Genomic DNA, 57671 nt, shown 5'->3' with positions numbered 1-57671 from the left:
ACTGTGAGCTGCGCGAGCTGGATGCGGCTGTTGACGCCCAGGCCGTCGCGGTAGTCGTCGCAGTGGAAGATGGAGACTGCCTGGCCGTGATCCTTGAGGATTTCGAGCATGTCGGGCAGGTAGTACTCGGACTGCGCGTTGTCGTTGCCGATCTCGTTAATGTGGGCGGCAAGCTGCGCGCCGTCGAAGGCGTAGCAGCCGGCGTTGCACTCCAGCAGCGTGGCGGCCTGCTCGGGCGTGCAGTCCTTCTGCTCGATGATGCGCTCGATCTGACCATCGGCGCCCAGCTTGATGCGGCCGTAGCCGAAAGGATCGGGCGGGGTCATGGTCATGACGGTGCAGGCGAGCTCGCCGGTGGCGACGGTCTGCGCGAACTTGGCGACGGTGTCGGCGGTGATGAGCGGCAGGTCGCCGTTGAGCACCACGACGGGGCCTTGCGTGATGCCACAGGCCTCGAGCGCGACCTTCACGGCGTGACCGGTGCCCAGACGCTCGGTCTGCTCGACGCACTCGACCTTGGTGGCGCTGTTGGCGTAGGCGCCGTCGATGAGGGCGCGCATCTCGTCGGCGTGGCTGCCGATGACAACCACGACGCGGCTGCAGCCGGCCTTGATGGTAGCGTCGACGATCCACTGGACCATGGGCTTACCCAGGATCTTGTGCGAAACCTTGCAGTGGTTCGACTTCATGCGGGTGCCCTCGCCGGCAGCGAGGATAATTGCGGTTGCGTCCATGTGATCTCCTGTTACGTTATAGAGACGTGTGTTTGGAAACGATACACGGCGCAATATGATACCGCAGGCATATGACGAGCGCGTAACGATTGGTTTGCGGCGGTTGAGGCTTGCGCCGCCGGCGTGGTATTTGCGCTGGTTGTGTATGGCGGCGGCGCTGCGGCGTTGGCGTTTGAGCGAGGGATGGGGTGCCCGTGGATATCATGCGAGGAAAATTGGGCGCCGAGCCCGTCGCGGCATTTTCGATGTCGCATCCGGCGGTGCCGGCGCTCTACATGGTGCTGACGTTGGGGCTCACCATGTTCTCGATGCAACCGGTGCTGATCGCGCTGTCGCTTGCGGGCGGGCTGGCGTACGGGCTTGCGACGCGCGGCACCGCGCGCACGTTGGGGGCGCTTCGCTGGCAGCTGCCGGTGATTTTGATCATTGCGGTGTTCAACCCGCTGTTTAGCGCCTCGGGCTCGACGGAGCTGTTTCGTATTGGCATGCGTGCGGTGTATCTAGAGAGCATTATGTACGGCCTGTGCATGGGTGGGCTGTTTGTGGCGAGCGTGCTGTGGTTTGAGGCCGCGGCGTCGATGCTTGGCTACGACAAGGTGCTTGCGCTTTTGGGCAACGCCACACCGGTGATCGCGCTCATGATCTCGATGTGCATGCGGCTTATCCCACAGTTTTTGCGCCGGGGCCGCACGGTGCTGGCGGTGCAGGACGCGATCGATGTACCGGGGCGTGCGCCCACCGATCCCGTGCGATCGCGCCTGCGGGCGTCGACCGTTTTGATGGGCTGGGGCATGGAAGATTCGCTTGAGCGCGCGGACGCCATGCGCTCGCGCGGGTGGGGCGCCGCGACTCGTCGCACGACGTACGCGCGGTATCGGCTGGCGTGCGGCGACGCTGCCGCGCTGGTTGGACTTGCGGCGTTTGGTGTGGCCACGGCGGCGGTGGCGTGGATCGCGACGACGCAGTATTCGTTTTACCCGCAGCTTTCGGTGCCCGCGCCGTGGCTGGGCTATGTCGTGTATGCTGCCTGGATGGTGCTGCCCTGCGTGTTGCATGCAATCGATGAGAAGAGGTTTGGCTGATGGCTCGGTTGGACGGGAGCATGATGGCGGGCGCGGTGTGCGGCCCGGATATGTCGGCGATTGAGGTGCGGAACCTGAGCTTTGCCTACCCCGGGGCTGATGCTGCGGTGCTCGAGCGGCTCGACTGGTCTGTTCCCCAAGGTGCATTTGCGTTGCTTGTTGGCGGTACCGGATCGGGTAAGTCGACGCTGCTGTCGCTGCTCAAGCCCGAGATCGCTCCGGCGGGCGAGCGCACTGGCGATGCGCGCGTGCTGGGCGAGAACGTTGCCGACATGGACGTGCGCGCGTCTGCGGAGCGCGTGGGCTACGTGTTCCAGGACCCCGAGAACCAGATTGTGTGCGAGACCGTGTGGCACGAGATGGCGTTTGGCCTAGAGAATCTGGGCGTGTCGCGTGACGAGATGCGCCGCCGTGTTGCCGAGACCAGCTATTTCTTTGGTCTGGAGGACTGGCTTCATCGCGATACCGATACGCTTTCGGGTGGCCGCAAGCAGCTGCTGTCGCTTGCCGCCGTCCTGGCGCTGCGTCCGCGTGTGCTGCTACTCGACGAGCCCACGTCTCAGCTCGATCCCGTTGCCGAGAAGAATTTTCTGCACGCGCTGTTTCGCGTGAACCGTGAGCTGGGCTGCACGGTTGTTGTGGCTACGCATCAACCGCGGTCGATGCTCAATTATGCGACGTGTGCGTACCGGATCGAGGGCGGCCGCGTGAGAGATGTGGTTGACCTGGCGAGTTTCGGTAGTCGCGAGGGGCTTTTGGATTTGGACTCTTGTCGGCCCGCTCAGGGGGCGGCGACGAGTGCGGCGGCAGCTATTCGCGAGGGCTGGTTTCGCTACGATCGCGCGGGCGGTTGGGTGCTGCGTGGGCTCGATGTGACGTTTTCGGCCGGCGCGGTGCATGCGGTCGTGGGCGGAAACGGCTGCGGAAAGTCGACGATGCTCTCGGTGCTGGCCAAGACGGCTAAGCTGCAGCGTGGCCGCATGGTGCGTGGGACGGCTTCGGCGGCGCTGCTGCCACAGAATCCCAAGGCATTGCTGGTCGCCGAAACGGTGCGCGACGAGCTGATGGAATGGGCTTCGTCCTGCGGATACGACGAGGCCGCGGCACAGGAGCAGACAGCGCGCCTGGGCCTGGCGGGCTTGGAGACGCGTCACCCGTACGATCTTTCGGGCGGTCAGCGCCAGCTGCTTGCGCTGGCAAAGCTGCTGTTGATTGGTCCGGAGCTGCTGCTGCTTGATGAGCCCACCAAGGGCCTTGATCTGGCAAGTCGCTGCATTATCGCCCGAGCCCTGCGCGAACATGCGCAGGCCGGCGGTACCGTCGTCATTGCCACGCACGACTTAGACTTTGCCGAGCAGGTGTCCGACGACGTCGCCATGATGTTCGACGGCGAGATCGCCTGCATGGAGTCTCCGGCAGATTTCTTTGCCGACAACGTGTTCTACAGGGCGTGATGGGATGACGGATCATCGCGCCTCGCACCTACTCACAAAAATGGAGATTCCGCTGCTCCTGGCGGTGCCGGCAGTGATGACTGCGGCGTTGCTGGCGGGCATTGAGCAGGCGGCGCTTGCCATGCTTGTCGTGGTGGCGCTGGTGCTTGCGCTGTTCTTTGCGGGCTACGAGGCGTCGCGACCGGGCCTGCGCCAGATCATGCCCACGCTGGTGCTGGCGGCGCTGGCCGCGGCGGGACGCATCCTGTTTGGGCCCATTCCCGATTTTAAGCCTGTGAGCGCTATCGCCATTATCGCGGGGGCCACGTTGGGTCGACGCAACGGCTTCATGGTCGGTGCGCTGGCGGCGCTGACCAGCAATTTCTTTTTTGGACAGGGCATGTGGACGCCATGGCAGATGTATGCCTGGGGCCTGGTTGGATATGTTGGCGGTGCGCTGGCGCATGCGGGTGCGTTCGACCGTGCGGATGGAACCGTGCGCATGCCGGCGCTGATGGCGTACGGCTTTGCCTCGGGCTTGCTGTATGGCGTTGTGATCAACGCGTATGACATCATCGGTTTTGTGCAGCCGCTCACCTGGGCAGGCGCTGTGGCGCGTCTTGCTACGGCGGTGCCGTTCGACATCACACACGGACTCGCGACCTGTGTGTTTTTGGCCGCCCTGTACAAGCCCTGGTGTCGCCGCATCAACCGCGTCGTCGTGAAGTACGGGCTGTAGCGGCGATTGCGCCGGGGCGAGAATCAATACTGCCTTGGTGTCATATCAAAACTATGCCGGTTTACGGGGCTAGATTGGCGCAGGCCGATCATACCGGCATTTTTCGAAAATAGACGAGCCGTCTACCTGCGGTTTTATTTCGCTCGAATTGTGTGTGGTTAGGGATCTGCGATTCAGTCCCGTAAACCGGCATAGTTTTGGAATGGCCGGTTGATATGACGGGCATCATGGCCCTCAGAGAGTCAATTGATCCGTTTTCTTCCGTCCTGAGACGTCCCCAGGGAATCGGTTGACGGCGCTCGCCACGAAACTGGCCCATCTACTACGTTTAGCCCAACACCCCCAAGCACAACCGCGTTTTATGAAAAACCTCAGGCTTTCTACCTGCGGTTTTCTTTTTGCGTTGTTCGCTGTGGTTGAGGGAAGTGGCTTAAACGTAGTAGATGGGCCGATTTCGTGGCGGGTGGGTCGCGTGGATGCCCTCGGAGAGCCAAAGCGATCCGTTTTCCTCCGTCCCCGGGGGATCATTTGGGGGTTAGAGCTCCAAGGCGAGGGTGACGGGGCAGTGGTCACTGCCGAAGATGTCGCCGCGGATGCCGGTGTCGCGTACGTTGCCGGCGATTGCGTCACTTACCAGGAAGTAGTCGATGCGCCAGCCTGCGTTGTTCTTGCGGGCATTAAAGCGGTAGCTCCACCAGCTGTAGACGCCCTCGACGTCCGGATTGGCCGCGCGCCAGGTGTCGGTAAAACCGGCGTCGAGCAGCTCGGTAAACTTGCCGCGCTCCTCGTCCGAAAAGCCAGCGTTGCCGCGGTTGGACTTGGGGTTCTTAAGGTCGATCTCCTCGTGAGCCACGTTAAAGTCGCCGCAGGTTACGACGGGCTTGCCGGTTTCGCGCTCAAGCGCGTTCAAAAAGCCGCGATAGGCATCGTCCCAGGCCATGCGTACATCGATGCGCGCGAGTTCGTTTTGGGCGTTGGGCGTATAGACGTCGACAAACCAAAACTTGTCGAACTCGAGCGCGCAGACGCGGCCCTCGGTTGTGGCTTGGGCGACGAGCTCGGCCGCCTCGCCCTCGCCGGCGTAGGGCAGCAGTGCATCGGCGTGCAGCACGCGCAGCGGCTCCTTGCGGCTAAAGACCGCGGTGCCCGAGTACCCCTTGCGCTGGGCGTAGCTCCAGGTTTGGTGATAGCCGGGCAGATCGATATCGACCTGGCCCTCCTGCAGCTTGGTCTCTTGCAGCGCCAGTATATCGACATTGAGCTCCTGTGCGATCTGGATAAAGCTCGGGTCTTTTTTGAGCACGGCGCGCAGGCCGTTGACGTTCCACGAGGCGAACGTGTAAGTCTGAGACATGGTGTCCTTTCGACGGGGTTGGCAGGCTTAAGATTAGCGCAACAGGGGCGGGGCGGAGTCCGCGAGTGATAGCGCGATCGCCGCCGTCCCGGAGACACGGACGGAGGACATATATGACGCAGGCAATATCGGACCCCAAACAGGCCTCCGCCGCGCTGGCGGAACTGTTCGAAACCCATAGCCACGTGACCTTCTTTGGCGGCGCGGGCGTTTCCACGGCAAGCGGCATTCCCGATTTCCGCAGCGTGGACGGTCTGTATCACCAGCGGTTTTCCTATCCGCCCGAGACTATGCTCTCGCACAGCTTCTACGAGGCGCATTCGGCGGAGTTTTTCGACTTCTACCGGACCAAGATGATCGCGCTTGGCGCCAAGCCCAACCACTGCCACGCCAAGCTGGCGGAGCTGGAGCGCACCGGCAAGCTCGACGCCGTGGTGACTCAAAACATCGATGGCCTGCATCGGGCGGCTGGTTCGCGGCACGTGTTTGAGCTGCATGGCTCGGTCCACCGCAATATCTGCCAGACGTGCGGCGCGGTCTACAGCGCCGAATGGATTTGCGCGCGCGAGCACGAGGATGCCGCGGGCGTGCCCGTGTGCCCTGCGTGCGGCGGTCGCATCAAGCCCGATGTGGTCCTCTACGAAGAACCGCTCGATGAGCGTGTGCTTACCGGCGCCGTTGCTGCTATCGCTGCATCCGACGCCCTCGTCGTGGGCGGGACCTCGCTCGTGGTGTATCCGGCGGCGGGCCTCACGCGTTACTTTACTGGCGATGCGCTGGCCATTTGCAATTTGGCGCCCACCGATCAGGATGCAAATGCCGACCTGCTGATTTCTTGCGACATCGCGGCCGCGTTTGCATTCTAGCCCGCGCGCGCGGATACAATAGAAAGACTGATTGCAAAGCGACCCCGCCGCCTGTGCCCGAGCGCGGCGACGTGGGCATTTTAGGAGGATGTTCATGGCGAACGACAGCAAGACATGGCGGTGCGGAAAGTACGAGCTCAGCTTTGACCGTCCGCGTATCATGGGCGTCCTCAACGTGACGCCCGATTCGTTTAGCGACGGCGGTGAGCACTTTGACCAGGATGCCGCTATCGAGTACGGCCTGGCGATGCTCGATGCCGGCGCCGACATCATCGACGTGGGCGGTGAGTCCACGTCGACGTGGCGCCCCGGCTTTACCCCGGTCAACCCCGACGAGGAGGCGCGTCGCGTGCTGCCCGTCGTGCGCGCGCTCGCCAAAGAGGGCGCCATCGTCTCGATCGATACGCGTCATGTGGCGGTTGCCAAGGCGGCAGTGCGCTGCGGTGCTTCGATTGTCAACGACGTGACGGGCTTCACCGATCCCAAGATGGTTGAGTTCGTTAAGACGAGCACCTGCGGCGTTATCGTAATGCACGCCGGCGAGGTCGCCGCACCCGCACGCACGCACGCGACGGTGCAGCTCGATACCTCGGCTGCGGCGTTTGTTGCCGAGAAGGCACGCGAAGCGGCGGTCGAGGCCGCGCGCGAGGCCGAGAAGCCGGCCCGTCGCCGTCGCGGCAAGTTGCTGGGCGAGCCCAAGGTTGAAGCCAAGCTTCCGGGCGGTGTGGTACAGCCCTCGCTGCCGCTTGGCGAATCGGAGCCCGCGCCCGAGTCCGAGCCAGAGACGCCGGCTGCCGAGCAGGCTGCCCCTGCCGCCGCTGCGCCCGAGACCGTGCCCGCAGCTACCGAAGCCGTACCAGAGCCCAGTGACCACCTGGCCGCCATGATGCGCCGCAGTGCCCGCCGTGAGGAAGCCTATGTACCCACTTCGCAGCTCCGCCGCTTTACCCTGCCCGATTCTGCACCCATCATGCGCCGCGTCATGGGCTTTCTGTCCGATCAGGCCCGCACACTCATCCATGCTGGCGTGTCGCGCGACCGTATCTGCATCGATCCCGGCCCGGGCTTTGGCAAGACGGCCAACGAAGACATCGTCATCCAGCGCGAGACCGCCAAGATGGCGTCGCTGGGCTATCCGCTCATGTGCGCCGTGTCGCGCAAGCGCTTTGTGGGCGCCGTCTCGGGCGTGACCCAGGCCGCCGCGCGCGATGCCGCCACGTTTGGTGTGTGCCTGGGCGCCATCCAGGCCGGCGCCAACATCGTGCGCGTGCACGACGTCGCTGGCTTTGCGCAGTTCCTGAACGGTTACTGGGCTGTCGCCGAGCCGCAACCGCGCCGTGCGTTTGTGGCCGTGGGTTCCAACCTGGGGCATCGTTGCGACAACATCCGCGCCGCGCGCAACATGATTGCCGAGATTCCGCTTACCTGTGTGTCCAACTGCTCGCGCATCTACGAGAGCGAGCCAGCTTACGAGACACGCCAGGACGCGTTTGCCAACGCCATCATCGAGATCAAGACCGAGCTGGCTCCGCTGGTGCTGCTTGACGAGCTCATGAAGGTTGAGGCCGAGCTGGGCCGTGACCGCTCCAAAAAGGCCAAGGCAAACGGCCCGCGCACCATCGACTTGGACCTGCTGTGGATGGACGGCGAGACCCACGGCGGCAAGAAGCTGCGCCTGCCGCATCCGCTGATCGGCGAGCGAGACTTTGTGCTGGTGCCGCTCGAGGACCTGATGCACGACCCGGCGCGGTTCTTCCGCTACAACGGCGTCGAGGTCAAGGAGCCCGAGGATCGCGTGGGCCATATCGTGGGCGAATTGGGGCGTATGTAGATGATCGAGATGAATGCTGTTGTCGCCGCCACCGAGCTCGACGCGGCGCGTGACGCGGGCCGCGAGGGCGTGTCCGCGGGCTGGTGCGCGTGGAGTGCGGGCGATGCATCGCTGACGTTTTCGCTGGTCGTACGCCCCGATGTGAACATGCACGCCTTCCACGGTCTGCCGTTTGTGGCCGCGATGGGCATGATGGACGCGCTCGCGGGCACGGCCGCAACGCCGGGCCTGGGGCTTGCCGGCAAGGTGGGCATCCAGTGGCCGAGTGACATCGTGTGCGGCGCGCCTGCGTTTGAGACGTCGCTCGCGCGTGTTGCCGTGAACGGCGGTGCCGGTGCCGCGGGCATGTTCGGTGCCGTGACGGTGGATATTGAGCGCGCGGCGCTGGGCGAGCTTGGCGTGGATATGGCCGACGAGGCGCTGGCCGAGGCGCTGGCCGAGGCGATGCTCGCTCGCGTTGACGCCTGGGCGGTTGCCGCCAACACATCACAGGGCGCTGCCGGCCCGCTGGCCCCGGTGCTGGGTGAGTACTTCGACATGGTGCCGCTGCTGGGACGCCAGGTTGCGGCGGTGTCGCCCAACGGCCTGCCGCTCGCGGTGGGCGTGTTCGCGGGCCTGGACATCTGGGGTCGTGCGACCATTAAGACCGACGCCGGCGAGCAAGAGTTTCCGCCCGAGGCCGTACGGATTCGCGGGCTGTAGCGCAGGGCGTTCGCGCCCAAAGAAGATAGACATGACAACAGAAGCTCTCCTCGGCTTGCGCCGGGGAGGGCTTCGCTTGTTTGGGGAATGGATTGCCAGCGCACTATTCCTCAAAAACGAAAAATTTTTCGATTTTGAGGAATAGGATTAAGCCAGCTCGGTCTTTTGGGAGGTATATTCGTTACAGAGCCTATTCCTCAAAACTGAAAATTTTTTGTTTTTGAGGAATAGCGATAAAAGCCCGCGAGGAGGCCGCCAATGAAACTCATCAATAGAGCATCGTATATGGACACATTGACGAGCCTTATTGGCGTGCCGGATATCAAGGTCATAACGGGCATTCGCCGTAGCGGTAAGTCAAAATTGCTCGAGGCTCTCCGCGATTACGTGGAGGCAAATCTGTCCAATCCGAATGTCATCCATATCAATTACAACCTTGACGAGTTCGAGGGCCTGCTCGAATATCATGCCCTGCTCGCCTATGTAAAAGAGCATCGAGTGTCCGGCAAGCAAAACTTCCTGCTTATCGATGAGGTTCAGATGTGCGACGGTTTTGAACGCGCGATCAACAGCCTCCATGCATCCGAGCAGTACGACATTTTCATTACCGGATCGAACGCCTTTTTGCTGTCGAGCGACCTGTCGACGCTCTTTACGGGGCGTACGTTCGAGATCGAGGTTTTTCCATTCTCGTTTGAGGAGTATCGTCTCTATGGCGACGACGGCGAGGTCGATCGCGACTTCGATGAGTACGCGAGAACCGGCGGTATGTCTGGCTCTTACCCTTATCCACTGCAGGAGCAGCGCTATCAATATCTCTCCAGCGTCTTTAAGACGCTCATTGTGAGAGATATCGTGCAGCGGCATAACGTGAGAAACGAATCGGCGCTGCTGCGCATTGCCGATTACATGATGGACAACGTCTCCAACATAACGTCGGCACGCAACATTACGGATGTTTTGAACGTGGATGGGCTAAAGATAACGAACAAGACGGTCGGTGCGTACATGGGGTACCTGTGCGATGCGTTTGCCTTCTATAAAGTTCGTCGATATGACATTCGCGGCAAGAAATACCTTAAGAGCGGCGAGAAGTATTACCTGGCAGACCACGCGTTCAAATACGCACTGCTCGGTACACGCGATATGGACTGGGGTCGCGTGTACGAGAACATGGTGGCCATCGAGCTGCTGCGCCGCGGATATGAGGTATACGTCGGTGTGCTCTATAAAAAGGAAATAGACTTTGTGGCAATCAAGCGAAGCGAGAAGCTCTACATTCAGGTGAGCGACGACATCAGCTCGGATAAGACATTTGAACACGAGATTTCACCACTGCTGAGCATTGGCGACGCGTACCCCAAGATGATTCTCGCCCGCACGCATCACGAGACAACGGATCGCGATGGGGTGCAGGTCGTGGACCTGGCGAGATGGTTGTGCAGCGAGGCATAGCAGAAAGGCCTATTCCTCAAAACTAAGTATTTTTCGATTTTGAGGAATGGGGCCGGTACGTTGCCTGGTTCGCCGCTCGCGCTCGTGCTCGACTGAAGCCCTCGCCCTATCCCAGCTCCTGCATGCGGCGGTAGATTTCGCAGATGCCCTTGATGGTGAGCTGTCCGTCGACCACGTCGAAGGCGTCGGTCGAATCGGCGACGATGCTAGCGAGGCCGCCTGTGGCGATAACGGTGGCGTCCTCGCGCCCCAGCTCGTGCTTCATGCGCGCGACCAGGCCCTCGGCCATGGCGGCGGCGCCCAACACGGCGCCGACCTTGATGCACTCCTCGGTATCGCGGCCGATGGCGTGCTCGGGCGCCTCGAGCGGCACGCTGGCGAGCTTGGCGGCACGGGCGGCAAGCGCGTCCATGGAGATGCGGATGCCCGGCGCGATCGCTCCGCCAATGTAATAGCCGTCCTCGTCGATGACGTCGATATTGGTTGCGGTGCCAAAGTCCACCACGATCGCCGGCGCGCCGTAGAAGGTCTCTGCCGCGACGGCGTTGGCGATGCGGTCGGCACCCACGGCCTGGGGGCGTGCCGCCCGTAGCTTGGTCACGGCCGCCGTCTGCGGGCCAATGACGATGGCGTCCGCGGCGATGCGGTCGGCCACGGCGCGCCACTCGCGCGAGAGCTGCGGCACCACGCCGGCAAAGGCGATCGCGTCGACCGCGCCGAGCGAGAGGTCGTACATCTTAAAGAAGCCCATCAAGCGTACGTGGATCTCGTCGGCGGTATAGGAACGGTCGGTGGGCATACGCCACGACTGCACCAGCTCGTCTCCGTCAAACAGGCCCATGGCCGTCTGCGTGTTTCCCATATCGATAGCGAGCAGCATGTCTACTCCCAGTGTTGGCATAAAAGGACGCGCACCATTGTATACGCGCCGTCGACGGCGCTCGGCTGTGATCCGTTTACGGTGATATTGGCTGAGGGGTTTTAAATATGAAGGAATTATGCTCTACGAGATTTTCCTTGCCGTTTACCGAACTCACGCTTAATATTCTTTCTTGCGCACATGAGGCGCCCAGACATTGCGGGGTGGAGCAGTCTGGTAGCTCGCCGGGCTCATAACCCGGAGGTCGTAGGTTCAAATCCTGCCCCCGCGACCAAGAACTTGCAGCTCGTCGGCCTAGCCGGCGAGCTTTTTTGTTATCTGACGACCATGTTTTCGGCACGGTTTTCAACCTCTCAAACAAAATCTCGATCTGTAACGCGTAGACCCGATTTGGACGGTTAGATGTTGCAGATCGAGATTTTCCGGCAGCCGGCCCCCGTTTGTCTAAATCTGTAACACGAGGGACGGATTTTGCCGAGTAGCTGTTACAGGTTGAGATTTTGTTGTTGCTCTCCTTTATGAGTGAATCTTGACTCTTTTTATTATGCGAGGCGGACGGGCTATCGATAATCACGGGCCGGATGGATTGACTTGTCGATTGATAGACTCCAATTGGAAGGAGCTGCGACGACCCTTAACGATCCTTAACTAGAAACAGTGACGTCTTAAAAACAATAAAGGGGGCCGCTATGTAGGGGCCGTCTATACGATGCCTTTGACTTACACTTCTTTATGGAGCCATGTAAGGAGGCGGCAATGCAACAACCCATCGCGACAAACGATGTGATTCTATTTTCCACCCTCAGGGAGAATCAGTACTTCGATCGAAAGAGCGCCCGCAAGGATGACAAGGAGATTGCGAAGCATATTAGTGCATTCGCCAACTCGGCGGGAGGCAAGCTCGTTATTGGTATCGAGGATAATGGTGAGGTAACGGGCTTCAAGCGTAACGGCGCGCGCGACATTGAGAAATTCGAGCGCGCTGCGCTCACGACTTGCACGCCAACCCCTATTGTCCGCAAAGACCGAATCCCCGTGGTCAATTCTTCGGGCGAGGGGGACTTCATTCTCGTTTTGGACATCGATGCCTCGACCAACCACTCTGTTGCTCGCGTGAGCGACGGCGAGGTTTTCTTGCGGCAGGACGACAAGAGCGTGAGGCTCAGCCGCGAACAGGTATTTGCCCTCGAGTACGATAAGGGGCAGAGAATCTTCGAGGACGAGCTTGTTGAGGATTCCTCCCTAGATGACGTGGACCATGAAGTGCTTGATCGCTACAAAGGGATTCTTGGAACCGAAGTTTCCGACGAGCAGGTCCTTAGAAGTCGTCGTTTTATGCGTGACGGAAAGCTGACCGTTGCTGGAGCCCTGCTATTCGCGCTGGATCCGTCCGCGATGATGCCACAGGCGCGAGTCCGTGTCCTGCGCTACGACGGCGTCAAAATGGAGACGGGCGAGCGTCTCAACATCACGAAAGAACGAAGCTTCTGTGGGCCGCTGCCTAAGGTGATCCAAGACGCCTACGAACTCATCTCGAGCATGCTCCGCGAATTTCAGTTCCTGGGGCCCGACGGGAAATTCCAGACCGTGCCTGAGTATCCTGAGTTCGCCTGGTTCGAGGGCTTGGTCAACGCGGTGACACATCGCGACTACTCGTTCCGCGGCGACTACATCCGGGTCTCGATGTTCGACGACCGTTTGGAAATCATCAGTCCAGGCGCGCTTCCCAATATCGTGACGCTCGACAACATGAGGACCACTCGTTACTCGCGCAACCCACGCATCGCGCGCACGCTGGTTGAATTTGGTTGGGTTCGGGAGCTAAACGAGGGCGTCAAGCGCATTTATACCGAGATGCAAAACTCTCTGCTCAATGATCCGGTCTACACGGAACCTGATGGGGCAAGGGTTCAGCTAACGCTTGAGAACAATATCGTTGCCAGAACCGTAAGGAGAAGCGAGGCTCTCGAGGACAAGGTATCACCGGAGGTGATCGCCTCATTGGGGGAGTATGAGCTCGCCGCCGTCAGGTTGGCCTTTGCGAACGGAAGGGTGACAGCAAGGGAGCTTGCAGCGCACATCGGGAGAAATCGCCGCACAGCAAGCCGGGTGCTTGGTAAGTTAATTGAGGAAGACGGGCTGCTCGAATGGCACGGCTCATCCCATAACGACCCAAAACAGTTCTACACGATAAGGTAAGGTGGTCGATCTATTTCGCACCTCTGTCGCAGTAATGTCGCACCTCTGTCGCAGTAATGTCGCACCTCTGTCGCAGTGGCTTCGATGACGCGTGGATATAGTCCCTCGGCAAATCTCAAACAAAATCTCAATCTGTAACGGGTAGGGGTCAAAAGCGGGCCTAGATGTTACGGATTGAGATTGTTGAGGATGGGCTGAGGGGAATGTCTTGATCTGTAACACGTGGGGCCGTTTTTGGCCGATAGATGTTACAGAACGAGATTTTTCGGCAGCCGGGCTCCGTTTATCTGAATCTGTGACACGAGGGACGGATTTTGCCGGGTAGCTGTTACAGATTTAGATGTTCTAGCGGGCCGGGTTGGTTTGTCTCGATCTGTAACAGGTGGAGGCCAAAAGTGGGCCTAACTGTTGCAGATCGAGACAAGCCGACGGGCCGCCCCACCCCATCTACCTGCCGTTACCTGCTATCCGCCGATTTCCGTTGTGCTGCTGTACTCCCATGCCATATCCTCTAGACAACTACGCGGCATCATCGCCGCCGCGCCTACAAGAGAGGAATGTCCATGACCGCACCTGCATCCAAGCTGCTCCAGCCCATTACGGTTGGTCCCCTTGAGCTCAAGAACCGCATTATGTTCCCGCCGCTGACCACCGGCTACGAGGAGCGCGACGGTTCCATCGGCGAGCGCAGCCTGGCTTTTTACGAGCGTCTGGCCCGTGGCGGTGTGAGCTACATCGTCATCGGCGACGTCGCTCCCGTCATGACCGCGAGCCCCACGCCCAAGCTGGCAACCGACGCCCAGATCCCCACGTTTAAGGCGCTGGCCGACGCCGTCCACAAGCACGGCGCCAAGGTTGCGCTGCAGCTGTTCCACCCCGAGTACGACGTGCCCGGTGTTGGCCGCATGGTCATGGGCTCCATGGCCGCCGCCAAGGCCGCGCAGGAGGCCAAGGCCGCCGGCGACGAGGAGACCTTTGCCGCCAAAATGGCCGAGTCCAACGAGATCCGCAAGCAGGCATATGCCAAGCTGCACCACGACATGCAGCACTTTGTGAACGAGGCCAGCGTGGAGCAGCTCGCCCAGATCAAGGAGGCCATCGCTGCCTCGGCTGCTCGCGCGCAGCAGGCCGGCATCGACGCCATCGAGGTCCACGGCGATCGTCTGGTGGGTTCGCTGTGCTCGGCCATCCTCAATCAGCGCACCGACGAGTACGGTGGCTCGTTCGAGAACCGCGTCCGCTACGCGCTGGAGGTCGTCGCCGCCATTAAGGAGGCCGCGCCGCAGCTGATGGTGGAGTACAAGCTCCCCGTGATCATGGAGAACCTCGACGGCACGCCGCGCGGCAAGGGCGGCCTGCTGCCCGACGAGGCCTGTGAGTTTGCCAAGCTGCTCGAGGGCGCGGGCATCGATATGATCCAGGTCGCGCAGGCCAACCACACCGGCAACATGGGCGACACCATTCCGCCCATGGGCGCCATGCCCTACAACTGGACGCTGCCCGTGGCCGAGCGCGTCAAGGCCCTGGTCTCCGTGCCGGTGGCAACCGTGGGTCGTGTCGTCTCGGTCGAGGCCGGCGAGAAGATCCTGGAAGACGGCGCCGCCGACATCATCGCCCATGGACGTTCGCTCATGTGCGACCCCGACATTGCGTTGAAGGCCGCCACGGGCGAGCCCATCCGCGAGTGCCTCAACTGCAACAAGGGTTGCGTCGATGCGATTCAAAACCGCAAGTACATCTCGTGCGTGCTGAATGCCGAGAACGGCGACGAGGCGACCATCGCCATTAAGCCGGGCGAGGGCGACAAGAAGATCGCCGTGGTGGGCGGCGGTATTGCCGGCCTGGAGGCCGCGCGCGTGGCGGCCAAGCGCGGCTACGACGTGACTGTCTACGAGGCGAGCGACCATCTGGGCGGCCAGATTGTGCTGGCGGCTGCGCCTCCGCGCAAGGACGAGATCATGCGCTCGGTCGAGTACTACGAGAAGATTCTGCCCGGCCTGGGCGTGAGGGTCGAGCTCAACCATGCCGCTGCCGCTGAGGACCTCAACGCCGCCGACGCTGCGATTGTGGCCGTGGGCGCGCACGACGTGGTCATCCCCGTTCCGGGTGCCGACTCGGAGAAGGTCGTCTCGAGCTGGGACGTGCTGGCCGGCAAGGTGGAGCTCAGCGGGCGCGTCGCCGTCATTGGCGGTGGCCTAGTGGGCACCGAGACTGCCGAGTACCTGCTGCAGCACGGCTGCGAGGTGGCGATCGTGGAGATGCTCGATAAGATTGCCGCGGGCGAGTCCGAGACCATTCTGCCGCTGATTATGAGCGACTTTGCCGAGCATAACGTGGAGCAGCACGTGAAGACCCGCCTGACCGCCATTACCGACGAGGGCGTGGAGGCTGTTCGTACCACCGAGGACGGCGCCGAGGAGCCGGTGAAGATCGCCTGCGATTATGTGGTGATGGCCGTGGGCTCCAAGGCCAACGCGTTTGACCTGGACGGCGTGACGGTGCCCGTGACCTGCGTGGGCGACTGCTCGGGCGAGCGCACCGCCGACATTGCGAGCGCTATTCGCACGGCGTATCACGCGGCCAACGAGCTGTAGTTGAACATTGCGGCCAGGCGGGGCGGTAGCACGGATCCGCCTCGCCCGGCTGCCTCCCTGCGCACGTAGACCATCAACCGGGGTGGGGCCTGCAAGCGCAGCAGGTCCCGCCCCGGTTTTGTGCGAGGAGGCAGGCGAGCTTAAACGCGCCCTTAACCTCATCTTCACCTCAAATGAGGCTAAGATGAGGTTAAGATGAGGCAAAGTTTGAATGGACGTGCGAACCGTTGCGCGAACAATGCGCGCACGGTTGAGTGGGCGGGGAGTGCCGTATCGGTGCTCCCCGCCTTTTTGCTAATAAGAGCGCCCCTGGCTCCCTTACACCAAGGGCTCGACTTTTAAGACATCATTAAGGCTTGCGTTATGGAGCGAACCGCAGGTCAATGCTATTCTTTTACCTTATCGTACGGTGTTGTATTCTGCCTGAATTCTCTACCTGCGAGCAATGGATTGAGCACGACCAAGCCGAAAGGATGGCACGCCTGCAAGCAGGGCAAACGTAAGCAATGAGTGGCATGGACCGACATAGCGAGCTCCAGCGGCACAAGACAGCGGCCGAGTACCGTCAAGCTGCCGACGAGCACGTGCGGACCCTCAAGGATTTCTGGAAGGATTTCCTGGTGAGTGGTCTGTTTGTGCTGGCCGCCATCGTTGCTATCTTTGCGTGCTTGGCCTGGTTTGCCGCGAACAATCGGGTGAGCGCCACGGGGAGTACGATCGGGGCGAAGGCGGATCGGTACACCCTAACTGCCGCGGGCGAGGGCAAACCTGACGCGCACGTGGGCTATTACGAGCGCACGGCCGAGGAAAAGCATACTATCGCCGGCCTGGATACGGCCGATGGCATGACGGTGACGCTCGGCTCCAACCTGAACAACGAGACCGCAGGCTCTCTGTACCCGGGTGCTCGCGGCAAGATTACGTTTACGGTGACGCCGCACACGGATAACCTCGGCGATATCACGATCAACCTGTCCCGTATACTTAAGGCCAAGGGCAATATCTATGAGGAAGCTGATGGTAATCTGTCGGATGATGCGAGTACGCTGCTCAGCCTGGTAAAAGGCCACTTGCTGTTCTTTACGAGCTGCAAGAACGGCTATTACTCGGACCGCGTGGTTGATAGCAAGATCGAGATTCACAAGAGCGAATTTTGCGAAAAAGGCGATGTGACCAAGCCGACGAACAAGTCCGTCACTATCAATCTGTACTGGGTATGGCCGGAGTACTTTCAGAACTTTGTCCTTACGGGCAACACGAATTACTACAAGAATCTGTTTGCGGCGGAGACAACTGACTACAGCACTCTGCAGGCAGATATGAACGCGCATAAAGCGAACTACTTTTACGGCACGGTAAGTAGTGGGGGAGTCGCCAACGCCCCCGCGGTTTCGTCTAACATGTCCTTCGGCGACACCGCCATCTGCTCGGCGCTGTACAACAATGCTGACGAGCAGATCGGCAATAAGGTCGAATGCATCCAACTTAGAATGAGCGCTCAGGAGGGCATGAGCTCATGAACACCATGCAAACGCGCCTCGGCGATGCCCGCAATTGGATAGAAAACCACCGCGCACAGGCCCTTGCGGTCCTGATATTGCTGGCGGCAATCGTTCTTATCATCGGCTTGTCGCTCTCGTGGTTTGTGGGCAGCAAAAGTCTGTCCACGGTGGGCAAGATCCAAACGCCCGCGCAGCTGAAGATCATGGGTCCCAACCAGACGAGCATCGAGCCCATCGAGATTTCGTATGACGAGTCGCGCGGTGATGTGAAAAACTCTAACGGTACCGTGACCGTTCGTCGCGCGTTTTGTGTGCAGAGCGACAATCCCGACGATCCCGCTGCCGGCGGTCAAGCGTTTGAGCTGCAGGTTGCCAACACAACGAATATCACGGGGCTGACAATCAACGTCTACCGAGTAACGGTCAACGATCCGAGCAATACGAGCGGCACCGTGGTCGGTCTCGATGGGCTCAATCAACCGTATTCGTGGAGCACGACGGGGGATCCGATTTCGTTCACCTTTATCAATAGCGCGGATGAGACAAACAGCTTAGCTAAAAAGCTTTCCGACAGTGACCCAACGTACGGCACGTATAAGAGCGTTCAGAAAAACGCGCGCCCGCTCTATCGGTATTACAAGTTCGCAAAGAGAGAGCTCGACGGTTACAGCGATAAGAACAAAACGGCCAACGCCGCCACAAACTTCATCATCGAGTGTACGTGGAATCCAGGCGTTGTGACCACAGGTAGTGCCAAGGTTTCAAATGTCAAAGAGACCGACATGGTGTACCTAATCGCTCGCGGCACGAACGCCAACTAATAGCAGGAAGGGAGGGGTGCCAGATGAGCAAAGACAAGAACGAGCAAAATGAAACCGCAAGGCCTGTTGGCAAACACTTTGCGCAGGTTGATGATTCTAAGGCGAAGTCTTGCTTGGTGGAGTCGGCGCCCCCTGTTACCAAAGTGCGCAAGCGTCTGTGGGCGGTTGCGGTGCTGCTTTGTGCCGTCGCGATTGTGACGGGTACCTACCTTACCTACACGGCCTTTTTGGCGGGCGACTTCCTTAAGTCGGTTGCTGTCTCGGGCACGTCGCAGGCGCTGTTTGCCTCGGACATGCTTGCGGGTTACACAAACGAGAGCCTGGATGACGGGGAGATTGCCGTCCGAAGCGTCGTCGTCGACACCGATACGGGTAAGAAAACCTGCTCCTTTACCTTCCGCATTTACAACCATCTGTTGGGCGACAAGAACAAGGTTAATGACAAGGATGTCAATGCGACACTGAGCGTGAGGGCGACGGGCACGACGGGTACTTGGAGTGTTAACGGTACGCCCGCGCTGACGACGAACGGCACGGTCGATCTTTCCTTCCCTGCCAACAAGGCAACCATGTATACCTATACGGTTACGTTTGACAAAGACGACCTCAACACAGCGTCCTTCACGGTCAAGGCCAAGGTCGGCCCCGACAGCCCCGGAACCAACCTTAAATGGCTCGCGGCCAAGATTGCGCCTGCCGAGCGCGCGGAGGTAACGGCCTCGGGCGTTTCGGGCGAGTGTGTCGATAAAGGCAAGAACATTGGCAGCTTTGACGCCTACAACTATCGCGTGACCGTTACAGGTTCCCCAACAAAAGTCAAGCTTATATGGGGCGATAAGGTTGAGCTTGACCCGTTTTTTGTGATGAATCATTCCGGCGCGACCGAAAATAAAAGTGAAAGGTCGGTCACGTTCACCATGAATCCCGGGTCGGAGATTATTACCTTCTACCGTGCGAAGGATGCACCCGGCAACTGGGGCGACATCGTTGTAGAGTGCAAGGCCGCGTAGAACAAGCCGCAAGCATAGATTTTGAGACCCCGCACGGGTCATGAGATAGAACGAGGTAGGATCAGATGAGAACGGCAAAGCGCATAACAACCGCATGCCTGACTGCAATCATGATTTTCCAGGCGCTCGCGCCCTCCACGGAGGTGTTCGCGCAAGAGCTCGACACCGTTATGGAGGCGTCCGTCTCCGCCGCGCGTGCCGCGGGCAATACGGCCCGCTCCGTACAGGATACCGTGGCCAGTGCGTTGCAAGATGCCGACCAAGCAACATCTGATGACGCCGCGACGACTCCGGGCGCCGATACGGGCACTACCGAGGACGGCAACGGCTCAACCAACGCCGGCGAGTCGCAGGATTCCATGACCGATGGAGCCGGCGGTGGCGATGCCTCAACGGAAGGCGACGCATCCCAAGACGATGCGACTGCCGATGACGGTGCCACTGACGAAGGGCAGACGAATGACGCGGACGCAGATGCCGCTGCACAGGCAAACACCACGTATGAGTACAGCACGGTTGATAAGCTGAAAGACGCTATTGGTGATGCCAATGTTACTGTCGAAGGCGATAAGGTAACCAAAGTCACCATTGGAACCAGCGAGGATCTGATTAAGCTCTCCAACGTCGATCCCGCCATTTACCAGGATGCGGCTCTCACGAAGGGCGGCGCGACGGGATCAGGCCTCAATCTATGTAACACGGTGACGGCGGCGGACGGTAAGGCCCTTTCCTTCTTGGGCCTTGGTGCCCCGAACACGCCTTTTAAGGGGAGCTTTGACTTGGGGACCTCTCCTATCGTTTTAAATAGGCCCCTGTTTAATAATGTTGAGCTGTCCACGGATATGACGCTTGCGCTCACTTGGGAGGGCACGACCAGCGATCCCGTTGTCGCGACGACGATTAACGGCGGGGACCATAAGCTGGCAGTTAACATCACTGCGGCCACCCTGTCTTCGCCGCTTTTGGGTTCCGTGTCGGGAGAACTCAGGCTCGACGTGAACTATGCGGCGAAAGGCAACGAAACCCTTGCCATTAATATCCAATCTAAAACCGATAATGCTGGCCTGCTTGTGAATACTCTTGCAGATGCCGCACCTCTTTCCGTTGAGAAGCTAACGCTTCCGGGCACTTACAGTGGGGACCCGACTATCCAGACGACCAAGGACGGTGCAAGCGCCGGTGGCCTCGTCGGCGTCTGCGGCAACGGCGCGACCGTGGCCATTAACGGCAATATTGACCTCTCTGTTTTTAGCGTCAAAGGCAGGGCTGCTAGCGGCGGTCTTATCGGTAAGGCAACCAGCCTCAACCTCACTATTGCCAATGGTACAACGATTAAACCGGCGCGCAACGTCGGCGATGAGGGCAGCGCTTGTTCTGGCGGCGTCATCGGCGACGTAAGCTTTGCGCGGGGATTTACCGTTAAGCCCAACATGTTCGACTTAGGCGACCTTGTGACACTTGGTGCGTCGCAGCGCGCCGGCGCTCTTTTTGGCATGGCGGATATTTCTACTGGCGACATCGTGGTGCAAGGCGGGGCGTACAAGAGCAAACTCGCCTCAGGAAAAGGTGGCGGTGTTAGCGGCAGCTACGGCGGTCTTGTCGGCAAGGTGTTCGCGACGGCAAAAGGTGACGATGAGTCGCTACGCGCTCTTGTTGTTCAAAAGGATGCGGATAAGCAAACGTGCTCAATTGCGTTTGACCTTGCGAGCGAGCTGTCCGACGCAGGCGGCGTTGTTGGCTATGTTGGCGATAGTGCGAATCCCAACTCGCAGCCTGTTGCTGTCGTGCTTAACGGCGTGACGGTTGCGTGCAAGGGAGATGCTTCGGCGCGAACGGATACCGGAAAGTTCGGTGGCGCCGTGGGTGTTGTCGACACGCGCAACGCGCTCGACGTGCGTGACTTTACGCTTACGAGTGATAAGGCCATTGGTGGTGCAGTAAAGAATCGTGCAGCTGGCATTGCGGGTTCCGCCTGGAATGCCGTAATCAAATTTAGCGGCATCACGGATCTATCGGGCGCAAGTTTTGCCGAGAACGCTACGACCGGTCAGCTCGTATACGAGAACAACAACGCGCTGCTCTTTGCTGTCGGCGATGGCTCTAACGGCAACATGACCGACGAAGGTGCTACGGGCTGGACCTTCAGGCGTAGCGGCAAGGCCTCAAAGACGGATGACATCGCGACCTACGGCGAGGTTATTCGCCTGGGCGATAGTTTTATTACGCTTGATCCCAGCACTCACAAGTTGACCTTGCCGGCATCGTTGACGCAGACCAACGGTGCCTACGCCCTAACCACAGCTGAGGATTTCGCCAAGCTTGCGATTACTTGGCAAACCAACGGCTACTACTCGATGGTTAACGGCGTTACCGAAAATAATCTGAATGGCCTACAGTCCTCGACCATTACGGTGAACGACACTATTGATCTCACGGGCACGGGCCTGACGGGTTTCACGCAGGATCGTGCAGACGGCTCGCAAGTTTTCTCGGGAACGTTGAACGGTGACGGCACAATCAACCTTGCCGTCGGCGAGGCGTACGGCAAGCGCGGGAACGCCCCTCTGGGCGCCGACGACATCAGTGCCGGCAACGGCAAAATCTACCGCCACGGCCGTCTGGGCTTGTTCGCGGCCGTTAACGGTGCAACCATCTCCAACGTCACCATCGCGGGCTCAATGAAGTCCGATAACGGCGTGGGCATTGACGCCGGATCGCTTGCGGGTACCGTTGCGGGTGGTCTGACGCTGTCTGGTGCAACGTGCAAGACGAATATCGCGTGCGATGATACGTTGGCTAATGATGTGAACGTTGGTGGAATTGCAGGCAGCGTGTCGGCAGCTTCCACGGTTACGCTTCAGGGTAACAGCAAGGCCCAAGCGACCATCACTGCGGCTAGAACGCTTAACGGCAATATTCGCATTGGCGGCGCCGTCGGCTATGTGAGCGATTGCGCTTCGACATTCAATGTTGCGGGCCTCGAAGTCGGCGGCGAAATCAAAACCGGCGATTGCGCCGGCGGCAAGATCGCCCAGGTCGGCGGTCTTATCGGCTGCATCGCACAGAGTACCTACAATGCAGGGGAAATAGTCGGCTCAGCTGATAAGTACGTGAACATTTTGGGCCTTTCGTTCAGCGCGTTCAAGATGAACGTCGGTAGGAACGGTGATGCGTTCAAGGGCACCGGTGGCCTTTTGGGCTACAGCTGGGGCAAAACTACCGTTACCATTGGCAATACTGCCGTGAACAACAGCGACAGCACCTATGCCCTCAAAACTTCTAACGGCACGACTGTAACTGCAAACGACTCTACCGAGGTCGGCGGCCTCGTATACGCAGCCAGTGGTCACTGGATTATCAACAACTACGCCATCGATCTCTCGGGCACAACCATTCATGCAGACGCCGCCCAGACGCTCGGCGTTCTGGTTTGTCGTGGCTGCAAGGTGGATAATAAGACGACATACGGCGTCGAGAACTACATAGGTCTGTACTTGGAGGACAGGGCTTATTGGGAGACCGCCTATAGGGTGCCCAGCGGCGAGGGGTCCATCGTTGCGCCGGGTGTAACGTCTTTCGATGAATGGGTTGGCAGCGGTGTAAAACCAAACAAAGGTAGCAAACTCATGGACGCCGACTGGAACACGGTCGTTTCGCTGCACACGCAGAATGACAAGCTGGACATGGACGGCGATGCCACACATGACAACAGCTACCGGAACCGCTCGACTTTCGGCCAAAGTCACAAAACGAACGGCAATACCCGCTACTTCTACAACCTCGACAGAGCCTATGATATGTGTAAAGGCGGCTTTAGCGGCGGCCAAATCAATACAGCGGACAAGCTGCTCTTATGGTCTGCTTTCTGCTATGCTCCCGCCGGTATTCGTTCGACAATCGTTCCCGATGGTACGACAGGGCTTGATGGTTCCATAACCATAACCGGCACAATCGATTTGGCCGGCTACAGCTACTATCCTACTCAACCGATCGGAAACGTGACGGTTAATAATGCGGCCATCACCTTCTATTACTCCAAGATCAAGGCCGAGCAGAATGGCAACAAGCTAAACTCTGATGCCACCCAGCACGAGAACATGCACTGCGGTCTTTTTCGAACGGTGGAAAACGGCGATCTCACGGTAAATAGTGTCACTTTGGGTGGTACCGTTGGGCCCGTTATCAATGACGGAAAGAGCCCTGATGACGCTATTGGCGCGGACGGAAGCTCATCGGGCGCACTCGTGTGCCGCTACGTGTATGGGTCCATCGGTAGTAAGGGCACCACGATGAGAAAGATCTCAATCGACGGCCTTACGCTCAACAATCTGATTGTCGACGGCGCCAACAGCGCCACGGACGCTAACGCCTATATGCCTCTGCTCATCAACGAGATGCAGAAGTACGTGAGCCTGAACGCGAAGAACATCAAGCCTACTGGGTACACGAGTGGCACCAAGGCGGCTACGTCGCTATTCGGAAAGCTTGGTGTAGGCAGTGAGGCCGATCAGGTGACGGCAAAGTTTGAGCGAATCAGCTTGCCCAGCCAAAATAGCAATACGATTTTCACCCATGCGAGCCTGCTGGAGAGCTTTGGCTACAAAAGTACGGGCACGGGCTCTGCGGATTACACCTTTACTAAGGCCGATGCCAATGCCGGAATGGTGACGTACGGAAGCGAAATCGATGCAAAGGGTAAGGAATACTCCGGCAAGCAGCTTTGGTATTACGACGAAGCGACGTATGACACCCCTAATGGCTTGGTGAAGGCTGGGGATAAGACGGCGAATGTCGATGCCCCCGTGTTTGGTGACTTCCTTCCTTATGTTTATAAGGGAAAAGCCGACGAGCCTGGCGTTCAGTACCACGAAATTAGGGTCAACCAGCGCATTCCAAAGCTGGTAACGGGATGTGGTACCTACGGCGATCCTTATTCCGTCACAAACGCGGCGGAGATGAATGCCATTGCCAACTACATTAATAATATGACGGCGCTTGACGGCTGGGAGGTCACCATTGTCGCCGACCAGGGTAGACTCTGCACCCGCCGCAGCAGCGATCACTCGACCAACAATGAGGTTACGTACGTCTACAAGCAGGCGAACGGTACCGATAATAAATGGGAGAAGAAGACCGGAGACGCGTCGACCGATTCCACACCGACGCTGAGCGACGAAACCATGCACCGCTATATGCAGAGCGCGTATTACAGCATCGAGCCTGCTGAGGGCAATACGATTACTCTCGACGGTGCATTGTTTGGCGGTTTTGGAAACAGGGCCAACCCGTTTAGGGGCGTCATCGTTGGTAACCTTGGCAGCGATCATAAAAACGCAACCATTAAGATAGAGAATAACAAGGGTTCGCTTCGCGGCCTTATTCCCTATAGCTACGGCAGCGTTGTGCGCAGCCTCAACATCAACTATGTGAACGCGCAGGCGACTATTACTTATCCCGCCAAGGATGCCAAGGATGCCGACGGTGTCCCGGCGGCGTTTTTCGGCGGCGTTATCGGCTGCATCCTTGGCGGCGATAACATTATCGATGGCGTGGTCGTGAATGGGACGACGGCCGATAACCCCACAACTGGCTTTACGGTTACTGGTGGCGGAACTAAGCCATATCTTGTTCCCATCGGCGGTTACGTCGGCGCCATCGCGGGCGGCGGTGTAATCTTCCGCAATATGTCAGGGACGTCTTGGCGCGCTGGAGCCAGCAACAAATCGCAGGGCCTTGGAACGGGTAACTTCCGGCTGTACGACAACCCTTACGTTGGTCGCGTGATTGATGGCTATGCCTTTAGCGAGGGCTGCGCTGTTGATAACGGAGACGCTAACTACAAGATTAACGAGCTCAACGTGAACGACACCGGCTGCGTAACCACAGTCGATACGTATAAGAAATACAGCTGGAATGTCAGTCGGCAAAACAACAATGCTCCGCAAACCACAGTCAAAGATTCACAGGGCCTGCTCGTGCTGCCTGCCATCATCAATAGCGGTGCGGGCGCTGGTGCTGCTCACACCGATGTGGCGGAAGGCGGCAAAGGCACGTATCGCGGGTCGCATGCATATGAGGGCAGTAGCGTCCATGGTGATATTCCCTCAACGGGATACAAGTTCGGAAATGAGCGGTATGGCAAGGTGCGCAACGCGAGCTACACTGCGGTTGGAAAGCCTGACGATGTTGCGGCGGGCGATTTTGAGATCTCGATCAATGACGACCTTAAGGCGCCGGGTAACCAGGCATACCAAGGCGCATTAGACGGCCGAGACGGAGAAGATGTTAATTCGCCCTATTTGGTGAAGAAATATGCAACCGATTGGCGCACGGGCTGTGTGTGCGCGATGGGCGTTTGCGGCATGGATCTGAAGTTTGAGCAGGGCGTGACCTATGACATGAGGGATTATGGCTCGGGTTTCTTGGGCCTTTCGGGCCGCTATTACTCAAATGCATGTGCGACCGACAAAAAGGTCAATGATAAAGATTTCATTACTCCTGGTATCGCCACTGTCAACGGCAACGGCGCAACAATCAAAGTGTCGAACAACACGCGCGAATACGTGGATGACGACTACTGTGTGGCGGGCGTAGGCGGCCTGTTCAGCACTATCAAGTTCTACTCGAGTGCATTCAATAAGGGAAGTATCGAAGCAAATGGCAACGCAAACGTAAGCAATCTCAACTTCAACGACTGCAATATTTCGCTTGCCTATGTATCTTTGAGTGGGAAAGAGCAATCCAAGTCGACGAGCAATACAAAAAGCGGTTGGGTGGGGACCGGCTGTCTTACGGGCTCAACTGCAAATCAGGGAGGCTCGGACGGGGTCGCCTATGGCGTGTTCAAAAATGTAAGCATTTCTGACAGCGCTGTATCTGGAGGCTGCATGGCCGGTGGCCTCATCGGAAGTGCCGGCCTTATGGCGCGCAGTACCGATGGCGCCAACGGTTCGATTGTGAATTACGGAGGAACATCCTCTCCGGTGCAGCTTTATGACTGCTCATACAGTGGAATCGCCGTTAGCGCACGTTCAAATGCTGGCGGATTTGTAGGATATATCAATTCGGGCACCTGCGGCATGTGGGTGTCGAAAGACAAAACCGTTGCCGATAGTTCGACTATTTACGTTGTTGAGAAGGCAGGCGATTCGCAGGATACGGGCAGCACTGCTGGAGGCATCTTCGGCCTTACGGGAGGTGCTCTAGTTGTGAATACCGGGCAGGGCGAAAATGCGAGCCAGGTGGCAACGATCAAAGATGTGTCCCTTGTTGTTAACCACAAGGCGCTTGGCGTGGGCGGAATTGCGGGACGCACGGTAACCTATGCTTCTAATATTAATCGCGTTAAGGTGACATCAACCAATCAGGCCTCGGAAGAAGCGCCCACTTACTTTGGCTCTTTGCACGCGGCGGAAAATACTGTCAATTCGTATGCCACAAGCACGGGAGGCATTATTGGATCGACAGGAAATAACGTGACACTTAATTCCTGTACGGTTGAAAAGATTCGCATGGGCGTAACCGAGCATGCTGGTGGCCTTGTGGGGGCAACATCAAATGGAAACACGCTGAGTGTCAACAATATCACTGTCGATGGCGTGCAATTTGATGGCGCTCGTTGTGGCGGCATCCTTGGAAACTGCCAAGGCCAGGGTGCAACCAATGTTATCGTTACGAATACGACCGTGCGGAACTGCTCGTTCGGAACGCTTAATTCAACGTGGAACCATAGTGATGGAAACCTGAGAAACCATTCCGGTGGCATTGTCGGTGCCGCTTCCGGCACAATTAAGATTGCTAACGTTCTAATTCGCGAAAACGATTTTAAGCAGCCGGGCGGTCAAGGCTTCTTGTTGGGTGATACTGCAGAGAAGGCGGCGGACTTCAAAGGTCTCTACGCCGCGGGCGTCGATATCATACTTAAGGATCGGTCTGACAATTCTACGGCTCAAAAACCGATTAAGTATTTCAATGACAGCGCCGTCGCTAACGTAAACAAGAAGTCGTATATCGCGTTTGGTGACTATAATGACACGCTTACTAATGACACGCATACTGAGTCGGAAACGAGCAAAACGCTGTACGGCGCTGATGCGGCCGACAGCACGACTGCAGCTGTTTCGCCCTACGTGACCACGAGCCCCGTGAGCAAGCTGGCGGTGCGTGCCTCCGACAACGACACCACCGATCGTTATCTGTTCGGTGACGGTGTGAACGTTTCTGGTGCATCGACTATCCAGGACGAAGCGGTGAAGAATGTCACCGGCCGCTACACCTACAACAATATCGGTGGCATCGACAAAGACGGCGCCTATCAAAACACCTCGAACTACTTGGCCTCAAGTGCCGGTAAGTTCAATGCAAACAATGACACGGATGCCACAAAGTCGAATGCCAACCCCGACGTCCTTGTTCTTTCGGGCAACGACTCGGATACCGTTAAGGACTATCTCAACATTGTTACCAACGGTGGTTATTCGGATGCGCTGCGCCTGAACGCAGGAGGATCGCACGTTTCGGCAACGGTCGACGTGTTCCAGCTCAAGAACGGTGTCTTTGTAAAGCAAACCAATGTTGCCGACCAGGCGCTCGACGTTAAGGGCAGCGGATCTTCTTTGTCGATCAGTGCTAACTCCAACTGGGATAACGGCAAGGGCCGCTTCAACCTGCTCACCGTCACCTTTACCGAGGCCGGCCAGAGCTACAAGGTTATGGTGCCCATCATCGTCAAGCGCGTGCTCGAGATTAACTTTACGGCAACGTATTCCGAGGGCTCGAACTTCAACAGCGCCGACTACAGCACCAAGTACGACAAGCACGTGCTCATTAGCAGCGGCGAGACTATGACGGGCTATCTTACCTGGACATACAACAAGGCGTATGCCCAGGAGACGGAGTATGGCTGGAATACGCACCTGGCAAGCGGCGGCGACATGAGGCCGCTTAACAAGCGCATTGAGTTCGGCGGAAAAAAGGGGGCGCTGCCTGTGGGCGCACAGCTGACGCTCGTGGATGCGGCGCACAATAACAAGGAATATCACTACACGGTGCCCGAGGGAGGATCCTGCGCATCGGTTGCGCTGACGGACTTTGAGGACTCCAGCGGAAATCACTATATGGAGCAATGGCTCAGCGAGACCATGGGCGCGACGGCAACAGAAGCGGACGACGGCACGTGGGTTAAGCTGACCGATAAGGAGAAAGACGGGAAGACCGAAGCCGAACTAGCCGGTATTGCTGGCGCGAAGATCGGCAACGACTACTACCGCGTAAAGACCGATACGGATAAGAAACCGTTCTACAGCTTGACGGTTCCCAAGAAGAAGGCCGGCGAGCAGCCCAAGAGTGAGAGCTTCTATCTTGTTGTTCGCACGCCAAAGGGCTCGGCCAGCGTCAACGGATATACCGGTACATCGGTTAAGACAAGCGTGAACACGCATCTTAACTACACGCTTCGTAATAAAGATGAGACGAAGGACTCGCACGAGAACACCGCCTCGACGTATAGCGTTGCCACGAACTTCCAGCATAATTTGGTGGACAACAAATCGGGCACCAACCAGATGGCCGTGAGAGGAACGACCTATCGGCTGGATATGGATGTGGACGACACCGTCACGTTTGGCGAGCAGGAATATACGACTACCGATGCGCTGTACTACCAGCTGGATTCTTCGCTCGTGAACTACCAGGGCAGCAGCGCCGCGGGCGCGCATGGCTACCCGACTGGAACCCAGGGCACGTATTCGTTCTACGTGATGGTGGGGAACAACTACTACACGTGGGATGGTTCTAAGTGGACTGATGCCGGCACGACGGAAACGCCGGCGATTGCTGCTAAAGACTGGTCTGCAACGGGCGGCGACATGTCGCTTGTGCTTGCCGATGCCAGTGGCAAGGCCATCGATCTCTCTGGCATTCGCGAGATTGCCAAGAGCCATGGCAGCAAGTTCACCATCACCATGAATGCGACTCTAACCATGACGGAGCCTGCGTGCCAGGCTGGTATTATCGCTTCGCAGAATAGCGGCAAAGATAAGTACACAAAGCCAAACTACCGTGCGTACCTCTCTACGCATGCTGACACGCTCAGCACCAGTAGCAACTCGGCATACAATGATGGTCGCGCTGGATACTACCGCATGGATGTGGGCTCATCGACTATTGCGCTCGAGGCTTCAAAGAAGTCGCAGCTGGGCATCAACATCGATGACCTCAAGTCCGCCGACGGCGAGATCGCTCTGGTGGGGACGTATGATTTCTCCAAGCTCGCGGGCGCCGATGCGATGATTTCCAATGCTACTGAGGTGACCTATACGCTGACCTTGCAGCAGCGGCAGGATGACGGCTCGTATGGGGACGTGAAGGGCATCGCGAACTACCTGTCGGTGCTCGGCAGCGATCACCTAGGCGCGGGTGAGGTGTCGCCTGATGGCAATAGCTATGTGTTCACCGATAGCAAGCCGAGCGGTACGTTCGCCACGCGTGACGGCAACAGCCCTGCCTTTAAGCATGCCTTCCGCGTCAAGGTGAACACCAATGTCGAGAAGACTGGACAGACCTATGCCAACTACCGCTTGGTGCTTACGGCCCATATGTCCGGTGGCGGCGTAAACGACACGCCGGTCAACGCCAGCAACCTCGCCGGCTATGCGCACTCCGACTACGTAACGTATACGCTAGCGCGCACCAACACTGGGGGCATCCCCCACGAGGCCAAGACCAACTAGCTATGCAAGGGGGGCGGCAACCACCCGGTTGCCGCCCCCCTCCCTTATTGCTCTCGAATTAACTTTCAAACTTTCCACCTAACTTACCACCTAAAGTGGAAAGCTGGAAAGTTAAGTGGAAAGCTGGTAAGTTAGATGGAAAGTTGGAAAGTTGGAAAGTTGGGAGGTTCGGCATGAATGAGGAGTGGTTGGCGCAGGTCATCCATCATCTGCGGGCAATAGGAAACGACACCCAGCAGTACGAAGTAAAAGAGGCCAAGAGCACACTCCCCAAAAGCATCGTCGAGACGCTTTCGGCTTTTTCTAACGCGCAGGGTGGCTTTATCATCCTCGGCATTTCCGAAAAGAACGGGTTTGTGCCCGTCGAGAGCTTTGATGCTCGCAAGATGCAAGACGCCCTATCTTCTGCATGTGAAAAGCTTACGCCCGTCGTGAGGCCGGATATCCAAGTGCTCCCCTTTGAGGAAAAACTGGTGCTTTGCGCGCGCATCAAAGAAATGCATCCACGCGATAAGCCCTGCTACATTGCGGCACGCGGAATGTACGATTCGTCCTTTATCCGTACGGGCGACGACGACCGGCGCATGACTCCCTACGAAATCGATCGCTTTATGGAGGAGCATGTTCAGCCTACATACGACGACGAGCCGGTCGAAGGTGCCACGCTCGATGACCTTGATGCCGATCTTTTGCAAGGGTTTATAAAGCGTCAGCGCGAACTGCATCCCAGGATTTTGGGTAACAGGAGCAACGAGGAGATTCTTCTAGACCTTCATGTGACCAAAAGGGTGGACGACGCAATCGTGCCGACGCTTGCCGCAATTGTCGCGATGGGACGGTTTCCGCAAAAGTTCTTCCCACGTCTCAATGTGACCTTTACGGCGTACCCCGGGACTACAAAAACGCAGCGAGTAAGCGATAACAAGCGTTTTGTGGATTCTCAGACCATTTTGGGTCCGATCCCTTTCATGATTGAGGATGTGCTTGCCGCCGTTGCGAGAAACACCCGAAACGCCGCGGTTATCGAGGGCGCGTTCCGGAAAGATGTGCCCGATTATCCGCCCGTGGCACTGCGCGAGGCGGTGGCGAATGCGCTCATGCACCGCGACTACTCTTCCGCCGCGCGCGGCTCACAAGTGCAGGTCAACCTGTATATCGACCGCGTCGAGATTCTCAATCCCGGCGGGCTGTACGGCGATGTAACGATCGATTCGTTGGGAATTTCTGGGGTTTCGTCATCTAGAAACCAGTTCCTTTCAAATATTCTCGAGACCACGCCGTACCCAGGCGGTGGCTACGTGGTCGAAAATCGCGGCACTGGTTATCAGGAGATAGGCGAGCAGCTCGAGCGGGCAAACATGTTGCCGCCCGAACCAAAGAACTCAACGGTTTCTTTTTCGCTGACGTTTGATAAGCGAAAGATAATGCGGGCGGAACAGGTGACGTCTGTGGGGCATGTGGACGAGGCAATCTTGGATTACCTGGCAACACATTCTTCGGCCTCGACCAAGGAGCTCACAGACGCTTCGGGTTTGAGCAGGAGCGCCGTTTCCAACCACATAAAAGGCTTGATCGGTGCGGGCAAGATTGAGGCGATGGAGCCTCCACGCAGCCCGCGACAGCGGTATCGACTCGCGAAGTAGGGCTGTCCGTCACCCATGCTTCGGCTTCCCACCTATCTTCCCAACTTTCCACCTAACTTACCACCTAAAGTGGAAAGCTGGGAAGTGAGCTGGAAAGATGGAAAGCAAGTGGAAAGCTGATAAATTGGATGCGGGTTGACGAGGGATTATAATTACCCTCCAGCATGGAACTGCCAAACGGGCACCAATTTAGTCGACAGGCCTTCGCTATCCAGCCGTGCGCTAACCACCAGCGTAAATAAATGCTATAAAATATCCGCAAATTGCTCTAAATGCCCAGATAGCGAAATTGCGATTTTCAATTAACTGCTACGCGCAAACAGCAAAATGCTACTATCTAACATGCACGTGAGAAAACACGTAAACGGTTAAGGCTAAGAAGTGGCAGGTATGTCAGAAGCAATAAGGACTCGCACGCATGCGCCCGAAGTTAGGCAGCGCGCCGTCGAGGTCCTCCAAGAGGGGGTCGGCCATCGTGCCCTCGCCGCGGAGCTCGGCATTCCCCAGGCCACGGCTCGTCAGTGGGCTCGCGCATATGCCGTGGGCGGTGCCGACGCCGTGCTCAACGCGGGCTCGCATCACCGCACGTATTCGTATGACGTCAAGCTTGCCGTGGTAAAGGATCGTCTGGAAAACGGCCTGACGGTTCGCGAGGCAATGATCAAGCACAAGATTCCCAGCGAGTCTTCGGTCAAGGCTTGGTGTCGTCAGTATCGCGATGGCGGCGCCAACGCGCTTATCGATAAGCCGCGCGGTCGCAAGCCGCGCGTTAAAAAGGCGGAATAGCGAACGGGATGGTGCGTCCACGGGGGCGCATTTTTCTTGCCGCACCAACTTTTTGGACCGCCGTGAGCCTATCGGGACATCCCCCAACGTGGTCAATAAACCGTGCGCAGTGGCCCGCGCGCTCGTCGCTGCGATAGGGGGAGCGTCGCCTCTCTGCTCCAATGCGGACAGACACCTTACCCCGTACGCCTAAAACGCCCCAGTTGACCGAAAACCCGCCGCCGCCACTCCTCAGCTGAGCTATAACGTTAAACAATTGCAGCGTTTTTGCATGGGGAAGTGATGGTATGACATTGCTGTATTTCCTTACCCTGTTTCCGCTGGTACCGGCGTTGGGCATGCTGTTCGCGCGCGGTGACCGCGCCCGCGATGCGGTGGGGCTCATAGGCGCCGGCATCATTATGGCGGTGACGGTTGTAGTCGCCGTTTTATTCTTTTGCGCGGGCCCGCAGAGCTTCGAGGTGGCACCGGTCACCTCGCATGTGCTCTCGATCATCAGTTCCGCCATCGATGTCATCCTGTGCGCCGTCATCCTGTACAACGCGTACAAATATAGGAACGCACTTACCACGGTGCTCGGCATAGTCCAGCTGGTGGGCTCGCTCGCCTTTGCAGCCATGACGCTGCCCGCGGCCGAAGCCGTCACGGCGACGCCGCTCTACCTGGACTACATGAGCGTGATCATGGTCCTCACCGTCGGCATTGTCGGCAGCCTTATCTGTGTGTATGCCCTGGGCTACATGAAGGACTTCCAGGCCCACGACGAGCACGAGGCCGCGCTGCGCGGGCAGACCGCGCCTGACCGTCGCCCGCAGTTCCTGGCGCTTATGTTCCTGTTCCTCTCGGCCATGTTTGTCATCGTGACGAGCGACAACCTTGAGTGGTTGTTCTGCAGCTGGGAAATCACCACCGTGTGCTCGTTCCTTATGATTGGCTACACGCGCACGCCCGAGGCCATCAAGAACGCCTTCACCCAGATTATCCTCAACATGCTGGGCGGCATCGCGTTTTTGGCCGGACTCATGTACCTGCACGTCAACGGCATGCCGCTGACCATCTCGGGCATGATCGAGCTTTCCAGCGCCGGTACCGCGCAGTCCGCGTTGCTGGTGATGCCGGTCGTTCTGCTGTCGCTCGCTGCACTCACCAAGGCCGCACAGATGCCGTTCCACACTTGGCTGCTCGGTGCCATGGTTGCCCCCACGCCTACGAGTGCCCTGCTGCACTCGTCAACCATGGTTAAAGCCGGCGTGTTCCTGATGGTTAAGCTGAGCCCGCTCTATGCCATCTATCCCGTGACCGGCTTTATGGTCACGAGTGTGGGCGCCATTACGTTTTTGCTCGCTGCCCTTATGGCGATCTCGCAGAGCAACGCCAAACGCGTGCTCACGTACTCCACCATTTCCAACTTGGGCCTCATCAGTGCCTGCTTGGGTGTCGGCGCGCCCGAGGCCGTACGGGCGGCCATCTTCCTGATCCTGTTCCACACGGTGGCCAAGTCGCTGCTGTTCCTGTGCGTGGGCACGGCCGAGCATCATATCGGCAGCCGCAATATCGGGGACATGGACGGTATGTTCAGCCGCATGCCGCGTCTGACGCGTCTGATGATGCTGGGCATCATGGGCATGTTTGTGGCGCCGTTTGGCATGCTCGTGTCCAAGTGGGGCGCCCTGGTGGCGTTCGCGCAGACCGGCAATGTGCTCATGATCATGGTGCTTGCCTTTGGCTCGGCCGCGACGTTCTTCTTCTGGGGCAAGTGGCTTGCCAAGCTTTCGGGTGTGGATTCTACGGCCGAAAACGTGGAGGGCGATGTCCATAAGACCGAATGGATGGCGCTCAAAACTATCGCCGCGTTGCTGGTGTTGTGCTGCGTGGCCTTCCCGCTCATCTCGAGCGGCCTGGTGTCGCCTTACCTGGCCATGGTGTTTGGCCGCGTGCCGTACGTTATTGGCAAGGACGCCATGTATCTGATGGTGGTCATCGTGGCTTTTATCGCTGTGGTGCTGCTGACGTCGTTCCGCGTGAGCAACAAACCGCGCGTAAACGTGTACCTTTCGGGTGTGGGAACCGACAATTACCGCCATTTCCGCGGCTCGATGGGACACGAGGTGAAGGCCGAAAAGCGCAATTGGTACCTGGAGGGTGCCCTTGGCGAGAAGCGCATTGGCCCCGCGGGCAGCGTCGTGTGCTGCAGCATTATCTTGTTTGCGCTGCTGTGCTGCGCATGGATTGGGCCCGAGCAGCTTGCCATGAGCGTGCCCTCGGTGTTGCGCGGCAAGTACTTCGAAGGTTCGGGCGTCGTGGGCATTTTTGTTGGCACCGTGGCGTTTGCCTTGCTGGCGCCGCTTGTGGGCGGCCTGATTGACGGCATTGACCGCAAGCTGTCCGCCCGCATGCAGGGCCGCGTGGGACCGCGTCTGCTGCAACCCTTCTACGACGTTGCCAAGCTGCTGCGCAAGGCCCCCGCCAGCGTAAGCACCATGGACGATACCTGCATGGCGTGCGCGCTCATCTTTACCGTGGTGGGCGGCGGCATCTCTGTGTCGGGCTCCAACACACTGCTGTGCGCCTTTATGGTTACCCTTGCTGCGATCTTTGTGGTGCTGGCGTCCGCCTCGACGCAAGGCCCGTTTGCCCAGGTTGGCGCCGATCGTGAGTTGCTGCAGGTTATGAGTTACGAGCCCGCGGTTCTGCTGATAAGAACCTGGACCGCTTTCGCGTGCGCACGCCGACGTCGCAAAACCTGGCGGGTCTGACGCATGCGCTGCAGGGCGTGCTCCTTGCCAACGTGCCCATGATTATCCTGACCATCGACCCCTGCATTAGCTGCACGGAAAGGTAGGCGCGGCATGAGTTTGCTTACATTTGCCAAGACGGCCTTGGGTTCTATGGTCAAGCAGCCGGTCACGGTGTGCTATCCACAGGAGAAGCTGCCGTCGCCCAAGCGCTTGCGCGGGCACATCGTCAACGACATGGACGTGTGCATCTGCTGCGGCATGTGCGCGCGTCGCTGCCCGGCGGGCGCACTCGCGGTCGATCGCAAGGGCGGAACGTGGTCGATTGACCCGTATGCCTGCGTGGTGTGCGGCGAGTGCATCGAGAGCTGCCCCAAGCACTGCCTGAGCATGGACACCGCCCGTACTCCGGTTGCGGCGGACAAGACTCCCACGGTAGAAACCAAGCCGGAGTAGCGCTGGGATGGGGCCGGTGGGGCAAAATTGCCCCACCGGCCCCGCGCGTGAACGCGCGGTTGGACCGCCGCGAACAAAACTATGCCGGTTTACTACGATGAATTCGACATTCCCGACCACGACTGTATTTTTCTAAATATTGCACGTGTTCTACCTGCGGTTTTGCAAGCGCGCAATTAACTGTGGTCGAAGGTGGGTGATTCATCGTAGTAAACCGGCATAGTTTTGAAATGGCATTAAATCGGTAGCAGCCATTTTGCTACGTCGGAGTGCCGGCCATTGGGTAATTATCCCCGCAGGTAGGCGATGGCGATCTGCGTGCGGTTGCGCAGGCCCATTTTGGCCAGGATCGAGCTGATGTGGTTGCGCACGGTGCCTTCGCCCATGTATGCCGTGGCAGCGATCTCCTTGTTGTCGAGGCCACGGGCGATGAGCTCGGCGACTTCGAACTCGCGGTCGGTCAGGCTGGCAAAGGCGGCGGGTCGGCGGGTCGTGCCGGCCTCAACATCCGTTCCATCAAAATCGATATCCTCGATCGCCTTACCCTCGAGCACGCGTTTGCCGTCCATGACCTGCGTCAACGCTGGCGGAATGGCGGCGACATCGGTTTTGATCAGATAGCCGCGGGCACCCAGTTTGAGCGCCGACACAATGTACTCGTCATCCGAGAATGTCGTCAGAAACACCACGCGCGCCGCAGGGTCGCGCTCAAGGATTTCGCGTGCCGCCGAAAGGCCGTCGCGCCCCGGCATCTGAATGTCGAGCAGCGCGATATCGGGTGCGTGCTCGGCGTAGAGTGCCACCGCGTCGTTGCCGTTGGCACCGGTACCCACCACCTCGATCTGCGGCTGGGCGCCCAGGATAATCTTGAGCGAATCGACCACCAAGCGGTCGTCGTCGACAATTATGAGCCTCATCGGTCCTCATCTCCTTGCTGTTTGGGAACAGTGGCAAACACACGCCAGCCGCCGGCGCCGGCACGCGGGCCGGCGGTGAAGGTGCCGCCAAGCGCCTCGATGCGCTCGCGCATGGAGGTGAGCCCCATGCCCTCCGTGGCGCCGCGGCCGCTTGCTTGGACCCTGCCCATGCCGTCGTCGGTCACGATGAGCTGGTAAAACGACGGATGCTCCATGCATCGTACGGTGACAGCATGGGCGCAAGCGTGGCGCATGGTGTTGGAGAGCGCCTCGCGCAGGACCGCCGCAAAGCAGTTCGCGACGTTTGCGGGCGCATGTTCGGTCATAACTTCAAGCTCAACCTGCGGGCCGCCGTCCGAGCGCGCGCCTTCAACAATGCGTTCGAGCTGCACGGAAAGGTCGACGGCGTTGTCGTTGAGCGCATGGACGCTGGTGCGCACAAGCTGGAGCGCCTCGTCAACCGTGCGTTTGACGTCGGCGAAATCGGCGGCGACGCCGGGCTCGTCGGCGTGGACGACGCGCAAGGCTTCGGCTTGCAGTGAGGCGCGCGTGAGCTGGTGGCCCACGTTATCGTGAATCTCGCGCGCGATGCGGGCGCGTTCGGCGAGTGTCGCGAGCTCGACTTCGTAGTCCTGGCGGTCGGCAAGGTCGCGGTTGCGCGCTTCGAGCACGAGGGCTCGTCCCTGCAGCTCGTCGCGGATACGGCGCATGCGCTGCTGTTCGCGCTCCAGCTGGGCGGTGCGTAGCGATAACAAGGTGGCGGCAACCGAGAGGATGGCAGCCAGCAGGAGCGTTCGGGCGGTGAGCGTGTTGGTGCGAAGGTTCGCGACGAGCGCAAAGGCAAAGACGGAACAAACGCCCAGCACGACCCAGACGCGCTTACGGCGCACCCGCCTCGCGATGTCATAGAGGGCGAGGGGCGCAAACGGCACAAACGGCGGCACGAAGACGGCCGCGATGATGTAGACGTAGCTCGCGGCATCGCTTGCGCGGCGCGTGCGTTCATCCTGTGCGACCTCGGCCAGCGAGGTGGCGATAACACCAAGGCAAAACGCCGCGACCAGGCGAGCATCCACAGCAAGACCCATGGCGGCTGCAATACAGCACGCTAGCACGATCGATTTGTCGAAAAGCCTGTTCATACGGGTATTGTACGCGAAGCCGCGCGTGGTGGAGGGCCCGCCTGCGCAACCGTGACATTCCTCCCGCGCGGCAAAGCGGGGGTGCCGGCGAGACGCGCAACCAGGACCTGCACTCGTGACAAAGCTCACTGGTGCGCGCCACCCGCTCCTGCGATGATGCAGCCGTACCAGACCACGACCGACAGAAGGGCTGCCTCATGACAGACATCGTCCACGTCGAAAACCTCGTCAAGCGCTATGACGATCTTATCGCGCTCGACCACTTTAACCTGAGCATCGCTCCCGGCGAGATCTTTGGCCTGCTGGGCCCCAACGGCTCGGGCAAGACCACGTCCATCAACTGCATTTTGCAGCTGCTCGCCTACGACAAAGGCACCATCGAGCTGTTCGGCGAGCCCATGACGCCCGCCCGCTACGACCTCAAGCGTCGAATCGGCGTGGTCCCGCAGCAAGTTGCGGTGTTCAACGAGCTCACCGTGCGCGAGAACATCGACTATTTCTGCAGCCTTTACGTCAGCGACCGCAAGCGCCGCCGCGCGCTGGTGGACGAAGCCATCGACTTTGTCGGGCTGGGCGACTTTGCCAAGTTTCGCCCCGGCAAGCTCTCGGGCGGTCTGGCGCGCCGGCTCAACATTGCCTGCGGTATCGCGCACAAGCCCGAGCTCATCTTTTTTGACGAGCCCACGGTGGCAGTCGACCCGCAGAGCCGCAACGCCATCCTGAAGGGCATCTGCCGCCTGCGCGACGAGGGCGCCACGGTGGTGTATACCAGCCATTACATGGAGGAAGTCGAGCAGATTTGCAGCCGCATCATGATCATGGACGGCGGGCGCGTGCTGGCTCAGGGCACCAACGACGAGCTCAAGCGCATGATTCAGATGGGCGAGCGCGTGACCGTCGAGGTCGGCGCCGTCGAGCCCGCCACGGTCGAGCGACTGCGCGCCCTCGAACACGTGCTTTCGGTTGAGCTGTCCGACGGCGAGCTCGTCTGCACCTGCGAAGCGAGCCCGCACAACTTGGTCGATATCCTTGACACGCTGCGCGCCGCCGACGTGGCGCTTGGCCGCGTATGGAGCGAGCCGCCGACCCTCAACGATGTGTTCCTCGAGATCACCGGCCGCGAGCTGCGCGACTAGGGGGCGGCCATGTTCAACACCATTACCATCACGGTCAAGACGCTGCTGCGCCGGCCGAGCACGTGGGTCTGGAGCGCGGTCTTTCCCATCGCGCTTTCCACGATGTTTATGTTTATGTTTGTGAACCTCAGCTCCGATGGCACGGTCGACCCGGTGCCGGTTGCCGTCGTGGCGGACGAGGCCTGGGACGCTTCGACCTTTAAGGACGTTGCGACGTCGCTTGCCAAGGAAGGTGACGACCAGCTGCTCGATGTGAGCGAGTACAAAGACTTGGCAGCCGCGCGCAAAGCACTCAAGGCCGGCGAGGTCGCGGGCATCTATACGGTCGACGATGCGGGCGCACCCAGGCTCACGTTGCTTTCGAGTTATGACAGCTCGCGTGCGACGTCGGTGCTCGCCGACCGCAGCATTCTGGAGACGGTGGCAAGCTCGTATACGCAAAATGCCGAGCTCATGCGCCAGATTGCCCAGGACAACCCGGCGGCGCTTACCGATCCGGAGGCGGTTGCGCGCGCCCTGTCGCTCGAGGGCGGCACCCGTCGCGTGAGCCTGACGCGCACCACGCCCGACGCTACGACCATCTACTATTTCGCACTCTTTGGCCTAGTCGCGATGATGTCTGCCGAGTTTGCCGCTTTGAGCGTCGTCGATTTGCAGCCCAATCTGTCCGGCCTCGGCACGCGTCGCTGCGTGGGAGGCGCCTCCAAGACGGCGTCGCTGGCCGGCATCTTTGTGGGATCATGGCTGGTCTCCTTTGCCTCGATAGCGGTTGCGATCGGCTACGTGCGCCTGGTGGTCGGTGTCGACTTTGGCGGGCGCGAGGGGCTGTGCCTGGTAGGTGGCGCTGTGTCCGCGCTAGCCGCCACGGGCTTGGGGCTCTTTGTGGGCACGCTTCCCGTTAAGGGCGGCAAGGCGTCCAAGTCCGGCATCCTCACGGGCTTTGCCACCACGTGCGCCCTGTTCGCCGGCCTCTACGGCGTGCCGGCGATGGGACTTGCCGACGACGTCGCCCGCGCCTGCCCGGCCGAGTGCTGGCTCAACCCCGTCAAGCTCATCTGCGACATGTTCAACCGTCTGTATTTCTTTGAGGATCTGGGACCCTTTGCCGTTCGCGCCGGCGCGCTGGTCCTCATGGCCCTGGTGTTTGTCACCGCCGCATCGCTAATCTTTGGAAGGAGCCGCTATGAGCACCTTTAAGACTGCGCTTCGCATGGCGCTCGCGCACCCGCTCTACCTGCTCATCTATACGGTGTTTCTTTCACTGTTGGGTGTGTTTATCGCGGCATCGGTGAGCTCAAACTCGTCGCAGCTCACCGACTACAAGCCTTGCGATGCCAACGTTGTCGTGGTCGACCGCGACGACAGCGATCTTTCGCGGGCGCTTACCAAGCACCTGGGTTCGCGCTTTGACCTGGTCACGGGCGTCGGCGACGATACGTACGATCTTGCGGACGCGCTCTCCAAGAGCAACGGCGCCAAGGGCCATGCCGATTGCGTGTTCTTTATCCCGAAGGGGTTTGAGGACGACCTGATCGCGGCCGCCCGTGCGGGGGAGGAATTGCCCAGGCTCGATGTGACCTACGGCTCCGGCACCATGGCGGCAGCGCTTTCGTCTGCCGAGGCCTCGCGGTGGATCTCGCTCGCGGGCGCTTCGGCGGCCCTGGAGCCCGTCGCCTCTAACGGCAGTGTCGCCAAGGCCGCTGAGCATGCCGCCGCCAAGCGTGCCGAGGTCGAGATTGAGCGGGTCAAGGTCGACTCGACTGCCGCCGCCACACTCGAGTCGTATTTCAACTTTGGTGCGTACGCGATCATCTCGTCGGTCATCGTGTCGGTGGGGCTGGTGCTTTCGGGCATGAACGAGCCCGAGCGCGTGCGTCGTATGGATGCCGGCCCAATCCCCGAGCGCCAGCGTTCGCTTGCCGTGTTCGCGGCCGCCGCCGTACTCACCGTCTGTATCTGGCTTGTGTCGAGCATGATGGGCGTCGTGGGCTTTGCCGGCGCGGTTGCCGAGGTCGGTGTGGGGCGCGTGTGCCTGGCGCTGGCGGCGACGTTTGCCCTGGCGTGCACGACGCTGGCCGTTGGCTTTACGCTGTCGAGCCTGGGCGCGCGCGAAGAGCTGCTCAACGGTGTGGGCAACCTGCTTGGCTTGCTCATGACGTTTTTGGGCGGTGCCTGGATGCCGCTTTCGATGATGGGCTCGGCCGTGCAGACCGTGGCGCACTTTGTGCCGACATATTGGGTGAACGACGCGATCGGCAAGGCGCTCGCTTCGGACCTGACGTCTGCCGTGCTGGGCGACATCGCCTGCGACCTGGGCATCACGGTGCTCTTTGCCGCCGCCATCACTGCCGCAGGCCTGGCACTTGCCCACAACAAATCCCGCGCCTAACCGTCTAGTCGTTGGGGACGTTCTTAAACGACTCATTATCGGGGACAGTCTTTGCCGATTCGCCGGTCTGCCGGTCGGGTTGGCAAAGACTGTCCCCGGCTGCCGGCAGAAAGGGAACGTCCCCAGCTGCCGGGTGGCGAAAGAGTGTCCCCAACAGCTAGTCGTTTAAGAACGTCCCCAACGACTAGCCTTGAAACAAGTCCCCGCTCTCGCCCAAAAATAGTTGACCTTGGTTTACTATTACCTCATAAAAGTATCAGCAGGCTAACAATGGTGGGTAGAATGGCGACAAAGCAAGCCTATGTCCAGGTCAGCGGGCTCAAGAAACACTACGGCGACGGTGACGCACGTCTGACGGTGCTCGACGGCATCGATGCGTCCATCAACCGCGGCGAGATCTGCGTCATGCTGGGACCCTCGGGCTCGGGCAAGTCGACCTTCCTCAACCTCATTGGCGGCCTGGAGGATGCCGACGCCGGCTCTATTCTGGTGGACGGCTGCGACCTTACCGTGCTCAAGGCCGGAGACCTGGGCGAATACCGACGCCGCGAACTGGGCTTTGTCTTCCAGTTCTACAACCTGGTGTCCGATCTCACCATCAAGGAGAACATTGAGGTCACGGCGCACCTGTCCAAAAACCCGCTCAATGTCGACGACCTGCTGCGTTCGCTGGGCCTCTACGAGCACCGCAACAAGTTCCCGCGCCAGGTCTCGGACGGTCAGCAGCAGCGCTGTGCCATCGGCCGCGCACTCGTCAAAAACCCGGGCCTGCTGCTGTGCGACGAGCCCACGGGCGCGCTCGACTATAAGACGTCCAAGGAAATCCTGCAGCTCATGGAGGATGTCAACCGCGCCTACGGCTGCACCATCATCATCGTCACGCACAACGCCGCCATCGCTCGCATGGCCAACCGCGTGCTGCGCCTGCGCGACGGCCGTATCGTCGAGGATGAGCTCAACGAGTCGCCCGTCGCTGCCGCCGATCTCGACTGGTAGGCGGCGCCATGACACCCCTCGCAAAACGTCTCCCGCGCGAGCTGCGCCGCAATATCGGCAAGTACCTGGGCATCTTCTTGCTTATGTGCGGAAGCATCGCCCTCACGTCGGGCTTTTTGCTCGCAGCGCATTCCATTGGCTGCCTTATCGACGACATGCGCGACGACTACACGATTGAGGACGGCCGCGTGACCACCTCCTTCGAGGCCACCGACGAGCAGCTCAAGGCTGCCGAAGACGCGGCGGGGGACGTCGGTGGCGTCACACTCTACAAGAATTTCTCCATCGATGCCCTCATCAAAAAGACCGCCGGCGACGATGGTACCAAGCGCACCCTGCGCGCCTATGCGCATCGCACCAAGGTCGACATTGCGTCCTATTGCGAAGGCAAGCAGCCTAAGGCGGACGACGAGGTGGCCATCGACCGCGTCTTTGCCACCAACAATGACCTCGCCGTGGGCGATAGGATCGAGCTCGAGGGTCGCACCTATACCATCTGCGGCATCATGACGCAGCCTGATAGCCAGGCATTGTTCCTCAACAATTCGGACTTTACGGTGAACACCATTACGTATGGCGTTGCCGAGGTTACCGATGCCGGTTTTGCCGCGCTCGAGGATGCCGGCGGCGCGCCCGCCTATACGTACTCCTTTACCTTTAACGACCGTGACCTCTCCACCGCGGACCGTACCGATGCCGAACAGGATATGGTCGAGGCACTGGCAGATGCCGATGCACGCGTTGACGATCTTATCGATGCCGATTCCAACCAGGGTATTGGCTATGCGCGCGACGACGTGGACGGCGACTCTATGATGTGGACGACGTTGCTCGACATCATCATCGTGATCATGGCGTTTGTCTTTGTGGTCCTTACCGATGCCACCATCGAGGAAGAGAGCGCCATCATCGGCACGCTGCTCGCTAGCGGCTATCGTCGACGCGAGATCGTGCTGCACTACCTTGCGCTTCCCGCCATCGTCGGCGTGGTCGCGGCGCTATTGGGCACCGCGCTCGGCGTTGCGTTCTTTACCGAGCCCATGCGTAGCCTGTATTACGGCTCGTACAGCCTGCCGCCCTTCCAGGTGTACTGGAGCTGGGAAATCTTCGTCAAGTGTGCCGTGGTTCCCGCCGCTGCACTCATTCTCATTACGCTCGTGGGCCTGCTTCACAAGATGGGTAAGACGCCGTTGCAGTTCCTTCGTCACGAGGCGAGCGGCAAGTCGGGTACTAAGCGCGGTCTGCAGCTGCCGGAACGCATGGGTTTTGTGCCCCGCTTTCGCCTGCGCATCTTCCTGCGCAACCTGGGCAACTTCGCCACGCTCTTCGTGGGCATTGCGTTTGCATCGCTGCTGATGCTTTTTGGCCTGGCGATTCTGCCCACGATGACGCACTATGCGGACAACCTGGAGACGAGCCTGGTCGCCGAACATCAGTACACGCTCAAAGCCCCGCTAGAGCTCAAGGGCACCGCCGAGGAGCGTGGGCAGTGGGCGGCGCTCGAGCGCTTGCAGTCAGTGGACGGTGCATTGCTCTCCGCCGTCCAGAATGCCAGCGACGAGCTCGATGACGCGGCCGATGCCGCACAGGCAGCAGCCGATGCCGCAGCCAACTCTCCGTCTGCCGAGAGCCTGTCTGCGGCGCAACGTGCGCTCGCAAACGTTCAGGACAAGAAGGATACGTTCTACGCGCGCCTCGATGACGTGGCCGTTGCCCTTGGCTGCGACCGCGACACTGTCATCGATCTGATTGAAAAGGCTTCGAGGATTGACGCTGACAACGGCGACATTCACCCGGTTAACACGACCGACAACGGTGCGGCTAAGATTGCACAGGCCGAGAAATACGCTGTCTACCAGTTGCAGTACGACCGCGGCAACGGAAACGGCGAGGAGGCCATTTCCGTCTACGGCATCTCGCCCAACTCGCGCTACTGGAAGAACCTCGATGTCGGCGACGGCCGCGTCGTCTTTGGCGGCGGTCTGCTCGATAAGTTTGGCTGGAGCGAGGGTCAGAAGGTTGAGTTGCGTGACAAGTACAAGGCTCAGGGTTATTCCCTTGAGTACGCGGGCAAGGACTGTGCCTGGGGCTCCAAGTCGGACATGAATATCTATATGGGCATCGATGACTTTAACGAGCTGTTCGGCAACGATGCCGCCTACTTCAACGGCTATGTAAGCGACGAGAAGCTCGACCTCGATGCTCGTTACTTTGCCGGCGACACCACCCCCGACGACATGCGCGCCGTGGGCGACCAATTCATCGGCATGATGAGCAAAATGATCGGCATGATGGTCGGGCTCGCGGTGTTTATCTTCCTGCTGTTTATGTACCTGCTGACCAAGGCCGTTATCGACCATAGCGCCCGGTCGATTAGCTACATGAAGGTCTTTGGCTATCGAGATACCGAGATCTCGCATCTGTACATCCGCTCGATCACGCTGTGCGTGGCGGCGTCGCTCGTGCTGAGCCTGCCATTGATCATCGGCTCGCTCACGGCCATCTTCCGCTCCATGCTGCTTGCCTATAGCGGCAATATCGAGATCTACGTGCCAGCTTGGTCCATGGCGGTGTGCGTGGGCATTGGCTTTGCGACCTACCTGATCGTGGCGCTGCTGCACATGCGTTCCATCAAGCGCGTGAGCCTGGCCGAAGCTCTCAAAGTCCAAGAGTAGTCATCGGGGACGTTCTTAAACGACTAACCATTGGGGACAGTCTTTGTCGGATCGTCGGCTCGCCGGTCGGGTTGGCAAGGACTGTCCCCAACTGCCGGCAGAAAGGGAACGTCCCCAACTGCCGGGTGGCGGGTGGCGAAAGAGCGTCCCTAGCGGTACTCATTTAAGTCTGTCCCCAATGAGCACCTAGGTGTTGCGCTTGACTTTGACCCTACTTCAACGGGTACCATCCCCTTATGTCTGTAACGCCATATAGACCGAGGGGATAAATCTATGACCGCAACTGCACCCGCGGCGCCCGCTAAGGTGTACTTCACCAACCTGCGCACGCATGCTCGCGAGAGCCAGCTCGACAAGCTCAAGCGCCTCATCCGTCGCACCGGTATTGAGCAGATCGACTTTGAGAACAAGTTCGTCGCTATCAAGATTCACTTTGGCGAGCTGGGCAACCTGAGCTTTTTGCGCCCCAACTATGCCCGCGCCGTAGCGGATGTCGTGAAGGAGCTGGGCGGCAAGCCCTTCCTCACCGACTGCAACACGCTTTATGTCGGCAGCCGCAAAAACGCGCTCGAGCACATCGACACCGCCTACCAGAACGGCTTTACCCCGTATGCCACGGGTTGCCAGATCATCATCGCCGACGGACTCAAGGGTACCGACGAGGCGCTCGTCCCGGTCGAGGGCGGCGAGTACGTGCGCGAAGCCAAGATCGGTCAGGCACTCATGGATGCCGATATCGTGATTAGCCTCACTCACTTTAAGGGTCATGAGCAGGCTGGCTTTGGCGGTGCCATGAAGAACCTGGGCATGGGAGGCGGCAGCCGTGCCGGCAAGATGGAGCAGCATGCCTCCGGCAAGCCGAACGTCGCGACCGAGCACTGCGTTGGCTGCCGTGCCTGCGAAAAGATCTGCGCGCACAACGCTATCTCGTTCGACGACACCCGCGAGCGCGAACTTGCCAGCGGCGCTACTCGCACGGTGCACGTGGCTGCCATCGACCACGATTGCTGCGTGGGCTGTGGCCGCTGCATCGGCGTGTGCAACCAGGATGCCATCAAGCCCGGCTATGACGCTGCGGCCGACGTGCTCAACCACAAGATCGCCGAGTATACGAAGGCCGTTGTCGACGGCCGCCCCAGCTTCCATATTTCGCTTGCCATGGATATCAGCCCCAACTGCGATTGCCATCCCGAAAACGACACGCCCATCGTCAACGATATCGGCATGTTCGCGAGCTTCGACCCGGTCGCCATCGACCAGGCCTGCGCCGATGCCGTCATGGCATCCGAGCCGCTGCCCAACACCGAGCTCACCGATAGCGCCGCCAAGATGGAGCACAATCACGAGCATCTGGAGGGCGAGCAGGCGCGTGACCCCTTCTGCATCACGCATCCCGACACCGACTGGCGCGCGTGCATCGCGCATGCTGAGAAGATCGGCCTGGGTACGAGCGAGTACGAGCTCATCGAGGTCAAGTAAAGCCTAGCTATTGGACAAAACAAGCGTCTTTGTTGCGCAACGTAAGCAAAAGCCGCCTGCGAGCACGGTGCTCGTAGGCGGCTTTTCGGAAGTATGCGGCAAATTCTGAGACCGCCGAGCACACGGCGTTTTTTGCCGACAAAACCGCAGGAAAATCAGGTGCGAAACAGGGGTATGGTCGGCAAGTTCAGATTTTGCCGCATACTTCCGAAAAGAGGGGGTCAGATAAATCCCCAGGCGTTGCTTTTTTCCTAATAATTCTTGTCGAGGAAGTTGTCGACCGTGCTCCAGTAGAGTTCGGGGTCGACCTGTGCACTCTTGGCGTGGGTGGCGCCATGGATAGTGAGCTTTTGCTTGACCTTGCTGGCGCACGCGTCGTAGTTTTGGTCGAGCATGCTGTACGGTACAAAGGCGTCCTGGTCGCCGTGTATAAAAAGCATGGGAACCGTCGCGTGTTTGAGTTGCTCCACACTGCTCGCCTTATGAAAGTCGTAGCCCGCACGCACGTTGCACACCAAGTTTGCTACATCGAGCAAGGGAAAGCTGGGCAGGCCGAACACATCCTTGAGCTGCAGAGAAAACTCGTCCCAAACACTCGTATAACCGCAGTCTTCGATAATGCATTTCACGTTTGCGGGCAGAGATTCCCCCGCGACGTTCATGGCGGTCGCCGCACCCATCGACTCGCCAAAGACCAGGATACGCGCCTCGGTGTCAGCCTGAACGATTCGCTCGATCCATGCGACGATGTCGAGGCGCTCGGGCCAGCCCATGCCGATATAGTCGCCGCCGGAGCGCTCGTGGGCGCGGGCGGCGGGTGCGAGTACGTTCATGCCGCGGTCGTGGAATCGCTTGACGTATCGGGCCATACCGATGGGCTCGTTGGTATATCCATGCAGGCAGACGGCGTAGTCGTGCGTGCTCTCCGACGCAGCAAAATACCAGGCGGCAAGCTTGGTCCCGTCGTCCGCGATGAGGCTGCTGCTCTCGCGGTTTTCCTTAAACCACGCCCGTGCCTCGGTTTCCTCGGCATCCGGCTGCTCGCCTTTTTCGGCGTCCTTGCCGTCCTGCATCATCTTCATGGTGTACGGCGCTTGGGGGTTCAGGGCAAAGTCAAACAAGAAGTTGCCGGCAAATCCGAGCAACGTGACAAAGAGCGCCAGCACAACAGCGACGGTTATCTTAATCTTTCGATGGGGGTGTGCGCGTTGAGACATTTTCGGTTCTCCTTAAAGATGGTGATACATCAACAATTAAACGAAGCGCATTATGGACGTTCGCCGTTGATGCGTCAACAAGCAAAGAATGGGTAAACAAAGGGTCACGTAAGGTGCAAATTTCGCACGTATCCAGACGCTTTGATATAGTGTTGAGAACCATTTACGTTGGAGGATGTAACCGGCATGTCCGATTCGAGCGACAGTTCCAAGCCGCGACCTAAGGCCGCGGCCGTTCCGCAGTACACGGTGGGCGAGGAGATTATGAACTCCGTCACCCATGGTGTCGGATGCCTGCTGGGCATTGCAGGCCTCGTGCTTCTGATCGTATTCGCTGCCCTGCGCGGCGGAGGCCCGGCCCACATGGCCGCGGCGATCGTCTACGGCGTCAGTATCATCCTCGAATACTTGGCCTCCACGCTTTACCACGCGATTCAGCCCGCGGGTGCCAAGCGCGTGTTTCGCATCATCGACCACAGCTGCATCTACCTGCTCATAGCCGGCAGCTATACGCCGTTTTGCCTTATCACGCTGGCGAATGACGGCGGGGCCATACTGTTCTTTGCCGTGTGGGCCATCGCCATCATCGGCATAGCACTCGAGTGCTTTTTGCGCGAGCGTCAGCCACACTGGGTAAGCGGCTTGGTCTACCTGCTGATGGGCTGGCTTGTCGTCTTTAAGCTGCCCGCGCTTGTGGCGCTGCTGAATCCCGTCGCGCTTGCCCTGCTCGCCGTCGGCGGCGTGTGCTATACCGTGGGCGTGCCGTTCTATATCGCCAAAAACGTGCGCTATCTGCACAGTGTTTTCCACTTGTGGGTGCTTGCCGGCAGCATCTTCCAGTTCATGGCAGTGATCCTCTTCGTAATCTAGCGATCGCATCTGTGCCCGCGGACCCATCCAAGCGGCCGCCGGGCGCAACTGCCCTATCCGTCACCTACGCCTACTGCCTAACGTCCCGAATCTTGGAGGTTCGAGAAACTCCCGATGGACATAACCATCTCCCTTATTACCACGCTCGTCCTGACGCTTATCAACGGCTACTTCTCCATGTCCGAGATGGCTCTCACCACGGCTAAGCGCGCCGTGTTGGAGCACGATGCCGAGGAGGGCGATAAGCGCGCCGAGCGCGCCATCCAGCTCGCCGCCGATTCCGATCAGCTGTTGGCCACCATCCAGGTCGCCATCACGCTCGTGGGCTTTGCCTCGTCCGCCGTCGCGTCGACGAGCCTGTCCGACCCGCTTGCCGCGTGGCTCATGAGCTTTGGCATCGCGCCGCTTTCCGCCATCGCGCGCGGCCTGGCGCCGGTCATCATCACCGTCGCCGTCGCTTTTGTGTCCATCGTGATCGGCGAGCTCGTGCCCAAGCGCATCGGTCTCGCTAACGCCGAGGGCGTATCCAAGCAGGTTGTGGGACCGCTCTCCGTGTTCCAAAAGATCGCCCATCCGCTCGTGTGGCTGACCGGCGCTTGCTCCGATGGCCTGGCCCGCATCCTGCGCATCAAGAGCGCCGATGACCGCCAGAACGTCTCGGAGGAAGAGATCAAGTACATGGTCTCGGAGCAGGACGACCTGCTCGACGAGGAAAAGCGCATGATCCACGAGATCTTCGACCTGGGCGACACCGTTGCCCGCGAGGTCATGGTGCCGCGCGTGGACACCACCATGTGTGAGGACGACGAGACGGTCGCCGACGTGCTGTCCACCATGCGCCAGACCGGCTTCAGCCGCATCCCGGTGTATCACGAGGACCCCGACAACGTCGCGGGCATCGCGCACATCAAGGACCTGATCCAGCCCGCGCTCGACGGCAAGGGTGACCAGCCCATCGCCGATTATCTGCGCGACGCCACCTTTGTGCCCGACACCAAGGATATCCTGCCGTTGCTGTCCGAGATGCAGACTTCGCACGACCAGATCGTGGTCGTCGTGGACGAGTACGGTGGCACGGCCGGCATTATCACCATCGAGGACATCGTCGAGGAGATCGTCGGCGAGATCGAGGACGAGTTCGACCCCGACAACAAGTATCTCACGCGCCTCTCGCGCCGTGAGTGGCTCGTCGATGGGCGTTTTTCGTGCGATGACGCGATTGAGCTTGGTTGGCCGCTCGAGGAAAGCGATGATTATGAGACCATCGCCGGCTGGATTTTGGAGCTTTGCGACTCGGTGCCCGACATCGGAGAGGTGTTTGAGGTCGCAGGGTACAAGTTCAAGGTACAGTCGATGCGTGGCCAGCGCATCTCGCTCATTCGCGTGATCGCTCCGGCCGAAACCGATAAGAAGGATTCCGAGTCCTCGGCAGAGAAGCCGGCGGCGTCGGGTGCGGGCTCTGCGGATCCGCACGACGGCGACGAGTAGGGCAAGGACGAGTAGGGGAGAGTTATGGCAGGCCTGTTCAACATCCTTAAGGTCACCGTCAGCGAGGACAAGATTTGCGCGCACGTGCTGGTGAACCCCGGCATGCCGCTCATGACCTCGGAGGATATCGAGGCCACGGCGCGCGTGTACTACCTGGTGCCCGCGATTGCCAAGCATCTGTGCCTGGGCGATTCGGGTCGCGAGTTCCAGGACTGCATGGGCCAGACCGAGCTTTGCCACCTGCTGGAGCACGTGACGGTCGAGCTCATGAACGAGACCGGTCTTGCCGGCAGCATTTCGTGCGGTCGCACGCGCGTGAGCGAGCATGACGAGCGTGTCTTTGAGGTCGAGCTTTCGTGTCCCGATGACGCGTTGGCCATTGGCGCGCTGTCGTCGGCGACCTTTATGATGGACTGGGCGTACCTGCACGCCGACCAGCCGGCTCCCGACGTGGAAGGCACGGTCGCGGGCCTACGCAACCTGGTGCTGGGCATGCGCGCCGAGGCCGAGGGCAAGGATCCGCACGAGGCCGTTGCCGCTGCGAACGGCGAGGACGTGGCAGAGGATGCGCCCAAGGGCGACGTTCCTGCCGACGTCGACGCTGAGCCCGTTGCCGAGACGCCTGCTGAGTCCGAGCCTGCGGAGTCCCAAGACGTCCCGAGCTTTGACGACGAGCCGCAGATGCCAATCGATACCGAGGGCGCGGTCGCCGAGAACCACGAGGCCCCCGCGGCCGTCTTCGGTGGCGCGGCAACGGCTCCGTCCGGCTCGGCGCACGAGGGAACGCTGCCGCTCGTTGATGGCGCCGGCGAAGACCCGGCCGCCACGGTGGCCATGCCGGCCATGCCGCAGGAGTAGGTTCGCTCACTTATCACCATCATGTTCCTGCGCTTTTACCGTACGCAGATGAGCGCGACGGCAAGTGTTGCGCTGCGGGTATAATGGACAGCATTCAAACGGTGGGCATCGAGGTGCCCGCAGGAGAGGAATGATCATGGGAAAGACTTTCAGCTTTGTCTCCGGTGCGCTCTTTGGTGCTGCCGCCGGCGCTATCATCGGCGTTGCTCTGGCCCCGCGTTCGGGTGCCGAGACCCGCGCCATGGCCGCCGATATCGCCAACGATGCCTGGGACAACATGCGTGACACCTACGAGCACGGTGCCGAGGAGGCTCGTGCCGCGGTCAACGACTTTGGTCCGATGGTCGACGCCAAGACCGATGACCTGCGCGCCAAGGTCGACCTGGCCCGCGAGCGCATGGACCAGCTTCGCGAGCAGCTCAACAACGCCATCTCGGGCGGCAACGTGACGCCCGCTGCCGACGTCGTGGTCGAGAACGTCACTGAGGCCGACACCGAGGCCACGGAGCCCTCGACCGAGGCATAATGCGCGCAGGGGATTTTGTCGGCGTCAAGGTTTATCGTAAGCCTGCCGAAGACAAGCGCACCAAAAAGGACGGCACGCCGCGCAGTCCTAAAAAGCTCGGCAAGATTCACTTTCCCGTCTTTACCCCGGGCGGTACGCGCGTGGTGGGCTTTATGGTCCGCCAGTCCGATATCGCGGGCATGATCGAGCGCCCCGACCGCTTTGTGGCGCTCGATGCCATCGGCGTCTATGAGGGCGCTGTCGCGGTCGACGACGTCAAGGGCACCTACGATGCCGCCGCGGCCAAGCGCCTCGATATCAACCTGGACGATTGCATCATCTGGGTTGGTATGGATGTGTGCACGGAATCGGGCGATGTCGTGGGCTACTGCTCGGACGTTGAGTTCAAGCCGCGCTCGGGTATTGTGCAGATGTTCTACGTGACCGCCGGTGCCGCTTCGAGCGTGCTGGTGGGCGACACGCAGGTGCCGCCGACGATGTTGCGCGGCTACGAGAACGGCGCGATGATTGTCTCGGACGAGGTCAAGGCGCTCGGGTATTCGGGCGGCGTGGTCGCCAGGGCTGCCGAGGCCGGTGTCGTGGTGGGCGATAAGGTCAAGAAGGGCGCCAAGGTGCTCGATGACAAGGGATCGGTTGCCGTGGACAAGGGCAGCCGCGCACTGGGCAAGCAGCTCGGCAAGACGCGCGGTATGTTCAAGGCCTTTAAGGACGAATATCAAAAGGCGAGCGGGAGCTCGTCAAAAGCTAGCAAATAGCGACGTACCAAATGATGGGAGGCGAGCCGGAGACATGTTGCTCCGGCTCGCTGTGTTGATGGGGGAGCGCGCATGCGCCAAAACGGATCTAACTTAAACGGGCGCTCGGGTGCGCGTCCGACGGCGCGCCGCGACCTGGGGCAGCTGCCCAGCGGTCAGCGTCAACGTCGCCGTAAGCCCGGCGCGATGTACCTCAACCATAGCCGTGGGTTTAGCGATCGCAGTGCGCGCATCGGCAACGGGCGCTCGCCGCGCCGACCGTCCCACCTGCCCTATGCGCTCATCGCCGTGGGCTGCGCGCTCGTGCTGTTTATCGCTGCCGTCGTGGGCTACGTCAACCGCAGCGTGGACGTGGAACTCAACGGGCAAAAGACCGCGGTGCGCGTGGGCTCTACGTTGCAGAATCTTATCGACGATCAAAGCCTGACCGAAACGTACGACGCCGGCGATCTGCTGGCCGTCGACGACAGCGTGCTCAAGCGCCATGGTGGCGAAAAGCTGTCGGTGAAGGTCGACGGCAAACGCGTGAAGCAAGGCAAATGGAATAGTCGCGAGCTTACGGGTGGCGAGAAGGTGACGGTTAAGGACGGCCGCAACGCGTACGAAAAGCACGAGGTCCAGGCCAAGACTGTCGAGCCCAAGCTTAAGGTCGAGGGCACGGGTGCCATTGAGTACGTCAAAACCTGGGGTGTTCGGGGCCGCTCTGAGGTATGGGTCGGCGAGCAGTCGGGCAAGACGCAGGACCGCGGCGAGGTCGTGCCCGCCACCGACTGCGTAGTCGAGTGCGCAAGCGTAGCGCCCAAGGGCAACGAAAAGTACGTGGCCCTGACATTTGACGAGGGCCCGAGCGGCGCGACCAAGCAGATCTTACAGGTGCTCAAGGAAAAGGGCGTCACGGCGACATTCTTCCTTTCGGGCGATGCCGCGGAAGCCTCGCCCGCTACTGCCAAAGCGATTGTCGATGCCGGGTGCGAGATCGGCTCCAACAGCTACAGCGATGATTCGCTCAAGGGCGAGGATCGCGAGACGGTACGCAAGCAGATCACGAAGGGCACCGAAGCGATTAAGTCGGCGACCGGCGTCGAGACGATGTTGCTGCGCGCCCCCTACGCCGCGTTTGACGAGCAAAACTGGATCGACTCGATGGACCTGGTGTCCGCCGTGGTTTCTTGGAATATCGATTCGGGCGACTGGCTACTCAACGGCGCCGACGAGCAAGTATCGACCGTGCTCGACTCGGTGACGCCGGGCAATATTGTGCTGCTCACCGATAGCGATGAGTGCGTCGAGCAGATGCTCGAGGCGCTGCCGCAGATTATCGATGGCCTTGTCGCCGACGGCTACAAGATCGTGACGCTCAGCGACCTGGTCAAGACGGACACGGCATTGAGCAAAAAGCTCACCTCGCTCACCAAGGTTTCCATGCCCAAGGACGCCGTGTTCCCCCAACTTGCCGAGGACGATGACACCACAGAGTAGTCATCGGGGACGTGCTTAAACGACTAGCCATGTGGGACAGTCTTGCGAAAACTCGGCACTTGGGGACTGTCCCCAACGGCCGGCACTTGGGGGCGTTCCTTTTCTGCCGGCAGTTTGGGACGGTCCTTTTCTGCCGCTCGCAAAGAGTGTCCCCGACGACTAGTCGTTTAAGAACGTCCCCAATGACTATGTCACGGATACGTCAGCGTTTGGTATGCCTGCAGTGTGCAGCGCATAAATTCGGTACCGCAGCGCGATGCTGATGTTATAGTTACTGCGGTTAATGAGGGTCAAGAGAAAGGTTACAGGTGAAATCCAAACCTCGACCATACAGTCGATGACCCCATGCAGGTGCTTTCTGCGCGTGCACGGGGTGTGAGCGCCGAGCGGTGTGCCGCCCGCGCATGCGTATACATATCTAAAAGTCCACGGATTGTGTGCCGGCATGGTCGCGCGGTCCGCAGGAATAATGATGGGGAGCACCATTGAATTATCTGAGTGAGATGCTCAAACTGCCGGTCTTGGATGTCGACGGCGAAAAGCTCGGCGTGGTTAACGATTTTGGCATTGCAACCGGCGAAGTTTTTCCGCACGTGACGTCGCTCGCGTTCCGTGGTCCCGGCAAGACGCCGTTTATGATCAGCTGGCGCAAATGGGTCGACCGTATCGACGAGACGGGTGTGTACCTCAATACGTCTGCCACCAACATTCGCTTTTCATATCTGCAGCCGACCGAGCTGTTGCTGGCGCGCGATGTTCTCAATAAGCAGATCGTCGATACACAGGGCATGAAGGTCGTGCGCGTCAACGACATCAAGTTCTCCATGTCGGGCGAAAATCAGCTGCGCCTGCTGGGTGCCGAGGTCGGCGCCCGCGGTCTGCTGCGTGCAATCAGCCCCGCGCTCGAGCACGTCGTCGAGAGCTTTATGAAGCACCTGGGCAAGCCGCTTGGCGAGGACATTATCGCCTGGTCTTACATGGACCTGCTCGATCGCTCAACTAAGAACATCCAGCTCTCGGTGTCGCACAAGACGCTTGGCGAGCTGCATCCTGCCGACATCGCTGACATCATCGAGCAGCTCGACCCGCGCCTGCGCGCGCAGGTGTTCGCGCAGCTCGATACCGCCCAAGCCGCCGAGGCCATTTCGGAGTTCGATGACGACGAGCTCATGACCGAGATGCTCGAGGGCCTGTCCGATACCGACGCATCGTCGATGCTGGCCATGATGGACCCGGACGACGCTGCCGACCTGATCGACGAGCTCGATTATGAGAAGGCCGAGAAGCTCTTGCGTCTGATGGGCGTCAAGGAGGAGAAGGCGATTCGTAATCTGCTGGGCTACGAGGACAACACCGCCGGCCGCATCATGACCTCGGAGTTTGTCTCGCTGCCCGCCTCGGCGACGGTCGGCGATGCTATCGAGGCGATTCGCAAACTCGACGAGGACTTTGAGAGTGTCTATTACGTCTATACCGAGGATCCGAGCGGCATGCTGACGGGCGTGCTTTCGCTGCGCACGCTGATCGTGGCCGACCGCGACGCCACGCTGGGCCAGCTCGCCTATCGCGATCTGGTTTACGTGTCGCCCGACGAGGACCAGGAAGACGTGACGGACGAGATGACCAAGTACGACCTGGTTGCCATCCCTGTCTGCGATGAGAACCGTCATATCCTGGGTATCGTAACCTTCGACGACGCCATGGACGTTATCGCCGAGGAGCATCAGGAGGACCTGCAGATCGCCGGTGTCGGATCGGGCGATAGCGCATCGGATGACTCGACGAACGTGCTCAGCTGGTTCGTGCATCGTCAGTACTGGGTTGTCGTGTGGGGCATCGCCTCATGCATTATGGCGACGGTGCTGGGGACGACGCTGGGCTCCGCGCATCTGGCGGTGTTCCCCATGTGCGCCATGCCGCTCGTGCTGCTGGCTGCCTCGCGCATGGTGTCGTTCGTCAAGAACTACTTCCTCGAGTACGACGGTCACGACGACGAGCCCAAACCGTACCTGGGATTCTTCTTCCAGAGCACGGGTATGGGCCTGATCCTTTCGCTCGTGACCTACCTGTGTGCGCAGCTGGTGCGCACCACCGCGTTCCCCGATGCCCCTATGTTTGAGGAGCAGCTCTTTACCGGCTGCTTTAACATCGCGGCCATCATTTGTCTGATTGGCAACATGAGCGCCGTGATTTACCTGATGGTGCTGTTCTGGCGCGATGAGCACGACCTTAACACGTCGGGTACCGCCATGAACGTCATCGCCGTCATGATCTCGTGTGTGGCGTACTGCATCTCTGCGGTGCTGCTCACCATATCGGTCATGGGATAGGTGGTCGCGTGCAAAACACGAACCAAAAGCCGAGCACCAAACAAAAGCTGACCATCGCTGCCATCTTTGGCGCTATGGGCCCCGGTCTGCTGGCGGCGCTTTCGGGTAACGACGCCGGCGGTATCGCCACGTATTCCAGCGCGGGCGCCAGCTATGGCTATAAGATGCTCTGGATGCTTCCCGTCATGACCGTGCTGCTTATCGTGACGCAGGAGACCGCGGCGCGCTGCGGATGCGTCACGGGTAAGGGCCTGGCGTCGCTCATTCGCGAGCGCTTTGGCGTGCGCAAGAGCGTGCTGGCCATGGCGGCGCTGTTAATCGCCAACACGGCGGTGACCATCTCGGAGTTCGCGGGTATCGCGAGCGGCCTTGCTCTGTTTGGCGTTCCGGCGAGCATCTCGGTGCCGCTCGTGGCGCTGCTGGTGTGGATGCTTACCATGTCGGGCAGTTTCCAGCGCATCGAGAAGATTTTGCTGCTGGTAAGCTGCGTGTTCGTGACCTATATCGTCGCTGCGTTTATGGCTGGCCCCAACTGGGGCGAGGTCGCGGTCGACTTGGTCGTCCCCAATATTCAGAACGATCCCAGCTACGTGTCGCTCGTGGTAGCAACGATCGGTACCACCATCGCGCCGTGGATGATCTTCTTGGCTCAGAACAACGTGGTCGATAAAAATGCGGGCGAGGACGACATCGTGCTGCAGCGCATTGATACCGTGAGCGGCTCGATCGCTGCTGATATCATTGCGGGCTTCATTATCATCACGACCGGTACGGTGCTGTTCCCGGCGGGTATTCAGATTAGCGATGCCGCCGATGCCGCCCGTGCGCTGGAGCCCATCGCGGGCCAGTGGTCCACGGTATTGTTTGCCTCGGGTCTGGTCGCAGCAAGCTTTTTGGCTGCCTGCGTGCTGCCGGGCGTTACGTCGAGTGCCATCTGCGAGGCTTTTGGTTGGGAGCGCGGCGCCGATCGCAGCTGGGACGAGGCCCCGGTTTACCGCGGCATCATTACGGCCATCATCGGTATCTCTGCCGTGTTGGTGCTTATGCCCGGCGTCGATCTGTTCCAGATTATGATGACCTCGCAGGTCATCAACGGCGTGCTACTGCCCGTGGTCTTGGTATTCCAGGTGGTTATCGCGGCGGATCGCCACATTATGGGCGCCAACCGCAACGGCCGCGTGTGGAACGTGCTCACGTGGGCGACTATCGGCGTGATTACGGTGCTGACGGTCGTCATGTTTATGCTGCAAGCGATGGGCTACGGCGCTTAACGCCCGCTTTTGCTTCCGAACAGGCCGCAGCGATGGACTGCGGCCTGTTTTTGCCTGCTATAGGGTGTTAGTTATTTAGAAGTGGACAAAAAATGCCAAATATGAGTACTGTTGCTAAGTGAATAGCATTTACACCCAAGAAGAAAATGAACATATAAGATAATATGTTCATTAAAACTGACTCCAATACGCCTTAAACCAGTCAGGTTGGCTGCTTTAGGGGGTTATACGGTTCGCTCGGACGTCATTTTTGGTTGTTTTTGCTGTTACTAAAATGGTGACAGTACTCATATTTGCCCTTTTTTGCCCACAGACCTTTGAGGTTGCGGCGAAAAGGGCTTGTTTTGATTGGTTGGAGCAGGCGCGAGGCGCGGAAACGATGTCTGGAGCGGCGGAGCGGCTTGGAATTCATCCGGAGAGGTCTTCATTGGCTGCACCAGGAGTGCTTCCAGGTGCCGGTACAAAAGGAGCATCCTTAACTGCCGCAGGGGGGCATATCGGCCACAGCCGACGCCCATTACAGTCTGAAATAGGCCATCGATAAATTTCGATGGCGAGCATTCGGCGCATTGCCTACGATACGGGCAAGCC

At 59.5% G+C, this 57671-nt stretch carries 37 protein-coding genes and 1 tRNA gene (1 of these 38 running past the window's edge); 32 read left to right on the top strand and 6 right to left on the bottom strand.

Annotated elements, in window-relative coordinates:
* A protein-coding gene (glmU, locus tag GT495_RS04475; protein WP_161161652.1) for a bifunctional UDP-N-acetylglucosamine diphosphorylase/glucosamine-1-phosphate N-acetyltransferase GlmU crosses the window boundary here: on the bottom strand, positions 1–734 show its 5' portion. Its footprint begins 679 nt before the window's first position; 734 of the gene's 1413 nt are visible here — the first part of the coding sequence; its start codon is at positions 732–734; its stop codon lies beyond the left edge, outside the window.
* A 203-nt stretch (positions 735–937) separates the two neighbouring features.
* Between glmU and GT495_RS04470 the strand changes: the two genes are divergently transcribed.
* The 3 genes from GT495_RS04470 to GT495_RS04460 are packed head-to-tail and all read left to right on the top strand — an operon-like array spanning position 938 to position 3988.
* Entirely contained in the window at positions 938–1816 is an 879-nt protein-coding gene (locus GT495_RS04470; RefSeq protein WP_161161669.1) for an energy-coupling factor transporter transmembrane component T, read from the top strand.
* Positions 1816–3270 (top strand): ABC transporter ATP-binding protein, encoded by a 1455-nt coding sequence (locus GT495_RS04465; RefSeq protein WP_192924131.1) that lies wholly within the window; start codon positions 1816–1818, stop codon positions 3268–3270. The genes GT495_RS04470 and GT495_RS04465 overlap by 1 nt, the downstream gene beginning before the upstream one ends.
* 4 nt (positions 3271–3274) lie before the next feature.
* The gene (locus GT495_RS04460) at positions 3275–3988 is read left to right on the top strand and encodes a DUF6580 family putative transport protein (RefSeq protein ID WP_161161651.1); all 714 of its coding nucleotides are present in this window, start codon (positions 3275–3277) and stop codon (positions 3986–3988) included.
* A gap of 535 nt (positions 3989–4523) precedes the next feature.
* Here GT495_RS04460 and GT495_RS04455 read toward each other — a convergent pair.
* The gene (locus GT495_RS04455) at positions 4524–5342 is read right to left on the bottom strand and encodes an exodeoxyribonuclease III (RefSeq protein ID WP_161161650.1); all 819 of its coding nucleotides are present in this window, start codon (positions 5340–5342) and stop codon (positions 4524–4526) included.
* A gap of 113 nt (positions 5343–5455) precedes the next feature.
* Here GT495_RS04455 and GT495_RS04450 point away from each other — a divergent pair, with 113 nt between their 5' ends.
* The 4 genes from GT495_RS04450 (at position 5456) to GT495_RS04435 (ending at position 10196) form a co-directional block, all read left to right on the top strand.
* Positions 5456–6208, top strand: a complete 753-nt coding sequence (locus GT495_RS04450; protein ID WP_161161649.1) for an NAD-dependent protein deacylase — start codon at positions 5456–5458, stop codon at positions 6206–6208.
* A 94-nt stretch (positions 6209–6302) separates the two neighbouring features.
* On the top strand, positions 6303–8039 hold the full coding sequence (gene folK, locus GT495_RS04445; RefSeq protein WP_161161648.1) for a 2-amino-4-hydroxy-6-hydroxymethyldihydropteridine diphosphokinase: 1737 nt from the start codon (positions 6303–6305) through the stop codon (positions 8037–8039).
* The gene (locus GT495_RS04440) at positions 8040–8741 is read left to right on the top strand and encodes a hypothetical protein (RefSeq protein ID WP_161161647.1); all 702 of its coding nucleotides are present in this window, start codon (positions 8040–8042) and stop codon (positions 8739–8741) included.
* A gap of 258 nt (positions 8742–8999) precedes the next feature.
* Positions 9000–10196: an ATP-binding protein gene (locus tag GT495_RS04435; protein ID WP_161161646.1), complete on the top strand. Its 1197-nt coding sequence runs from the start codon at positions 9000–9002 to the stop codon at positions 10194–10196.
* Positions 10197–10302: 106 nt separating this feature from the next.
* Here GT495_RS04435 and GT495_RS04430 read toward each other — a convergent pair whose 3' ends face one another.
* Positions 10303–11076 carry a type III pantothenate kinase gene (locus GT495_RS04430; protein WP_161161645.1) on the bottom strand — a complete coding sequence of 258 codons (774 nt, stop codon included), beginning with the start codon at positions 11074–11076 and terminating at the stop codon, positions 10303–10305.
* 197 nt (positions 11077–11273) lie between these two features.
* On the opposite strand from GT495_RS04430, the gene GT495_RS04425 reads away from it, so the two are divergent.
* The 11 genes from GT495_RS04425 to GT495_RS04370 all read left to right on the top strand — a co-directional run bounded on the left by GT495_RS04425 (position 11274) and on the right by GT495_RS04370 (position 35552).
* A tRNA-Met gene (locus GT495_RS04425) sits at positions 11274–11350 on the top strand.
* A 482-nt stretch (positions 11351–11832) separates the two neighbouring features.
* Positions 11833–13275, top strand: a complete 1443-nt coding sequence (locus GT495_RS04420; RefSeq protein WP_161161644.1) for an ATP-binding protein — start codon at positions 11833–11835, stop codon at positions 13273–13275.
* 563 nt (positions 13276–13838) lie between these two features.
* Complete coding sequence (gene bilR / locus GT495_RS04415) at positions 13839–15869, top strand: bilirubin reductase, long form (protein ID WP_240128092.1); 2031 nt, start codon at positions 13839–13841, stop codon at positions 15867–15869.
* Positions 15870–16384: 515 nt separating this feature from the next.
* Entirely contained in the window at positions 16385–17389 is a 1005-nt protein-coding gene (locus GT495_RS04410; RefSeq protein ID WP_161161642.1) for a hypothetical protein, read from the top strand.
* The gene (locus tag GT495_RS04405; protein WP_161161641.1) at positions 17386–18192 is read left to right on the top strand and encodes a hypothetical protein; all 807 of its coding nucleotides are present in this window, start codon (positions 17386–17388) and stop codon (positions 18190–18192) included. The genes GT495_RS04410 and GT495_RS04405 overlap by 4 nt, the downstream gene beginning before the upstream one ends.
* A 23-nt stretch (positions 18193–18215) precedes the next feature.
* Positions 18216–19202: a hypothetical protein gene (locus GT495_RS04400; RefSeq protein WP_161161640.1), complete on the top strand. Its 987-nt coding sequence runs from the start codon at positions 18216–18218 to the stop codon at positions 19200–19202.
* 65 nt (positions 19203–19267) lie between these two features.
* The gene (locus GT495_RS04395) at positions 19268–29932 is read left to right on the top strand and encodes a hypothetical protein (protein WP_161161639.1); all 10665 of its coding nucleotides are present in this window, start codon (positions 19268–19270) and stop codon (positions 29930–29932) included.
* A gap of 173 nt (positions 29933–30105) precedes the next feature.
* On the top strand, positions 30106–31575 hold the full coding sequence (locus tag GT495_RS04390) for an ATP-binding protein (protein WP_161161638.1): 1470 nt from the start codon (positions 30106–30108) through the stop codon (positions 31573–31575).
* 390 nt (positions 31576–31965) lie between these two features.
* On the top strand, positions 31966–32361 hold the full coding sequence (locus GT495_RS04385; RefSeq protein ID WP_161161637.1) for a helix-turn-helix domain-containing protein: 396 nt from the start codon (positions 31966–31968) through the stop codon (positions 32359–32361).
* Between the two features lie 287 nt (positions 32362–32648).
* Positions 32649–35117 (top strand): proton-conducting transporter membrane subunit, encoded by a 2469-nt coding sequence (locus tag GT495_RS04380; protein WP_240128093.1) that lies wholly within the window; start codon positions 32649–32651, stop codon positions 35115–35117.
* A gap of 93 nt (positions 35118–35210) precedes the next feature.
* On the top strand, positions 35211–35552 hold the full coding sequence (locus GT495_RS04370; protein WP_161161636.1) for a 4Fe-4S dicluster domain-containing protein: 342 nt from the start codon (positions 35211–35213) through the stop codon (positions 35550–35552).
* Between the two features lie 287 nt (positions 35553–35839).
* Here the strand turns inward: GT495_RS04370 and GT495_RS04365 are convergent, their stop codons facing one another.
* Complete coding sequence (locus tag GT495_RS04365; protein ID WP_161161635.1) at positions 35840–36469, bottom strand: response regulator transcription factor; 630 nt, start codon at positions 36467–36469, stop codon at positions 35840–35842.
* A complete protein-coding gene (locus GT495_RS04360; protein ID WP_161161634.1) occupies positions 36466–37557 on the bottom strand; it encodes a sensor histidine kinase in 1092 nt (363 codons plus the stop codon). Before GT495_RS04360 ends, GT495_RS04365 begins: the two co-directional genes overlap by 4 nt.
* A gap of 251 nt (positions 37558–37808) precedes the next feature.
* Here GT495_RS04360 and GT495_RS04355 point away from each other — a divergent pair, with 251 nt between their 5' ends.
* The 6 genes from GT495_RS04355 (at position 37809) to GT495_RS04330 (ending at position 46286) form a co-directional block, all read left to right on the top strand.
* Complete coding sequence (locus GT495_RS04355) at positions 37809–38747, top strand: ABC transporter ATP-binding protein (RefSeq protein WP_161161633.1); 939 nt, start codon at positions 37809–37811, stop codon at positions 38745–38747.
* Between the two features lie 9 nt (positions 38748–38756).
* Positions 38757–39944, top strand: coding sequence for an ABC transporter permease (locus GT495_RS04350; RefSeq protein ID WP_161161632.1), 1188 nt, complete (start codon positions 38757–38759; stop codon positions 39942–39944).
* On the top strand, positions 39931–41136 hold the full coding sequence (locus GT495_RS04345) for an ABC transporter permease (RefSeq protein ID WP_161161631.1): 1206 nt from the start codon (positions 39931–39933) through the stop codon (positions 41134–41136). Before GT495_RS04350 ends, GT495_RS04345 begins: the two co-directional genes overlap by 14 nt.
* 282 nt (positions 41137–41418) lie before the next feature.
* Positions 41419–42132 (top strand): ABC transporter ATP-binding protein, encoded by a 714-nt coding sequence (locus tag GT495_RS04340; RefSeq protein ID WP_240128094.1) that lies wholly within the window; start codon positions 41419–41421, stop codon positions 42130–42132.
* Positions 42133–42140: 8 nt separating this feature from the next.
* The gene (locus GT495_RS04335) at positions 42141–44807 is read left to right on the top strand and encodes an ABC transporter permease (RefSeq protein WP_161161629.1); all 2667 of its coding nucleotides are present in this window, start codon (positions 42141–42143) and stop codon (positions 44805–44807) included.
* Positions 44808–45080: 273 nt separating this feature from the next.
* A complete protein-coding gene (locus GT495_RS04330; protein ID WP_161161628.1) occupies positions 45081–46286 on the top strand; it encodes a DUF362 domain-containing protein in 1206 nt (401 codons plus the stop codon).
* Positions 46287–46537: 251 nt separating this feature from the next.
* Here GT495_RS04330 and GT495_RS04325 read toward each other — a convergent pair whose 3' ends face one another.
* Positions 46538–47503, bottom strand: a complete 966-nt coding sequence (locus GT495_RS04325; protein WP_161161627.1) for an alpha/beta hydrolase — start codon at positions 47501–47503, stop codon at positions 46538–46540.
* Between the two features lie 186 nt (positions 47504–47689).
* On the opposite strand from GT495_RS04325, the gene GT495_RS04320 reads away from it, so the two are divergent.
* From GT495_RS04320 to GT495_RS04285, 8 genes are all read left to right on the top strand, one after another.
* A complete protein-coding gene (locus GT495_RS04320) occupies positions 47690–48373 on the top strand; it encodes a hemolysin III family protein (RefSeq protein ID WP_187323830.1) in 684 nt (227 codons plus the stop codon).
* A 114-nt stretch (positions 48374–48487) separates the two neighbouring features.
* Complete coding sequence (locus GT495_RS04315) at positions 48488–49861, top strand: hemolysin family protein (protein ID WP_161161626.1); 1374 nt, start codon at positions 48488–48490, stop codon at positions 49859–49861.
* Positions 49862–49885: 24 nt separating this feature from the next.
* Positions 49886–50719 carry a hypothetical protein gene (locus GT495_RS10840; protein WP_240128095.1) on the top strand — a complete coding sequence of 278 codons (834 nt, stop codon included), beginning with the start codon at positions 49886–49888 and terminating at the stop codon, positions 50717–50719.
* A gap of 136 nt (positions 50720–50855) precedes the next feature.
* Complete coding sequence (locus GT495_RS04305) at positions 50856–51245, top strand: YtxH domain-containing protein (RefSeq protein ID WP_152074498.1); 390 nt, start codon at positions 50856–50858, stop codon at positions 51243–51245.
* On the top strand, positions 51245–52000 hold the full coding sequence (locus tag GT495_RS04300) for a PRC-barrel domain containing protein (RefSeq protein ID WP_161161625.1): 756 nt from the start codon (positions 51245–51247) through the stop codon (positions 51998–52000). The genes GT495_RS04305 and GT495_RS04300 overlap by 1 nt, the downstream gene beginning before the upstream one ends.
* Positions 52001–52072: 72 nt before the next feature.
* Positions 52073–53479: a polysaccharide deacetylase family protein gene (locus GT495_RS04295; protein ID WP_240128096.1), complete on the top strand. Its 1407-nt coding sequence runs from the start codon at positions 52073–52075 to the stop codon at positions 53477–53479.
* A 485-nt stretch (positions 53480–53964) separates the two neighbouring features.
* Entirely contained in the window at positions 53965–55809 is a 1845-nt protein-coding gene (locus GT495_RS04290) for a magnesium transporter (protein ID WP_161161624.1), read from the top strand.
* A 74-nt stretch (positions 55810–55883) separates the two neighbouring features.
* Positions 55884–57080 (top strand): Nramp family divalent metal transporter, encoded by a 1197-nt coding sequence (locus GT495_RS04285; RefSeq protein ID WP_152074551.1) that lies wholly within the window; start codon positions 55884–55886, stop codon positions 57078–57080.
* The last annotated feature ends 591 nt before the right edge of the window (positions 57081–57671 follow it).

It is taken from the genome of Collinsella sp. BIOML-A6 (assembly GCF_009875845.1).
Lineage (GTDB): Bacteria > Actinomycetota > Coriobacteriia > Coriobacteriales > Coriobacteriaceae > Collinsella > Collinsella aerofaciens_H.
This window is presented reverse-complemented; position numbering and strand designations above follow the sequence as displayed.

Excerpts from the sequence above, each read along its gene's own strand:
- GT495_RS04440 (WP_161161647.1), top strand. The coding sequence starts at position 8,040 with ATGATCGAGATGAATGCTGTTGTCGCCGCCACCGAGCTCGACGCGGCG.
- GT495_RS04400 (WP_161161640.1), top strand. The coding sequence starts at position 18,216 with ATGAGCAAAGACAAGAACGAGCAAAATGAAACCGCAAGGCCTGTTGGC.
- GT495_RS04320 (WP_187323830.1), top strand. The coding sequence starts at position 47,690 with ATGTCCGATTCGAGCGACAGTTCCAAGCCGCGACCTAAGGCCGCGGCC.
- bilR (WP_240128092.1), top strand. The coding sequence starts at position 13,839 with ATGACCGCACCTGCATCCAAGCTGCTCCAGCCCATTACGGTTGGTCCC.
- GT495_RS04330 (WP_161161628.1), top strand. The coding sequence starts at position 45,081 with ATGACCGCAACTGCACCCGCGGCGCCCGCTAAGGTGTACTTCACCAAC.
- GT495_RS04455 (WP_161161650.1), bottom strand. The coding sequence starts at position 5,342 with ATGTCTCAGACTTACACGTTCGCCTCGTGGAACGTCAACGGCCTGCGC.
- GT495_RS04305 (WP_152074498.1), top strand. The coding sequence starts at position 50,856 with ATGGGAAAGACTTTCAGCTTTGTCTCCGGTGCGCTCTTTGGTGCTGCC.
- GT495_RS04345 (WP_161161631.1), top strand. The coding sequence starts at position 39,931 with ATGAGCACCTTTAAGACTGCGCTTCGCATGGCGCTCGCGCACCCGCTC.
- GT495_RS04410 (WP_161161642.1), top strand. The coding sequence starts at position 16,385 with ATGGACCGACATAGCGAGCTCCAGCGGCACAAGACAGCGGCCGAGTAC.
- GT495_RS04395 (WP_161161639.1), top strand. The coding sequence starts at position 19,268 with ATGAGAACGGCAAAGCGCATAACAACCGCATGCCTGACTGCAATCATG.
- GT495_RS04365 (WP_161161635.1), bottom strand. The coding sequence starts at position 36,469 with ATGAGGCTCATAATTGTCGACGACGACCGCTTGGTGGTCGATTCGCTC.
- GT495_RS10840 (WP_240128095.1), top strand. The coding sequence starts at position 49,886 with ATGGCAGGCCTGTTCAACATCCTTAAGGTCACCGTCAGCGAGGACAAG.
- GT495_RS04470 (WP_161161669.1), top strand. The coding sequence starts at position 938 with ATGCGAGGAAAATTGGGCGCCGAGCCCGTCGCGGCATTTTCGATGTCG.
- GT495_RS04350 (WP_161161632.1), top strand. The coding sequence starts at position 38,757 with ATGTTCAACACCATTACCATCACGGTCAAGACGCTGCTGCGCCGGCCG.
- GT495_RS04315 (WP_161161626.1), top strand. The coding sequence starts at position 48,488 with ATGGACATAACCATCTCCCTTATTACCACGCTCGTCCTGACGCTTATC.
- GT495_RS04325 (WP_161161627.1), bottom strand. The coding sequence starts at position 47,503 with ATGTCTCAACGCGCACACCCCCATCGAAAGATTAAGATAACCGTCGCT.
- GT495_RS04460 (WP_161161651.1), top strand. The coding sequence starts at position 3,275 with ATGACGGATCATCGCGCCTCGCACCTACTCACAAAAATGGAGATTCCG.
- GT495_RS04335 (WP_161161629.1), top strand. The coding sequence starts at position 42,141 with ATGACACCCCTCGCAAAACGTCTCCCGCGCGAGCTGCGCCGCAATATC.
- GT495_RS04355 (WP_161161633.1), top strand. The coding sequence starts at position 37,809 with ATGACAGACATCGTCCACGTCGAAAACCTCGTCAAGCGCTATGACGAT.
- GT495_RS04420 (WP_161161644.1), top strand. The coding sequence starts at position 11,833 with ATGCAACAACCCATCGCGACAAACGATGTGATTCTATTTTCCACCCTC.
- GT495_RS04435 (WP_161161646.1), top strand. The coding sequence starts at position 9,000 with ATGAAACTCATCAATAGAGCATCGTATATGGACACATTGACGAGCCTT.
- GT495_RS04360 (WP_161161634.1), bottom strand. The coding sequence starts at position 37,557 with ATGGGTCTTGCTGTGGATGCTCGCCTGGTCGCGGCGTTTTGCCTTGGT.
- GT495_RS04465 (WP_192924131.1), top strand. The coding sequence starts at position 1,816 with ATGGCTCGGTTGGACGGGAGCATGATGGCGGGCGCGGTGTGCGGCCCG.
- GT495_RS04340 (WP_240128094.1), top strand. The coding sequence starts at position 41,419 with ATGGCGACAAAGCAAGCCTATGTCCAGGTCAGCGGGCTCAAGAAACAC.
- GT495_RS04385 (WP_161161637.1), top strand. The coding sequence starts at position 31,966 with ATGTCAGAAGCAATAAGGACTCGCACGCATGCGCCCGAAGTTAGGCAG.
- folK (WP_161161648.1), top strand. The coding sequence starts at position 6,303 with ATGGCGAACGACAGCAAGACATGGCGGTGCGGAAAGTACGAGCTCAGC.
- GT495_RS04300 (WP_161161625.1), top strand. The coding sequence starts at position 51,245 with ATGCGCGCAGGGGATTTTGTCGGCGTCAAGGTTTATCGTAAGCCTGCC.
- GT495_RS04295 (WP_240128096.1), top strand. The coding sequence starts at position 52,073 with ATGCGCCAAAACGGATCTAACTTAAACGGGCGCTCGGGTGCGCGTCCG.
- GT495_RS04380 (WP_240128093.1), top strand. The coding sequence starts at position 32,649 with ATGACATTGCTGTATTTCCTTACCCTGTTTCCGCTGGTACCGGCGTTG.
- GT495_RS04450 (WP_161161649.1), top strand. The coding sequence starts at position 5,456 with ATGACGCAGGCAATATCGGACCCCAAACAGGCCTCCGCCGCGCTGGCG.
- GT495_RS04370 (WP_161161636.1), top strand. The coding sequence starts at position 35,211 with ATGAGTTTGCTTACATTTGCCAAGACGGCCTTGGGTTCTATGGTCAAG.
- GT495_RS04405 (WP_161161641.1), top strand. The coding sequence starts at position 17,386 with ATGAACACCATGCAAACGCGCCTCGGCGATGCCCGCAATTGGATAGAA.
- GT495_RS04430 (WP_161161645.1), bottom strand. The coding sequence starts at position 11,076 with ATGCTGCTCGCTATCGATATGGGAAACACGCAGACGGCCATGGGCCTG.
- GT495_RS04285 (WP_152074551.1), top strand. The coding sequence starts at position 55,884 with ATGGGCCCCGGTCTGCTGGCGGCGCTTTCGGGTAACGACGCCGGCGGT.
- GT495_RS04390 (WP_161161638.1), top strand. The coding sequence starts at position 30,106 with ATGAATGAGGAGTGGTTGGCGCAGGTCATCCATCATCTGCGGGCAATA.